Source organism: Streptomyces sp. P17 (assembly GCF_032436805.1).
Lineage (GTDB): Bacteria > Actinomycetota > Actinomycetes > Streptomycetales > Streptomycetaceae > Streptomyces.
On record NZ_JAVRBF010000034.1, the window covers coordinates 1 to 57358 of the forward strand.

The window sequence follows — 57358 nt, forward strand, 5'->3', positions numbered from 1 at the left end:
GGGACGCCTTCGCCGGTCTCGGCGTCGGCTAGCTCCCCCGCGGGAACCGCAGCCGGTGCTCCACCACGTCCCCCGCGACGTCCGCCGCCGTACGGCCGTGGGCGAAGGCGTGGGCGCGGAGGCGGGACAGGGCGTCGTGGGCGCCGACGCCGAGCTGGGCCATGATCATGCCGATGGCCTGGTAGAGGTCGTCATGGTCGGCGGCCAGTCCGTCCAGCCAGCCGGGCAGGTCCCGGCCGCGGTCGTCCGCCTCGCGGGACAGCGCCATCAGGGCCATCGTCATGGCCCCGGCCAGGGCCCGCGCCGTACGCAGTTCGTCGGCGGAGAGCCGGCCGGGGGTGTCACGGTAGAGGTCGAGGGTGCCCACGCACACCGCGTCGTCGCCGAGGGGCAGCGAGTACGCCGCCCGCACACCCGCCTGCGTGGCCTCCTCGGCGAAGACCGGCCAGCGGTCCACGTCGTGCCCCTCCGTCAGATCGCAGGCGAGCACGGGCCGGGCGCTGCGCACCGCGCTCTGGCAGGGCCCCTCGCCCAAGGTGGCCTGGATGTCCGCCACATACGCGGCCTGCGCGTTGCTCGCGCACAGCCGGACCGGCATGTCGTCGCCGTGCAGCGAGACGCTGGCGCCGGTCACCGGCAGCAGGTCGACCGCGACGGCGCACAGCCGCCGGGGGATCTCGCCGGCCCCCGTGCCGCGGGCCCGTGCGGCGGTTCCGTCCTGCTCGTGGTCGGCCGACCGGTTGTCGCCCCCAACGGCACCACGGTGGTCGTCCCTGGGCCGCACGGTCACCGCCTCCTCACACCTCCGGCGCGACGCTCACGGTTACGCGGGTTGCACGGCCCTGCGGCCGCCCGCTCCCGGACTCCGCCCGACTACCCGGGGCCCGGGGGGCGAAACCCGTTGACGGCTTCTCGTAGGGGTTGGCCGGCTGCCCGCGTCCACGACGGGCGGCCAGGCCTCGTCGCTGCCCGGCTTCCCCTCGGGGTGCCAGGTGCCGGTGACCGTGACCCAGGTGTCGTCCGCGGGCGCGTCCGCGCTCCGGCGGCCAGGATCACCGGGTTGATCGCGGGCGCCGAGAGCAGGAAGGCGAGCGCCGCCGCGGGGGCCCACCCTGCTGCGCATCAGGCTGTCGGTGACCGGCACGGCAAGGGCCTGGCTGCGGGGCCGCAGGAAGGGCACGGCCTGGGCGGTGATGGCGGTGAACACGGTCCACCGGGCGGCGACGGCGGGGGTGCAGAGATCGAGCGCGAGGACGGGCCCCCAGGACGGACAGCACCGCGATGGCGAGCAGCTCGGCCCCGCCGAGGACCGCGTGGACGGGCGCGCGCAGGCCGCCGTAGACACCGTCCGTTCATTCGCCACGCGCCTGTCCCGTTGTTCCGCCGGTGTACCCCGCGAAGGCCGACGGGACGGGGCTGTGCGCCGGTCCGGGATCCTCACAGAGGAGGCTGTGCGGGCGCGGGTCCGAGGGTGGTGGTGCCGGGGGCCGTACGGTGCCCGAGACCCGTCCGGTACGCGTCCAGGGCGGCCTCCACCCGTCCGGTACGGCGCAGCAGATCGCCCAGCAGCCGGCACAGGTCGGCCAGGTCCCCGGCCGCGCCGGCCCGCTCCAGCAGGCTGAGGGCGCGGACGTAGTGCTCCTCGGCGGCCTCGGTGTCGCGGGCGTCCTCGGCGATGATGCCGAGCAGCCGGTGAGCGGCCGCGGAGTGCAGGGCGCCGCGCTCGGGGCTGAGGTCGCTGAGGACCTCGTGGAGGAGGGCGGCGGCCTCGTCGGACTTGCCGCGCCGGTGCAGCACGTCGGCGAGTTCGACGGCGACCTGGCTGGTGTAGAGGGCGGCGCGCTTGGCCGACAGCATGGCCCGCGCCTCCCGCAGTTCGGCCTCGGCGCGGTCCAGCTCGCCGTTCTGCGCGCAGACGTAGCCGCGCATCCAGTGACAGTGGGCGAGCTCGGTGCGGATCTGGAGCCCGCGGTACAGCTCGGCCGCCTTGGCCAGGGAGGCGTCGGCCTCGGCGATCCGGCCCTCGGCGAGCAGGGTGCGGGCGACGGACCGGTGCATCCGGGCGACCAGAGCCGGGTCCCCGGCCTGCGGGGCGAGGGCGAGGGCGAGTTCGGCGGCCTGGGCGGCGCGGGCGTGGGCGCCCAGGTCCATGTACGGACCGATGACACTGGCGTAGAGGAGCAGCAGCGCGTCGGGGTCGTGCAGTCCTCCGCGGTTCAGCTCGTCGAGGGCGGATTCCAGCAGATAGACGGCGTAGCGGAGTTCACCGGCCAGGTAGTGGGCGACGGCCCGTCCGCGCAGCGCCGGGACCCGGGTCGGCAGCGGAGCCGTTCCGAGCGCCTGCTCGGCCTGCTCGAAGCGGCGGCGGGCGGCGTCCAGATCGCCGGTGTCGATACCGCACTCGCCGAGCCCGAGCAGGGCGGCGACCCGTTCCTCGACCAGACCGTGCGTCTGCGCCTCGCCGAGCACCGCCGTGAAGCCCTCGGCGGCGGCCTCGGTGGCGCCGGTGGCCAGGGTGCGCTGGGCGCCGGTGAGCTGGAGCCGCAGCTCGGTGGCGAGCCGGGCGGAACGCCCCGTGATCAACTCGTCGTAGGCCACCCCGAGCCGCTCGGCGATGTGCCGCAGCGCCTCGTCGGAGGCCCGCACCCGGCCGGCCTCCAGGGTGGAGACATAGGCGGGCGTATAGGCAGGCTCGGCCAACTGCTTCTGCGTCAGCCCGCGTTCGGCCCGCAACTGCTGCACCCTGCGCCCGATGGTCACCGGGTCGTCGCGCTCCGACATCGCCAACTCCCCCTGGTGCCTCTTGCCGTTCGAGTCCGACAGCCCTAGGTTAAACCGGGAATTAAGCCTGATTACCCAACCCGCTTAATACATCACGTCCATACACCGCTGTTGCGAGGTCGCCGTGCTCGAACGCACCAGCACAACCGAGCGTTACACCCGAGGCGTCGCCGCCGCCGTGGTAGCGGTGGCCACCCTGATCCTGGCAGCGAACGCGGGCCCGGCGCGGGCGGCGGAGACGGTGCGCGAGCAGACGGTTCAGCACACGGACGACTCCCCCTCGGCGGTAACGGGCGACACCCGCTGGACGCCCCTACCCTGACCCCATGACCTCTGCCGCCGCTCGAGCCGCGCTGGATCTCACCGGTGACCTCCCCGTCGCCGCCCTGGAGGACTTCTACCGGGATCTGCACCGGCACCCCGAGCTCTCCTTCCAGGAACACCGGACGGCGGCCCGTCTCGCGGCGCGGCTGAAAGCGGCGGGGTTCGAGACGGCCGAAGGGATCGCCGGGACCGGGGTCGTGGGACTGCTGCGCAACGGCGACGGGCCCACCGTCCTGCTGCGTGCCGACATGGACGCTCTGCCGGTGACCGAGGAGACCTCGCTGCCGTACGCCTCCACCGTGCCCGGCGTCATGCACGCCTGCGGGCACGACATGCATGTCACCTGGCTGACCGGTGCCGCCGAGGCGCTGGCCGCCGGGCGGGATGCCTGGTCGGGGACGCTGATGGTGGTGGGACAGCCCGCCGAGGAGTCAGGTGGCGGGGCGGCGGCGATGGTCTCGGACGGGCTCTACGACCGGTTCCCGCGGCCCGACGTACTGCTCGGGCAGCATGTGGCGCCGGGTCCGGTGGGCCTGATCGCGCATGTACCGGGGCTGATCATGTCGGCGACGACGGACGTCGACATCGTGGTGCACGGGCGCGGCGGGCACGGCTCCCGGCCCGAGACCACCGTGGATCCCGTGGTGACGGCCGCGTTCCTGGTGACGCGGCTGCAGACCGTCGTCAGCCGGGAACTGGCCCCGCGCGAGCAGGCCGTACTGACCGTCGGGCGGATCGAGGCCGGTACGGCGGCCAATGTCATTCCGTCCACCGCCCGCATCTCGCTCAATCTCCGTACGCAGTCGGAGGGCGTCCGGGACCGGATGGTCGCCGCGATCCGGCGGATGGCGGCCGGGGAGTGCCTGGCCGCAGGATGCCCGCGCGAGCCCGAGGTGACGCTGGGCAGCACCTTCCCGGTGACCGTGAACGACACCGACACCGACCGCAGGGTGGCCGAGGCCCACCGCGAGGTCTTCGGCGCCGACACCGTCTTCGACCCCGGCCCTGCGATGGGCAGCGAGGACTTCTCGTACCTCGCGGAGGGCAAGCTGCCGTTCTCCTACTGGTTCGTGACGAGCACCCCGGCCGAGGTGTGGGACGCGGCGCCCGGGGACGATCTGCTGGGCCGGTCGGAGTCCGTGCCCAGCAACCACAGTCCGCACTTCGCACCCGGCCTGGCGACCGTGCCGACGGGTGTGCGGACGCTGGTGTCGGGGGCCCTCTCCTTCTTGTCGGTGGCATGACTTAGTCTTCGCTCACTCGCCACACGCGGCGCACAGGCCCCACACACGGGAGCCCGCCCGTGGCACCCACATCCTTTTTCGTTCCGGGGGGTTCGAAACAGCGTGCGCAGACGCACCCTCACCACCACCGCCACCACCCTGGCGGTCCTCATCAGCTCGGCGGCGCTCGCCGCCGTACCGGCCGCCGCCGACTCCACCAGGACGCTGCCGGTCAGGTCGACCGCCGACATCGTGGTGGACGGCGTCCACCAGCGCGTCTTCGTCAGTGACCCCAGCAACGGCAAGATCGTCGTCACCGACTACGCCGGAACCGTCGTCCAGCAGGTCGCCGGCCTGCCTGGCGTCACCGGCCTGGAGCTGTCCGCCGACTCCGGCACGCTGTACGCGGCCGTGCGGGGCGCGGACGTGATCGTCGCCCTAGACACCGCGACCGGCACCGAGTCCGTCCGCTATACGGTCGGCGACTCCCCGATGAGCGTCGCCCTGGCGGGCGGCAAGCTCTGGTTCGGGTAAGGCGCCGCCGCCGAGGGCAACATCGGCTCCGTCGACCTCAGCGGCGAGCAGCCCGTCGTCACCCTCGACCAGGACCCGACGCGCCTGTGGTATCAGGCGCCGATGCTGGACGCGGCGGCCGGCTCGGACACCCTGGTCGCGGGCGCGGTCGGGCAGAGCCCGGTCACCCTGGCCTCGTACGACGTCTCCACCGGCACCGCCACACGGCTCGCCGCCAACTCCGACGGCGGCAGCAACCTCGGCGACCTCCAGGTCACGCCGGACGGCCAGGACGTCGTCGTCGCGAGCGGCTACCCGTACAAGCACCAGGTGTTCAAGACGTCCGACCTCACCGCGGACGGCAGCTACGCAAGCGACACCTATCCGAACTCCGTCGCCATCGCCGCCGACGGCACCCTCGCGGCGGGTATCTCCGGCAGCTACGGCCCCGACGTCTACGTCTACAAGCCGGGCGCCACCACGTCGGTGCGCGAGTACGACTTCCCCAACACCGGCACCACCACCGGCTCGGACCTGCTCTCGGACTCCGGTCTGGCCTTCGCGCCGGACACCTCCCGCCTGTTCGCGGTGACGTCCAACAGCGAGGGTGGCTACTCGCTGCGCTCCCTGACCGCCCCCACCAATGCGGTCACCAGCATCACCGTGAACGCCCCGGCCACCGCGCCGCGCGCCCAGAAGCTCACGGTCACCGGCAAGGTCACCTCACGCGTCGCCCTCCCGGCCGGCATCCAGCTCACGGTGTCCCGCACCGACATGGAGTCCCCGGACGGCAAGGCGCTCGCGCCGGTCACGGTCAAGGCGGACGGCAGCTACTCCTTCACCGACACCCCGCCCGCCGGCGGCAAGGTCAAGTACGCGGTGCGCTACGCGGGCGACGCCGAGCACGCGGCGCGCCGCGCCTCCGACACCGTCGAGGTATCCCGTGCCAAGCCGACGCTGACGCTGAACAACAACGGCAAGGTCTACGGCTACGGCGCCGACGTGAAGTTCACGGCGCACCTGGGTACGACGTACAAGAACCGCAAGGTCGAGATCTGGGCCAACCCCTTCGGCTCGGACAAGCCGAACAAGCTGGTGAAGTCCGGCACGGTCAGCTCCTCCGGCAATCTGTCGGTCGTCGTCGACCTCAAGCGCGACACCACCCTCACCGCGAAGTTCGCGGGTGACTCCCGCTACCAGCCGCGCTCGGTGACCAGCACGGTCGGCGCGAGGGTGAGCGTGTCCACGGCGGTCAGCGGCCACTACAAGACGGCGTACAACTGGGGTTACACCTACCACTACTTCCGCCGGTCCAAGGACCCGGTCTTCACGGCGACGCTGCCTCCGTACCCGGGCCGGCAGCAGCGGCTGCAGATGCAGGTGTACGCCAACGGCTCCTGGCAGACCACGGGCAGCGAGTACTTCACACTCGACTCCGCCGGCAGGTCCGCCGTCCAGATCACCGGCACCCCGCCCACCGGTTACCGCTTCCGGGTGCGCAACTCCTACGTCAACGGCCACGGTGACACCGTGAACTCCACGACGCACGGCGCCTGGAAGTACTTCACGTTCACGAGCTGAGCCGCTGCAGCTGCTGCTGGACATGGTCCAGCGCACCCTGCCGCCGCCCCGGCACCCGCGTCCTCAACTCGGCCAGCGCGGGCCCCAGTTCACGGGCCCTCGCCGGGTCGCCGATGCGGCCCCACTGGTGGTGGGCCCGGTCCACGGCGGACTCGACGTCCGGGTCCGCCGCCGACTGCCCGGCGGCCAGCCGGGCGGACGCCACCGACAGCCAGGCACGGCAACTGCGGACGGCATCGCCCGCGAACATCGCGAGGTCCGCCCGGACTTCGGCCCAGTGCAGGGCCTCGGGCGAACCCGCGCCGTGTGTGTGCAGCGCCGCCTGCTCGTGGCGGGCGGCGAGCGCGTCGGCGTCGGTGTGCCGACCGGATTGGACGGCGGCGGTGATGGCGGTGTGGGCATCCGCGTCCCGGCGCCGGTCAGCGCCATTCAGCCTGTCCGGCGTTTGAGGACCAGGCCCTTCAGGCCGATGCGGGGGTCTGGGGGCGGGGCCCCCAGGGACGGGAAGGGCAGGGGCGGCGGGGGCGAGAACCACGTCCGCGAACCCTTCGCTGCCCACCCGCGCCAGCGCCCGCTGATGCAACTCCCCGAGCGCTGGCCGCCGTCCGCTGCGCAGAATCGTCGCGACCGCCTTCATGTACGACGGCACCGCCACGGTCCGCCGTCCCGGCGGCGGCGCGATGCGTCCGTAAACGGCGCTGTTGCGCCCGCAGTCGAGCGGCCCGGTCCGCAGCAGCTCCCACGTCTCCGCGTCCGCGTGCAGATCGAGCACCAGGGCCGTCGTGCCCGGCGGACGCAGCCGCAGCTCCTCCCGCACCCAGTGCCACGGCAAGGCCGTGTAGCGCACCGTCGACGGGGTGGTCCGCGCCAGCGCCAGGTGCACCAGCCTTTGCCTGCGGTCGAGTTGGAGCTGCCCGGTGATGAACACGGTGAGCGGTCCCGGAGCTGCCGCGGCGGCGCGCAGGCGGGTCAGGACGGCCTGCGGTTCGAGGGGGTCGGCGAGTTCGACGACGTTCGCCGTGTCCGTGCCCGCGAGCACCCCGGGCGGTACCGCCGCGAGGACGGGGAGCACGGACGCCGCGTCCACCAGACAGCCCTTGCCCGCCGGTGAGGCGGCGAGCAGCAGCACGGTTCCGGGCATCGGTCCCTCCCCATCCCCCGTCGATCACGTACGGCAGCACCGTAACCGCTGCGGCTGCAAAGCTGGGCCTCAGGAGTGCAAACGTCCCTTTCACGCGCCCCGCCGTACCGCGAACACCGTGGTGTCGTCGGCCAGCAGGCCGCCGCAGTGGCGCAGGGTGCCGTCGCGGACGAAGGCGACCAGGAGGCGGGGGTCGGCGAGACGGGGGGCGGCGGCCACGGCTCGGGCGACCTCGTCGGCGAGGGGGTAGAAGGAGCCGATGGCGTCCCGGGCCTCGGTCACTCCGTCGGTGGTGAGCAGGACCGTCTCGCCGGGGGCCAGGGGGGAGCGGAGCACCGCGGGCGGGTCCGTGGTGCCGGTCAGTTCGCCCAGGCCGAGCGGGAGCGCGTCGCCCGGGGGCAGCTGTCGTACCCCTGAGGGGCCGATGACCAGGGGCGGGTCGTGGCCGAAGACGACCGATTCCAGGGTGCCGGGGTCATGGGCGGGAAAGCCCAGGAGGACGGCGGTGGCGAAGCGGTCGGCGTCGTCGCGGCCCAGGGCCGCGCAGTGGCCGGCGTGCCGGACCATACGGGTCTCCAGGCGTGCGGCGACGGTGGCGAGGTCCGGCTCGTGGTAGGCGGACTCGCGGAAGGTGCCGAGCAGGGCCGCGGCCGCCTCCACCGCGCCGAGGCCCTTGCCCTGGACGTCGCCGACGAGGACGCGGGTGCCGTGCGGGCCGGGCTGGATGTCGTAGAAGTCGCCGCCGACCGCCGCCTCCACGTCGGCCGTGAGATACACGGCGGCGTGGTCGAGACCGCCCCAGCCGGGCGGCAGCGGGCGCAGCACGGTACGGCGGATGGTGTCGGTGACATCCCGCATGTGCAGCATCCGCTGCTCGCCGCGCACCCGGACCGTGCAGGCCAGCGTGGCGAGGACACCGCCGATCGCGGAGAGCAGGAAATCGGGCATCCCGGCCTGGAACTCCTCGGGCCAGAAGCTGTCCGCGACGAGATAGGTGGCGGTCGTGAGCAGCGCGAACGCGGCCGTGCCCCACACCCCGCAGATCGCGGCGGCGATCCCGGGGACGAGGACCAGCCAGGAGATGATCCGGAAATCCCGCGCGGTGTACCAGTCGGTCACCACGATCCCGACGAGCAGCAGCAGCGGCGGCACCCAGGTCACGCTCCGGCGGCCGATCCGCAGCATCTGGTGGCGCTGGAGGCGGTCCCGGGGAACGGCGGCCGGGAGCCGCCGGAGCCGGGCCGGGGGACCGCTCACCGTTCTCAGTCCGCGCCCGCTCATGCCGCCAGCGAAACACGGGGGTGCACGCCCCGCATCTTCGACTTGCCAGGGCCCGGGCCCCGGGTGTGCTCTGGAGGTCGGGGGCGACACAGACCTCACGAGGAGGTGGACCCATGGCTCACGCGGCACCCACACCCGGCCGCCCGATGGGCAGGATGACGGTCACACCCGACATCTTCAGCGAGCGCACCCACCGGATCGCCCGGTTCGGTATCCCGGTCGTCCTGGGGCTCGTCTACGGCTACTGGGCCGCGGCCAACCGGCGCGGCGGCGGAGAGATCACCGGCTGGAACATCCTGTTCGGCTTCGTCACCGCGATCGCGTTCACGGTGCTGTGCATCGCCGTGGCCGTACTGGCGCCCAAGCTGAAGCGGGAGCTGCACTCGATGACGAAGTCCGCCTTCGCCGGCGCGGCCTTCGGCTTCCTCTACAGCCAGACCGGCGCCAGCGTGCTGCGGTCCGTGACCATGAGCCTGCTGATCACGGCGGCCATCTTCGCGGTGTTCTTCTACCGCTACTACACACACGAGGACGCCGAGGGCAATCCGCTGCCCCGCTGACACACACGCGTGGGCCCCGGCACTGCTGCCGGGGCCCACGCGCTCCCTCACCTTCCCCTCACCAGCCGCCCAGCCAGCTCCAGGCGCTGGACGACGATCCGGAGGCGCTCCAGCTCCACGAGCCGGACGCGCTCCACGAGCCGGACGAGGAAGCGCTCCAGGAGTCGTTCGTGAACGGCTCATCCCAGTTGGTCCAGGACCCGTCCTTCCATTCGGGACACGGATTCGCGCAGGGGGGCACGCGTGCCCCGCCGGTGTCGACGAAGGCGGCGCTGGCCCAGCCCTGGGCGCCCTTGAGCCAGTACCAGTCCGGGTTGCCGTTGACGCTCTGACCGCGGACCTTGCACTGCACGCGGTCCTGGCTGCCCGGAGAGAGCCAGGCGACGACGGGCGCGTGGACGGTCGGCGCCTGCCTGACGTTGAGCTTCGTCTGGGAAATGACAGTGCCCCAGATCGGACCGCCGCGGTCACCGCCACCGCTTCCGCCTTGGACGTCGGCGTAGGTCGGCGGGGCTGCCGCGGCGGCCGTCGCGCCCGCTGTGGCGGCGATCAGGGAGCCGCCAGTGAGCAGGGCCACGGCCAGGGTCCGCAGGGCCGGAGTAGTGCGCATGATCGCCTCCTTCTCCCCAGCACCAGGAAACACCCGTTCGGGTGAACCCTCCACCGGAGAGCGGGGATCCCAGTTCCCCCAAGGGGTGCGGGCCCTCGGCCATACGGCCGCGCAGCGCTGGCCCGCCCGGCCCGGGCCGTCTTGCCTGAAGACGTGTCCTCCCGTCTGCTGAACGCCCTCTCGGCCGCGCTGATCGCGCTGGCCTGCCTCCTGGTGCCGTTCGGCGCGCTGGCGGCCTGGGCCTCGTACGGGCTCGCCGACACCGGCCGGTACGTCACCGCGATGGCGCCGCTGGCCACCGATCCGGCCGTGCGGGACGCGGTCGCGGACACGGTCGGGGACGGGATCGTGCGGGAGACGGACGCCGGGGCGCCGATGCGGCCCTTCGTGCACGACGCGGTGCGGTCCTTCACCGGCACCGACGCCTTCCGCACCGCCTGGGACAGCGGCAACCGGGCCGTCCACGACGCCGTCCTGCGTGCCGTACGGGACGGCGGCGGGGGCGAGGTGCGGGTCGATCTCGCTCGCGTCGCCGCCGAGGTGAAGGAGCGGCTGGCCGCCGACAACATGCCGCTGGCGAGCCGGATCCCGGTCGAGCACACCGAGGTCGCGGTGCTCCCCGCCGGTGAACTGGCCCAGCTGCGACGGGGGTTGCAGGTGCTGGAGATCGCCGGGTTCTGGCTTCCCGTCACGGCCGCGGTGCTCGCCGTCGCCGGGATCGCCGTCGCCGCCTGCCGCCGTCGCGCGGTGACCGCGACCGCGCTCGGCACGGCGCTGGGCGGCGTGTTCCTCGCCCTCGCCGTCGCCCTCGGCCGCCGGCTGACCCTGGCCGACCTCCCCGACGACGTGCACCGCCCGGCCGCGGGCGCCGTGTACGACGCGCTCACCGCGGCCCTGCGCACGGTGTCCTGGCTGCTGGTCGCGGTGGGGCTCGCGGTGGCCCTGGGAACATGGCTGCTGGCGCGGCGGCGGCAACCTTCGGTGTCGGCGTCCGGTCCTTGAGGGCGTAAGGGGGCTGTCGGTGGGGGCAGGTGGGCGGCGGTTCCTGGCCTGGTGGGCGGGGCTGTTGTGCGCCGGGGTGAGCGGACCTGGCCGACACCGACCACCGGGCCGTCGTCGTGGACGTCACGCTGCACCGGCCCGACTGACCTGCGCCGCCCGCCCATAATGGGCGCATGCCCCGCGAGTTCCCCATCGGCCTCACCCCTCCCGACTGGCTGGTCCGGAACCTCCAGGCACAGCCGGCGCCCGTCAACCTGGCGGCCGCGGCACGGGCGGCCGTCGCGATGGCGCTGCCGCTCGCCGTCGGACTCGCGGCCGGTGAACCGGCCTACGGGGCGCTCGCCTCCATGGGCGCCCTCTCCGGCGTCATCGGGGACACCGCCGACGCCTACCGCATGCGGCTCCTCAACATCGCCGTACCGCAGCTCTTCGGCGCCGTCGGCATCACCGTCGGCTCGCTGGTGTTCGGGCACGGCTGGGTCGCGGTCGCGGTCGTGACCGCCGTCGCGCTGGTCTCCGGGATGATCTCGACGATCGGGGCGGTGGCCTCGGTTTCGGGGCTGCTTCTGCTGCTGAACACGGTGGTCGGGGCGGGCCTTCCGATGCCCGGCGCGTGGTGGCTGGCGCCGCTGCTGGTGACCGGCGGCGGGCTGCTCGTCCTGCTGCTGGCGCTGCTCGCCTGGCCGTTGCGCGGCGGAGTACCGGAGCGGACAGCGGTGGCGGACACGTACCGCACGGTCGCCGACCTGCTGGCCGCGACGGGCCGCCCGGAGACGTACGACGAGGCACGGCACACCGTCACCCAGTCCCTGAACCAGTCGTACGACCTCGTCCTCGCCCGGCGCACCCGCCAGCACGGCCGCAGCCCCGTACTGACCCGGTTGCTCGCCCAGTTGAACGCGGTCATCCCGGTCGTCGAGGCCGCCCCCGCCGCCCACCTGGACGGCACGCCCCTGCCGCCCGAACTCCCCGGGGCGGTGCGCCATCTCGCGCAAGCCGTGGAGACCGGCTTCACCGGCCCGATAGGGCTGAAGCTGCCCACCCCGACGACCGAGACCACGCGTGCCGTCGACCACGCCCTGCGCCACGCCGCCGACGTCGTCGCCTCCCCCGACGTCGACCCGCGCGGCATCGACGACCGCCTCGGCCGCCCCGCCGCCCTCGGCATCCGGGCCGCGCGCGCCGCCCGCAACGTCGCCCTGTCCGCCGCCTCCTGGCGCTACGGACTGCGCCTGGCCCTGTGCATCGGCGTGGCCCAGGTGCTGGTGTCGACCGTGCCGGTGCCGCGCTCCTACTGGGTCGCGCTGACCATCACCTTCGTGATGAAGCCCGACTTCGGCTCGGTCTTCTCCCGGGCCCTGCTGCGCGCGCTGGGCACGGTCGCCGGTCTGGTCGTCGCGGCGGCGGTGCTCTCGCAGGTGCCGAGGGGCTGGTGGGACCTACCGGTGATGCTGCTGCTCGCCCCGCTGATCCCGGCCCTCACCCCGCGCGGCTACGGCTATCAGACCGCCGCCATCACCCCGGTGATCCTGCTCCTGTCCGACGTACTGAACCAGCAGGGCACCGCCCTGCTGCTGCCCCGCCTGGTGGACTCGCTGATGGGCTGCGGCATCGCGCTGATCGCCGGGTATCTGCTCTGGCCGGAGAGCTGGGGCACCCGGGTCGGGGACCGGCTCGCGGACGCGGTGGCGGACACCGCCCGCTATGTGGAGTGCGCCTTCGGCGCGGCCGCCGTCGACCCGCCCGCCCGCGCCCGGATGCGCCGCCGCCTCTACCGCGACCTGTCCGTCATCCGCACGGAGTTCCAGCGCGCCCTGACCGAACCACCGCCCACCGGACGCCGGGCGGCTGCCTGGTGGCCGCTGGTCGTGGCGGTGGAGCGGATCGTCGATGCCACCACAGCGGCCCGCGTCCGGGTCAAACACGGAGCGGCGCCGCCGTCGCAGGCGGAGATCACCCAAGTATCCCGGCAGCTACGGGAGTTGTCGGACGGTCTACGGGAGGTGGACGTCCTGTACGCCGTCCGCACCGACCTCACAGGCCCGTCGGGCAGCGTCCTGGAGCCCCTGCGCCAGGAGGTGGCGGCGGCTCGGGCCATCGCATCGCCGCGCTGAGAAACAGAACAGATGGGTGCGGCCGCCCTGTGCAGGAGGGCGGCCGCACCGTGTGGGGGGTGGCGTCAACGGCCCGACTTCTCCAGGGCCTTGTCCATCGCGGCCGCGAGGCCGTTGGCCCACAGCTGGTCGACTCGGGCCCGCTCGTTCGCGTCCGGGTTGGCGTTCGTGCAGGACGGACCGGGGCCGCCGCCCGACATCAGCTCGCTGCACGGACCCTCGTAGCGGTCCGGCAGACCGAGGACATGGCCCGTCTCGTGGGCGGTGACGCGGGTGGAGTCGTACTCCTGGTTCTGCGCGTAGTCGAGGAAGATGTAGCCGTTGCCGCGACCATCGGTCGAGGCGTAGGAGCCGCGCGGGTCGTTGCCCTCGCGGTAGGTGAAGTCGGCGTTGGAGCCCTGCTGGAGCCTCACGTTCGCCACCGAGCTGTTCCATATCTCGGTGGAGCGGGCTATCTGCGCGCTGAACGTGGGCGCGCCCGAGGCGTCGTAGACGACGGTGACGGCCGCGGTGCTCTTCGCGTTTGCCGCGCGCTTGTCGGCGACGGACTCCAGGACGGCCTGGAAGAAGGCGCGGTTGGCGGCTTCCTCGACGGTGGTGCCGGTGTAGCCGGCGTGCGGGGCGGGTGCGGGTGCCGCCGAGGCAGGGGCGGCGGTGCCGAGGACCGCGAGGCCTACCGCGACGGCAGCAGCCGTACGCGGGGACAGGGAAAGGGACATGGACATGCGCATCGATGACTCCTTGGTGGGGGGTGAGTCGTCATCGAGGAGTGTCGACGCCCGTACGGCGGCTGTGATGATGGCAACCGGCGATAGGGCCGGGCTATCGGGTGCCCAATTCGCGTGCCTCGGCCGGGATTTGTGCGTCTGGTGAAACCCCTGGTTCCGCTTTAGGCTCCAAGGGCATGGAGCTTGAGGTCAGGCACCTCCGCGCGCTGTGCGCCATAGCCGACACCGGCAGTCTGCACCGGGCCGCGCGGCAACTCGGCGTGGCCCAGCCGTCGTTGAGCACGCAGTTGCGCCGGATCGAGCAGGAGCTGGGCGGCGCGCTGTTCCTCAGGGCCCGCACCGGCTGCCGTCCCACCCCGCTGGGCCGTCTGGTGCTCAGCCGCGCCCGCCCCTTGGTGGCCGAGATGCGCTCCCTGGTCGCCGAGGCCCGCCAGGCGGCGGCGGGCGGACCGCGCCTGCGCGTCGGCTCCACCGCCAGCCGGGCGCTCGCGGGCTGGCTGCGCCGACTGCGCGGAGGCGGCCAGGAGCCGACCCTCCACATGAACGTCTCCGCCAACTCCCTGCTGCGCATGGTCGCCGACGGCCAGCTCGACGTCGCCTTCGTGCACGAGGTGGAGGGCACCCCGCTGCGCATCCCCGGGGAGCTGCGGACACGGGTCCTGCTGGAACGCGAGCCGCAGTTCGTGTCGCTGCCGGCCGACCACCCGGCGACGGCGAAGCAGGAGGTCGATCTGTGCGACCTCGCCGCCGACCGCTGGATGATCGACCCGAGTGTGGACGGCGAGTGGGACGCGGTGCGCCGGATGTTCCGCGAGGCCGGCGTCGACCCCCACGTCCTGCACGGCGACTACCACACGGCAGCGGCCCTGGTGGCGACGGGTGAGGTGGTCACGGTCTGCCAGCCGACGTCCTTGCCTCGCCCGGACATGGCGGTACGGCGCCTGCGCGGCGACCCGCTGGGCGTACGACTCCTTCTCGCCGCCCGCACGGACACGGACCTGGACGGCGTGTATCCCGCGCTGGAGGAGGCGTACTGGGAGGCGGCCAGGCAGGCACCGGCGTACTGGAGTGCCCTGCCCGGCTCGCCGCCCCCGGTCCGGAACCAGACGCCGATGTCGCAGCCGTCCTTGCGCCCCACGGCCACGACGGCCGGGCGGACGTAGGTGCCGGGTCCGTCGGGCCAGGTGCTCAGCGGGTTCTCGACGGTCGCGCCGTCGATCTCGCCCGGGTGCCGCACGGCGACCAGGACACGGCGGTCCTGGACCGTGGTGGCCGGCGCGGCGGTGACGGGCGCGGCGGCTGCAACGGTGCCGGCGGCGGCCGCGGCGGTCACGACGACGACGGCGCGCATCACGCTACGACGGCTCAGGGCGCCGGCGATGACGTCGCCGGCGTACGGGTTGGCGGCGGTGTTGGGCACCTCGTGGAAACAGGCCTCACCACACCGGAAGCGGCAGGTCATGGCAGAGCGGCTGCCGGGATGCGAACCATTTGTTCCGATGAGCGGCAGCGGAATGCGCACTTTGTTCTCCCCTCGCTTCCCCTTGGATCCAGCGTGACGGACGGTAGGGGGATGTTTGTGCGAACGCGGGGACGACACCTGCACGAGGGGTGAACTGAAGGTACTGGTAGGCGGGTTGGGGGGCCGGGGGTGGGTGCGCCGAAGATCACAGTCCGGGGCGGCTAACCTTACGTGTCCGTCCTGGCCAGGGATTGACGGGATCAACTCATGCGAAGGGTTGCGCACATGGGCATTCTCACTCTCCTGCGGAACGCATTCGGCCGCTCCCGAAAGGGGAGCACGGCCGAGGCAGAGGGTGCGGAACGGACGACGCCGATCGTGCCGACGCAGCCTACGGAGACCACCGAGCCGACACCGACGGACCCGCCCAAGGCGGAGGCCACCGAGCCGACGCCCACGGACACGGCGGAGGCCTTCGAGCGGACGCCCACGGACACGGCAACGGCCCAGGTCCCGGAGCCCCGCCCGGCGACGGACGACGAGCACGAGCTGGTGGCGGCGGCCTTCGACAAGGTGACAGTCCCGAAGCAGCCCGCTGCCGCGGGGGCGGAGGAGGAGCCTGCGGAGCCGGTGGCGGAGGCCGAACCGGCAGTGGAGCCGGAGCCCGTAGTCGAACCGGAGGCGGCGGTCACCCCCGAGCCGCTGGCGGAGGCGGAGGTCGGGTCGGTCGTGGAGCCCGAGCCGATCGAGGCCAAGGCTGCGCCCGGGCCCGAGGCAGAGGTCACCCCCGAGCCGGAGCCGGAGCCGGAGCCGGTGGCGGAGGCCGAACCGGCAGTGGAGCCGGAGCCCGTAGTCGAGCCGGAGGCGGAGGTCACCCCCGAGCCGGAGCCGGAGCCGGTGGCGGAGGCCGAACCGGCAGTGGAGCCGGAGCCCGTAGTCGAGCCGGAGGCGGCGGTCACCCCCGAGCCGGAGGCGGATGCGGAGGCCGAGCCTGTCGTGGAACCGGAGGCTATGCCGGAGCCCGTGACGGCTGTGGAAGCTGAGCCGGTCGTCGAGGAGCCCGCGGCCGCCGACGGCGAGGACGCCCCACAGGGGCCACCCGCAGCCGACGACGAAGCCGGCACGGGTGGTGCGGGTGGGAACAACCCGGCCGAAGGCGAAGCCGAGGCCGAGCAGCCGGAACCCACCGTCACCCTCCCCCACGGCCTCCGCACCGCGCACACCGCGGCAGCCGCCGCCCTCAGGGCCCGGGCCATCACCACCCCCGCCAAGGTCTACCTCGTCCTCGACCGCTCCGCGAGCATGCGCCCGTACTACAAGGACGGCTCCGCCCAGTCCCTCGCCGAGCAGACCCTCGCCCTCGCCGCCCACCTGGACCCCGCAACTCCCACGGTCCACGTCACCTTCTTCTCCACCGAACTCGACGGCACCGGCGAGCTCACCCTCACCGACCACGAGAACAAGATCGACGAAATGCACGCGGCCCTGGGCCGCATGGGCCGCACCAGCTACCACGTAGCCATCGAGGAAGTCGTCACCACGCACCAGAAGACGGCCCCCGAAGGCACCCCCGCCCTGGTCGTCTTCCAGACCGACGGCGCCCCGGACGCGAAGACCCCCGCCACCCAGGCCCTCACCGACGCAGCGAAGAACCACCCCCACATCCACTTCGCCTTCGTCGCCTTCGGCGAGCACGACAACAAGGCCTTCGACTACCTCCGCAAACTGAAGACCGGCAACACGTCGTTCTTCCACGCGGGCCCGACCCCCCGCGAGCTCACGGACACCGAGCTCTACACGGGCGTACTGGAGAACTGGCGCCCGTAAGAACCGGACCAGCCACCGCCAGCCCCCGGCCGCCCCCTTCCCACCCCTTAAAACGGAAGGCGGGCGGCCCACCCATGTCGGCTACGATTTCAAGGTTCGCAAATCGACCGACCTGGGAGCAGCCAAGCCATGGCTCGACACCTCATCACCAGCGCCCTTCCCTACATCAACGGGATCAAGCACCTGGGCAACATGGTGGGGTCCATGCTCCCGGCGGACGTGTACTCCCGGTACCTCCGCCAGCGCGGCCACGACGTCCTGTACATCTGCGCGACCGACGAGCACGGCACCCCCGCCGAGCTGGCCGCGAAGGAGCAGGGCCTGCCGGTCGACGAGTTCTGCGCGCAGGCGCACGACGCGCAGAAGGCGGTCTACGACGGCTTCGCGCTGGCCTTCGACTACTTCGGCCGCAGCTCCAGCCCGGAGAACCGCGAGATCACCCAGCACTTCGCCCGCAAGCTGAACGAGAACGGATTCATCGAAGAGCGGGCGATCCGCCAGGTCTACAGCCCCGCCGACGGCCGCTTCCTCCCGGACCGCTACGTCGAGGGCACCTGTCCCCACTGCGGCTACGACAGGGCCCGCGGCGACCAGTGCGAGAACTGCACCCGCGTCCTGGACCCGACCGACCTCATCAACCCCCGGTCCGCGATCTCCGGCTCCACCGACCTGGAGGTCCGCGAGACCAAGCACCTCTTCCTCCTGCAGTCCAAGCTGCAGCACGAGGTCGAGGAGTGGGTCGCCCGCCACGAGGACGACTGGCCCCACCTCGCCTCCTCGATCGCCCGCAAGTGGCTGACCGAGGGCCTGCACGACCGCGCCATCACCCGCGACCTGGACTGGGGCGTCCCGGTCCCGGCCGACACCTGGCCGGCGCTGGCGGCGGAGGGCAAGGTCTTCTACGTCTGGTTCGACGCCCCGATCGAGTACATCGGCGCGACCAAGGAGTGGGCGGACCAGGACCCGGAGAACCGCGACTGGAAGTCGTGGTGGTACGACGTGGACACCACCGTCCGCTACACCGAGTTCATGGCGAAGGACAACGTCCCGTTCCACACGGTGATGTTCCCGGCGACCGAACTGGGCGTACGCGAGCCGTGGAAGAAGGTCGACTACGTCAAGGCCTTCAACTGGCTGACGTACTACGGCGGAAAGTTCTCCACGAGCCAGAAGCGGGGCGTCTTCACCGACCATGCCCTGGAGATCCTCCCGGCGGACTACTGGCGCTACTTCCTGATCGCCAACGCCCCGGAGTCGGACGACTCGTCCTTCACCTGGGAGCACTTCACGGCGACGGTGAACAAGGACCTGGCCGACACTCTGGGCAACTTCGTCAACCGAGTCCTGTCCTTCTCCAAGAAGCGCTTCGGCGAGGAGGTCCCCGCGGGCGGCGAGCCCGGCGCGGCGGAGACCCGCCTGGGCGAGGAGATCGCGCGCCTGCTCGCCGAGTACGAGGAGCACATGGAGGCCCTCCAGTTCCGTAAGGCCGCCGCGGCGCTGCGCGCCCTGTGGTCCGCGGGCAACTCCTACCTGGAGGAGAAGGCCCCCTGGCTGGAGATCAAGACCGACAAGGACGGCGCGGCCCTGACGCTCCGTACGGCGATGAACCTGATCCACCTGTACGCGGTGGTCTCGGAGCCGTTCATCCCGGCCACGTCGGCCGCCATGCGCCAGGCCTTCTCCCTCGCCGACGACACCGCGTCCTGGGTCACCCAGGACGAGGCGAAGGCCCTGACCGCGGTGCCGGCCGGTACGCCCTTCACCGTCCCGCCGGTGCTGTTCGCCAAGCTCACGGACGAGGACCTGGAAACGTACAAGGAGCGCTTCGGCGGCGTCACCGCCGAGTAACAGGTGCGGCCGGCACCTATCGGTGATCGCCCCCCGCAGGCTATACATTGCGAAGATCATGTGAAGCCAGTGACTTACTGGGACATGACTGACTTCTGAGCCACATGTGGGGGCACATCCATGGCACTTTTCGGCAACGCAAGCACCGTAGACCCGGGCAAGGCCGCGCAGGACTTCGCTCGGCTGCTCGGTCAGGGGGAGCAGGTGCAGGCCGCGTACCAGCTGGTGCGTGACGTCATCATGTTCACCGACCGTCGACTGATCCTGGTCGACAAGCAGGGCATAACGGGCAAGAAGGTCGAGTACCACTCCGTTCCGTACCGCAGCATCACCCACTTCGCGGTGGAGACCGCCGGCACCTTCGACCTGGACGCCGAGCTGAAGCTCTGGATCTCGGGCACCCAGATGCCGATCACCAAGACCTTCACCAAGGGCGTGGACATCTACGAGGTGCAGGCGATCCTGACGCAGTACGTCGCGCGGTAGTCGCCAGGGTCACTTCGGCGGGCGGCGACAACTCCTTCACTATTCAGTTACCTCAGGGACCACGGCGTCGCGGGCAGCAACATCGACATCATGGGCTGCCCGTCGATGTTCCTGTACGGCGACACCTTCCCGGCGATCCGCGCCACGGAGATCACCGCCGACTCGCGCATCGCCATCAACATGTCGCCGAACGCCCGCCCGTCGGCCCCATATCCGGCATCGCCAAGTACGGCCACGCGCGCTACCCGAACTTCACCTACTACGCGCAGAACACGGTGGACGCGGAGCTGCTGTTGTGGGGCCACACACGCCCGAGTCCGGCGCCCAGGCCCCCTTCCCGAAGCTGCTGACCCACGACCTGCTGCGCGAGAACAAGGTGCGCATGCCGCTGGACCCGGCGACCTGGATCGACGAGCTGCGCGGCTACGACTTCGCGTACGGCACCCGGATCCACGGCAATATCGCCGCCCTGCTGGCCGGTACGCCCGCCGTCGTCCTCACCCACGACTCGCGCACCCTGGAGCTGTGCCGGTACTTCGACATCCCGCACCGCCAGCTCTCCGGGCTGCCCGCCGACACCGACCCGCGTGACCTGTACGAGGCCGCGGACTTCTCGGCCATGATCAAGGGCCACGGCGAGCGGTTCGAGCGCATCACCGCGTTCCTCACCCGCAACGGCCTGGACAACGCCTACCAGCACGGCGACGGCGGTGCCGCCTTCGAGGCCCGCGTCGCGTCCCTGGACCTGCCCGCCTCGATGCAGGTCTGGGACGGCACGCAGGACGGGCAGATGCGCTACCGGATCAGCCGGCTGCGCGAGCGGATCACCGTCTCCGAGACCAGGGTCACGGCGGTCACCAAGAAGAACGACGAACTGCGGGTCAAGCTGGCCGCCGCCGAGAAGCGCGCGACCGCGACGGCCGAGCAGCTCGCCGCCGCCGTCAAGCAGATCGAGGCCGCGCGCAAGCAGCTCGCCGCCGTCGAACGCCACGTGGTGGGCATCGAGAAGCGGGTCCTGGTCCGCCTCGGCCCGGCCCTGCGCCGCCGCAGCCGCGAGCTCTCCGGATCGTGACAAGGGCTGAGCCTCACGCGGTGATCAACCACAGGTAGCATCCGGCCACTTGTGCCCGGGGCGAGCGAGAAGGAGGACGCGTTCGGCGGTGGCCCGGCCGTCACGGACCTCAACCGGGTTGGGCCTCGCGGACGTCGTGGTCGGCGCAACTGCTCGGCGGCGACGGGCTGCTCTGGATCATCTGACAGACACGGGCCCCTACAGATGCCCCGGGCACATCGGGCATCCAGGAGTGTCACGTCGCATTCCGCACCTAGACTTCTACAACCGCTGGTAAGGCAGTATCGGTGAGGTCTGGGGGCATGCGGTCGATGGTCAAGCAGGTGGAGATTCCGGACACGACGAGTCACCCGGCACCTGCTCCAGGTCAGCGGGTCACCGTACGCAATCGTCCGTGGGCGGTGACCGACGTCCTGCGTTCGACCGCCACCAGTGACGATCCTGCACGCACCGCGGAAGCGGCTCCCAGCCACCTCGTCACGCTGTCCTCTCTTGAGAGCGACGGCCGGGACGAGGAACTGCGGGTGGTGTGGGAGCTGGAGCAGTCGACCGACGTCCACGATCGGTACGAGCTGCCCTCGCCCCGTGACGGCTTCGACGAGCCGGGCCGTCTGGACGCCTTCCTGGACGCCGTGCGCTGGGGCGCCATCGCCTCCGCCGACAAAACGGCCCTCCAGGCCCCGTTCCGTTCCGGCGTCGAGATCCAGGACTACCAGCTGGACCCCGTGGTCCGCGCCCTGTCCATGCCGCGTACGAACCTGCTGATCGCGGACGACGTCGGCCTGGGCAAGACGGTCGAGGCCGGTCTGGTGATGCAGGAGCTGATGCTGCGCCACCGCGCCCGCTCCATGCTGATCGTCTGCCCCGCCGGACTGACGCTCCAGTGGCGGGACGAGATGCGGGACAAGTTCGGCCTGGACTTCCGGATCGTCAACACCCGGATGCTGCGTGACCTGCGCCGCTCGGCCGGGCTCTACGCCAACCCGTGGACCCACCACCCGCGCCTCATCGTCTCGATCGACTGGCTGAAGCGCGAGCGTCCGCTGCGGATGCTGCGGGAGCTGCTGCCGCCCGTGCCCGACTATCCGCGCGCCTTCGATCTGCTGGTGGTGGACGAGGTCCACACCTGTGCACCGTCCGGCACCGGGAAGTACGCGGTGGACTCGCAGCGCACGCGAGCGGTGAAGCTGCTCGCGCCCCACTGCGAGCACCGCCTCTTCCTCTCCGCGACGCCGCACAACGGCTACCTGGAGTCCTTCACCGCGCTCCTGGAACTCCTCGACGACCACCGGTTCGCCCGGGGCATCAAGCCGTCCGACGAGCAGTTGCGCCGGGTGATGGTGCGCCGTATGAAGTCGGACCTCCCTCCGCTGTGGAACGGCAAGCCGCGCTTCCCCCGGCGGGTGCCGCACGCACTGGAGGTCGAGTACAGCGACGCGATGCGCGAGGCGTACGCCAAGCTGACGGAGTACGCGCGCTCGCGCCGGGACGGGCAGGGCGGCGGGAAGGCGGGCCGGACCGCCTCCGACTTCGTGACGACCCTGCTGAAGAAGCGCTTCCTGTCGTCGCCGAAGGCGTTCGCGGAGACGATCAACACCCACCTCAAGACGATGACGGCCCGGCATGCCGGGCCGGAGGAGGAGCCTGCCCCGAGCGTCCGGGTACTGCGGCCCCTGATCGACGGGATCGAGGAGGCCGAGGAGGACGACGAGCAGGAGCAGGCCGAGGCGGCGACGCGCGCCTTCACCGCCGCCCGCCAGGCCATGCGTCCGCTCTCCGAGCACGAGCACACACTCCTCAGGGAACTGGACGCGTGGGCGGTCGACGCCGGGAAACGGCCGGACGCCAAGTTCGCCCGCTTCCGGGAGTGGCTGGACGGGATCGTCTGCCCGGACGGCCCGCTCGGGGAGTGGGAGCGGGAGCGGGTCATCGTCTTCACCGAGTACCGCGACACCCAGCGCTGGCTGTACGGGCAGCTGATCGCCGCCGGGTACCCGGCCGAGCGCATCGCCCAGCTCTACGGCGGCCAGGACCAGGAGGAGCGCGAGCGCGTCAAGCAGGTCTTCCAGGAAAGCCCCGACCTGTCCCCCGTCCGCATCCTGCTCGGCACCGACGCGGCCAGCGAGGGCATCAACCTCCAGGCGCACTGCCACCGGGTGCTGCACTGGGAGATCCCCTGGAACCCCAACCGCCTCGAACAGCGCAACGGCCGAGTGGACCGGCACGGGCAGAAGGCCGACCAGGTGGACGTGTTCCACTTCGTGCCGCAGGGCTGGCAGGGCTTCGACCCGGCGCACGACCACCAGACGGACTCGGGCTACGAGGACGGCGCCCTGGAGGACGAGCTGCACTTCCTCGCCGTGGCCGCCCGCAAGACCGAGCGCATCCGCGAGGACCTGGGCAGCGCGGGCGAGGTGATCGCCGCGCAGGTCGAGCAGAAGATGCTGGGCCGGCGTTCGAACTGGACCACCGCCGACGCCGAGATCACCAAGCGGTCCGGCAAGGCCGTCCTGCAGGTCGAGCGCGACCTCGCCCGCGACCTGGAGCGCCTGGTGGGTGCCCTGACGGACAGCCGCCACCAGCTCCACCTGCACCCGGAGACCGTCGAGCGGGTCGTCCGTACGGGCCTGCTGCTGGCCCACCGCAAGGACCTCACCGAGGTCCCCGACCCCAAGCCGGGCAAGGCGGCCCGCTGCTTCCGCCTGCCGGAGCTGCCCGGTGCCTGGGCGCGCGCCCGCAACGACGGCCTGCGCCACCCGCTCACCGGCAAGGAACGCCCGGTCGTCTTCGACGAGGCGGAGGCCCGCGACCGCACGGACGTGGTCCACATGCATCTGGGGCACCGGCTGGTGCAGATGTGCCTGCGGCTGTTGCGCGCCGAGCTGTGGTCGAGCGGGGCGGGGGCACACCTGTCCCGGGTGACGGCCCGGGTGGTGCCGGACGGTGCGCTGCGGCAGCCGGCAGTGGTGGCGTACGGCCGGGTGGTCATCACCGGCAGCGGCGGGACGCGGCTGCACGAGGAGGTGATCACGGCGGGCGGGCTGATCGAGGGGGGCAAGTTCGTCGCGGCGAAGATGGAGGACGTCGACGGATGGCTGGCCGAGGCGACGGACGAACTGCCCGCTGAGCCCGTACGGACGGAACTGACCGACCTCTGGCCCCAGCTGGAGGAGCGTCTCGCCCGCGCCCTGAACACCCGCGCCAACCGGCGCTTCCGCTCCCTCCAGACCGTCCTCGCCGAACGCTGTGAGGAGGAGGTCGAGGGCATGCGTGCGATCCTGGAGGACCTCGGCCGCTCGATCCAGGACCGGCTCGACGACACCGGACACTGGCAGCAGGAGTCGCTCTTCGACGTCGACGACGAGCGCCGCCAGCTGCGCGCGGACCGGGAGGCGTTGCTGGAGCGCCTCCGGCGACTCCCGGAGGTGACGGAGACGGAGACGGCCGCGCTGCGCCGCCGCTGGTCCGACCCGTCCGACCGCTGGTTCCCGGTCGCCGTGACGTTCCTCGTCCCCCGTTCCCTCTCCGCCACCGCCCACCAGGAGCACCGCTGATGCCGACCGCCGCCCGCGCTTCGAGGAAGGTTCCGCCGAAGGGCTCGGTCCCCACCCCCGCCGAGCAGCACGAGGACTGGCTGCGGCTGCTGCGCCCCGATGGCCCGTTCGTGTCGCTGCCGGTGCTGGTCGGTGCGTTCCAGCAGGGCCTGGACACGATCCCGCCGGAGACATGGGAGAGGCTGCGGCAGGCATGGGCGGAAGTCCAGGAGGACCCCGCGCTGCTGCGGCCCGCGTGGGAGAAGTTCGTCCTGACCGAGCTGCTCGGCTGGCGGGCACCCGGCCTGCGCGAGGGCGCGGCGATCCCCGAGCTGCTGCACGCCGGCGCGAACACGCCCGACGCGGTCCTTGTCGGCCCCGGCCGCTCCGGCGGCCTGGCCCCGCGCGCCCTGTTCTTCCGTACGGACGACTGGGAGGGCCCCCTCAACCGCCCGCGCGGCGAACAGCCGGGTCTCGCGGACCGAGCGGCAGGGCTGTGCCGGGCCCGAGAGGTCCCCTTGGCTCTTCTCACGAACGGCCGCGAGTGGGCCCTGGTCCACGCCCGCCCGAAGGAGGCGACGACGGTCGCCGTCTTCGACGCGGACCTGTGGACCGAGGAGCCGATCCTCGCCCGTGCCTTCGCCAGCCTGCTCACCGCGAGCCGGGTGATCCGCCCGCCCCTGGACGCGGAGGGCAAGCCGACCGACTCGACGGCGGGCCTGTTCGCCCGCACCGCCGACGCCCAGGCCGATGTCACCGACACGCTGGGCCGCCAGGTCCGGGAGGCGGTGTCGCTGCTGGTCGCGGAACTGTCGCGGCTGGACAGGGAGTCGGGGGGCGAGCTGCTCCGTGACGTCCCCGCCAAGCAGGTCTACGAGGGCGCGCTCACGGTCATGATGCGCCTGGTCTTCCTCCTGTACGCGGAGGAGCAGCGCCTGCTGCCCGCCGGCGAGGAGCTGTACAGCAAGTCGTACGCCGTCGGTCCCCTGCACGACCAGCTGGCGAAGGCGCAGAGCCTGCACGGCGACGAGCTGGGCGACCGGGTGGAGGCGACCTGGCCGCGCCTGCTGGCGGTGTTCGCGGCGATCCACGGCGGCAGCACGCACGACCAGCTGTGGATCCCTCCGTACGGCGGCTCGCTCTTCGACCCGTCCCGCTTCCCCTGGCTCGTCCCGGCCAGGGTGACGGACCGGGTGGTGTACGAGATCCTCGACGCGCTGCTGACCCTGCGCGCCCGCAAGGGCTTCAAGGGAAAGGAGCGCCTGTCGTACAAGGGCCTGGACGTCGAGCAGATCGGCCATGTCTACGAGGGTCTGCTGGAGTACGGCTGCCACTGGGCTCAGGAGCCGCACGTCGGGGTGTCCTTCGGGCGGGACAAGAAGTACGAGGCGGTGCTGCCGCTGGCTCGGCTGGAGGAGTGGGCAGCGGCTGGCACCCTGGCCGAGCAGGTGGCGGAGGCGGCGGGCACGAAGCCGGCCACGGTGACGGCGGCGCAGGCGAAGTCCTCCGGTGCGGCGACGGTCGAGCTGGAGACGGCGTGCGGCAATGACGTGGCTCTGGTGGAGCGGGCGGCTGTTTTCGCCGGGTTGTACGGCACTGACCTGCGCGGCGAGCCGAAGGTGTGGCCGGCGGGGTCGGTCATCGTCGTCCGGTCGGGGAATCGGCGGGACACGGGCACGCACTACACGCCGAAGAAGCTGGCGGAGGAGGTCGTGGAGCACACGCTGGCTCCGCTGTGCTTCGCGCCGGGTCCGGCGGAGGGTGCGGAGCCGGGGGTGTGGCGGCCGAAGAAGGCCGAGGAGCTGCTGAAGCTGCGGGTACTGGACCCGGCCATGGGGTCAGGGGCGTTCTTGGTGTCGGCGTGCCGGTACCTGTCGGATCGGGTGGTGGAGGCGTGGCTCCGGGAGGACGAGCTTCCGCCGGAGATCGCGCGGGATGTGGACCGCGACGACCATGAGCAACTGCACCAGATCGCACGGCGGTTGGTGGCCGACCAGTGCCTGTACGGGGTCGACCGCGACCCCATGGCGGTGGAGCTGGCCAAGCTGTCGCTGTGGTTGGTGACCCTGGCGAAGGGGCGGCCGTTCTCGTTCCTGGACCATGCGTTGCGGAGCGGGGATTCGCTGGTCGGGGTCATCGACGTACGGCAGGTCCGGCAGTTCCATCTGGACTGGCAGGACCGGCAGTTGAGCGAGGAAGTCGCTCGGGCGCTGGAGGGTACGGAGTCGCTGTTGTCGCGGGCGGCCGAATTGCGGCGGCAGATCGAGTCGACTGCGGTCACGGATATCCGGGTCGTCCGGGAGAAGGCGGATCTGCTTGCGAAGGCGGAGGCGCTGAGCGGGAAGCTGCGGCTGGCTGCGGACGCGGTGGTGGGAGCTGCGCTGGCCGCGGAGGGCATCTCTGATGAGGAGGCGTCCGAGATCTCCGGTGAGGAGAACGTGGGCGGGGCTCGGGGGGCTGCGCGGTTCCGGGACGCCAAGGAGGATGCGAAGAGCCGGGCTTATCGGTACCGGCTGGAGGCTGTGGCGGGGCTGGTGGCTACGGCGCTTGGGGAGGGTGACGAGGCTGAGGAGGCGCGGGTTCGGGCTCGGGGGATTGTGGATGGGTGGTTGAAGGGGCCTCGGGCTGAGGCGGTTCGGCCGTTGCATTGGCCGTTGGAGTTTCCTGAGGTTATGGGGGTGGGGGGTTCCAGGGGGTTTGATGTGGTGGTAGGGAATCCGCCGTTCATTGGTGGACAGAAGCTCACGGGGGCATTGGGGCAGGACTATCGGGAGTACCTGGTCAATCGGATTGGTGGAGGAAAGCGGGGTAGCGCGGACCTGTGCTCGTACTTCCTGCTGCGAAACCTTGCGCTGGCGCCGGGGCGGCGCACGGGCATCATCGCCACGAACACAATCGCTCAGGGCGACACGCGTGAGGTGGGGCTCGATCAGGCGACGGCGGGTGACTGGACGGTCTATCGGGCGGTGAAGTCACAGCCGTGGTCGGGGACGGCGGCAGTTGTTGTGTCGCTGTTGTGGCTGACGGGGAAGTTCGGGACGAGCGAGGCGCCAGTGTTGGACGGCAAGGAGGTACGAGGGATTACGCCCGGGTTGGATCCCGCGTCTCGCGTTGCAGGGACGCCGTATCGCTTGGTAGCCAATGAAGCGCAGTCGTTCCAGGGGTCGAACGTTCTGGGCAAGGGGTTCGTGCTGTTGCCTGAGCAGGCGCAGGCGCTCATTGGAAAGGACCCGAAGAACGCGGAAGTGGTGTTCCCGTATCTCAACGGAGAGGACCTGAACCAGCGACCAGGTGCTACAGCGAGCAGGTGGGTAATAAACTTCCACGACTGGTCACAGGAAAAGGCTGCGGAGTACACGGATGTGTTCGCAGTTGTGGAGCGGGAAGTAAAGCCGGTTCGGCTGCAAGTCACGCATAGCAAGCACGCACGTGAACACTGGTGGCAGTACGAGCGGAGCCGTCTGGAGCTGTACTCGGCGATCGCAGGTCTGGAACGCGCGATTGTGATCGTCCGCCACAGCAACTCGCTGGCGCCCAGCCGGTTGCCGACTGACCAGGTCTTCTCAGATGCGGTTGTAGTCGTTGCAGCAGCCTCATCTGCGCAGCTTGCTCTGCTGTCGAGCGGATTCCACGTCGCCTGGGCCTGGCAATGGGGCTCCAGTCTCAAGGGCGACCTTCGCTACAACCCATCCGACGTCTATGAGACTTTCCCCCGCGCCGACGAAAGCCCGCGCCTCCACTCGGCGGGCGGGATCCTGGAAACAGCACAGCGCGCCGCCATGTCTGTACGGGACATCGGGCTCACCCCCGTTTACAAGCTTGTCCACACCAAGTCCGAAGCTGCCCCAGATATCGAATCCATTCGGCAAGCGCATATTGAGGTGGACCATGCCGTCGCTGAGGCATACCGCTGGACCGACCTCGACCTGAAGCACGGCTTCCACATCACACCGCAGGGCGAACGCTTCACCATCGCCCCAGACGTCCAGACCGAGATCCTGGACCGTCTCCTTGAGCTGAACCACGCCCGCTACCAGGAAGAGATGGAGAAGGGCCTGCACACGCCGGAGGCCAAGCGGCGTCGCGCTGCCGCTCGCAAGGCCAAGGCGAAGGCTCGGGCCGCCGCGCGCACCCCCAAGACCGCCCCGGAGAACTTCGACGACGGCACGCTCTTCCCTGAGCCGGACGGCCTGTTCTGAGCGGTACAACAACGCGCCCCGCGCCCGCTCACAACCAGGCTCGGGGCGCGTGAAGTTGAGAGGTCAGCTCCCCGACGCGTACGCCACGAAGTTCGCCCAGGCCTCCGGCGCAAGCGCGAGGCGGGGGCTGGTGTCGCGGTACTTGGAGTCACGGACATGGATGGTGCCGGGAGCGTGGGCGACCTCTACACAGGAGTTGCCGTCGTTGCCGCCGCTGTAACTGCTCGTGAACCACGCCAGCTCGGAGGTGTGCCCAGCAGTGGCCTTGCGGATCATGTTTCTCCCAGCAGTTGCTCGATGAGGGCCAGGGTCTCCCGGGGTGAGAGTGCCTGAGCCCGGATGGTGCCATACCTCAGTTCGAGGATGCGCAGGTGCTTGGGATCATGGACCGGCCGACCGTTGAACGCACCGTCAGAGCGGCCCACCGCCGTACCGTCCGTGAACTTCAGCAGTTCGATACGCCCGTCCAGTCCTGAGTGGGTGTCACAGTTCATCGGCATCACCTGGAGCACGACGTTGTGCAACCGCCCCACCTCCAGGAGCCGTTCGAGCTGGTGACGCCACACAATTGTGCCCCCGATGGGCCGGCGCAGCACGCCCTCTTCCAGGACGAAACTGAGCGCGGGTGCCGGGTCGCGCTCGAATACTGATTGCCGAGCCACACGAGCCGCCACCATGCGCTCCACGTCCTCCGGTGAGTACGGCGGCTGCGCCGCCCCGATGACGGATCGGGCATGGTCCGGCGTCTGCAGGAGCCCAGCAATGATGTTGCACTCGTACATCCCGATCTCGACCGCCTTGGCCTCCATGTCCGCCAAGGCCCGCACCTTCTTCGGATACCGAACCTTCTCCACGTCCTCCTTCATCGCGGAGATCAGCCCACCCGCCCCCAACACCCTGTCGGCGTCGTCCAGATACTCAGGCCGTGGAATCCGCTTCCCGCCCTCGATCTTGTACACCATGTCCTCGCCGTACCCGAGCCGCTTCCCGAACTCGCCGGCCCGCATCCCCACGGCCTCCCGCCGCAGCCTCAACTGCCGCCCCACGGTGGCGACTACAGCCACACCCCACTCGTCGTCGGGATCAACCTCCCACCCCGGCTCATCCGCCTCGGTCCTGAGCCGCCCCGCCTCCGTGTCCACCGACATGTCCCGCGCCGCCCCTCCGTCGTACCGCCTCGTACCCGCCACGCCCATACCCGCCCGCACTGCCCCGACAAGCCCGGACACCACCGGACAACGACCGGACAGTCACCGTACGCAACTGCGACGTCACTCCTCACGGTAAGCAGATACGGCCACGCTGAGTGACGTGATTCAGAAACTCGCCCAGCCAACAGAACAGCCCGCCCAACCCGAGGGCCACATCCGCAACTTCCGCGTCCTGCTGTCCCCCACACCCCGCGGCGCCCGTCTCGCGCGCCTGCTCGCTATGGAGGAACTGCGCACTTGGGGACTCCCGTTGGACCCGGCGGCGAACATCGTCGCCGAGCTGGCGAACAACGCGGCCACCCACGGTCGCGTCCCCGGCCGGAACTTCCAGCTCCTGCTCTACGTGGTCGGCAACACCCTCCGCATCGAGGTCACCGACACACTCGGTGACTGGCTACCCCACCCGCAGCACACCACCGGGGACGCCGACGAAGCCGGCCGCGGCCTGATCCTCGTGACCGCGCTGGCCGACCGTTGGGGAGTGACCCGGGGCCTGCCACCCCGCAAGACGGTCTGGGCCGAAGTCGAACTCGCCGCCCCAGCACCGGAGTCACCGAAGCCTGACGCCCCACGCTCCGGTCCGACCTGCGCCCCCTATGCACCACCCACTGGGGACAAAGAACCCCACCAAGCCCCACCCCTCCCTCCCGCCGGGCAAACTCACTCCCGCGAGTGAATATGCCCAACTCAGCTGGATTTGGGACCGGTTGCCTGCCCTACGCTCGGCGCGAGCAACACCACACAACCCCAGACATGCGACGGCCCCCGCCGGGACGGCAATCCCAGGGCGAGGGCCTGACCACCGAGGAAAGCCGCTCCCCGATGGACTCCGAAAACCCTAGCGCGCCCTCGCGCGTCCAGTCCCGTATCCCGGGCAAAAACCACCCCCACGCGCGCCCGAACTCCGGCGTGGTCCACGACAACGTCCGCCTCACCGAGAACTTCACGGTGATCGGCAACGACCTCACCCAGCACAAGGAGCTGTCGCTGCTCGCGATCGGGCTGGGCTGCTACATCCAGTCGGTGCGACCGGGCACGGCGATCGACATCAAGACCCTCGCAGCCCGCTTCCCGGAGGGCCCCACCCGCATCGCCGCAGCCCTGCGCGAACTCGAAACCCACGGCTACCTGCGCCGGACCCGCTTACGGGCCCCCACGGGCCGGATCGTCACCCGCACGGTCTCCTGCAACAGGCCAGGCCACCGCACGACCACACCCGGCACCACCACCAGGCCCGCCCGACGCCCGGCCCCGGACAAGCCACCGCCCCGCAAACGGCGCCTCCCCGCCGTACCCCAGCCCTCGTACACCTCCCCCGCCCTCCTCCAGACGGCCGTCGACGTCCTCGCCGGCCTCCGCCGCCACGACCCCCGCCTCCTCCTCTCGGCCACCGACGCCGACCACCTGGCCCCGGGCGTCGCCGCCTGGCTGGAACGCGACTTCACCCCCACCGCCGTACGGCACGCCCTGACCGAGAACCTGCCGAATGAACCCCTGATCCGCCCGGCCGCCTTCCTCGCCCACCGCCTGGCCGCCCAGCTCCCGCCCCCGCCCCCGTTCCGGCCCCCAGCGCCACCGGCCCCGGAACCCAGACACCCCTTCCAGATCTGCGACGGCTGCGACCGCGCCTTCCGTGCTCCCGCCCCCGGCCGCTGCCGCGATTGCCGCGAACTCCGGCAACCGGCATCTACGGCGGCTTGACCCACCCCAGGAATCCATATGGTCAACTCGCCCCACGAGGCGATGCACCGCATCTTCCAGCAGTATCCGGACCTCTTCTCCGGGGTGTCCGAGGTACTCGGCATCGACTTCCCCCCGCCCACTTCAATCACCGTGCTGCCCAACGACCTCACCGAGACCAGCCCCGTCGAACGCCGCGTGGACACCCTCCTGCGGCTGGACACGGAGTACGCCGAGCCGCTGCTCCTGGCGGTCGAGGCCCAGGGGAAGAAGGACCCGGACAAGCCCGCCAGCTGGGCCTACTACGCCTCGTACCTGCTCACCAAGTACCGGCTGCAGCCGTTGCTGCTGGTCGTCTGCCAGGACCGCGCCACGGCGCAATGGGCCGCGCGTGAGGTCAGCTTCGGCCCTCGCCAGTGGCCCCTGCTGACCCTGCGGCCGCTGGTCGCGGGACCGCACAACATGCCGGTGCTCACCGACCCGGCCGAGGTCCGCAAGGATCTCGCCCTCGCCACGCTGTCCGCGATCACTCACGCCAAGCATCCGGACGCCGGGGTCATACTCAAGTCAATGACGACCGTTCTGCGGGACACACCGCAGGGTGTCGCCAACCCGATCATCGAACTCATCTCACAGGGCCTGGGCAAGTACCCAGCCGCACGACAGTGGAGGAAACTGGTGGCCGTGGACCTCTCCTTTTACAAGTCACCCCTCTCCGAGGAAATCCGAGACGAGGGCCGGGCCCAGGGCGAGGCGCGCCGCGCCGCCGAGGACGTCCTGGACATCCTCGACGTGCGCGGCATCGACGTCCCCGAAGCGGTCCGGGAACGCATCACCGGCTGTGGCGACCCCGAGATCCTGCGCCACTGGCTGCGGCGGGCCGTCACAGCCCCGTCGGCCGAAGACATCTTCACGGACCAGTAGCCCAGGGTGAACGGCGAGAGCTGGCGGGAGCGCAGGCGCGCTTCTGAGGGACGACCCGGCCGCTGCCGAGAGGGCCGCACGTCTTCTCACCGAGCTGGGCACAGAGGAGCGCGACGAAGCGGAGATCGAAGCCGCACACACGGCGGTCTTCCTCGCCGCTGCACGCGAGTACGCCGGTCAGGGGCATGAGTTGATCCCCCGCCCCGAGCACACTCCCGACGCCCTGCGAGCGGCTCTCGCCGTCGTGGCCCCGGACCGGCTGGAGGAGATGCAGGCCACGAAGGACGAGGCCTTCGCCAAGGCCGTCGAGTGGCAGTCCCTGAGCCCTGTGCGGAGCTGGGTGCTCCGCTGGGCCAGGGACATCGAGATCGCCCGCCGTCCCGACCTGTCGTCCCGCTCGGAGCGTGCGCGGAGCATGTTGGAGAGCGAGGTTCCGGTCACGGCTCAGGAGGCGCTGCGGGAGCTGACCGCCGTACTCGACGAAGCCCTGAAGGCAGTGCGCGGTTGAGCTGCCGCTACTCCGGCCGCACCACGAACTCTGTCACTCCCCGCATCCGCACACCCGTTCCGCGCGGCTCCAGATCGCCTCTCACCGTCACCTCCCAACCGTGACGACCTGCCTCGGTGGCCCTGTCGACGTCCTCTGCCCGCAGCTCCACCCGGACACTGCGATGCCGCTGGGGATCCTCGCGGAGGAGGGAACCGTAGACCGTCGCCTCACGAGGGCTGACATCCCAGTGCAACTTGGTCACCACACCATGGAGCATCGCCGCCTCCTCCCGGCCCAGCCGCTCCCGCAGATCCTTCGCCACAGCCTCCAGCGCGCGCGTATGCGGTCGTTTGATCGCGACCGGAGGTGACGGCTGCTCCATCGGCCTCTCGGACGACCACGCGAAGGACAGCGAGAAGGTGCGGCGCTCCTCGCCCGCGATCTTCACCAGGGCCTCGCAGAGGTTCGCCGACAGGCCGGCGTCCGCCATGTGCTCGACGTGGGGCACCGAGTCCCCGGCCAGTGTGCTGTCCGCCGCCGCACGCGCACATGTGACGCCTGCGTAGAGCATCCGGGAGACCTTGCGGGCGAAGGGCTCGGAGGGCTGCGTCTCGCCGAAGAGGGACCCCTGGCCCCTCCGGTCGTGTCCGCCGTACGGTCCCTCCGGCAGCGGGGTGTGCGCCGCGATCACGTAACTGCCGACGCGGGTCTGGTCCAGCCGTACCGCCGCCACATGGTCCTTCACCTGCTGCGGTTTCTGCGCGGGCTGTACCGGCTGCCCGCCCAGCGCCGAAGACGCCGCCGCCGTGTGCAGGTCCTTCAGGCCGGTCAGTGCCGAGACCAGGTCCAGGAGGGGGGCCGTACCGGAAGGGCCGGGCGGTACCAGGCGGAGGAACTGCCAGTCCACCGGTGGCAGCCGCATCTCCCGCAGAATGTCGCCCGCGGGCCGCGCCTCGACCACGGCCAGGGTCTCCAGGATGTCGGCGACCCGCCCCGCGTAGTCCCGGCGGCGCTGCACCGGCACCAGGAGCTCGTACGGTGGGCCCGGCTCGTCCTGCGGCCGCCACTCCCACAGCTCGGCACCGGACAGGTCGCGCTCCGCACTCCATCCCTTGCCGCTCAGATAACGCCGTACGACTCCGGGGGCGAGGGTCGCGGCCTGCTCGAACTCGGCATCCGTGATCGCGGTCATGACGCTCCCACCAGCTCCCGGTAGTCCTCGGCGAACAGCTCGTGCAAGGAGTCGGCGGTCAGCAGATTGGCACGCGGGATGTAAACCGTGCGAGTGCTGTCCGTCTTCGACTTGTTCTCCGGCGGAGGGAGCGGTTCCTGGTCGTGCAGGCACAGCCAGTACGCGGCGTTTCTCAGGCGCAGACGGTACTCGGTGGCGTGCGACCAGGTGGAGGCGTCGGGCGGGGCCAGGACGAGGAACAGAAAGCGCGGCATCTCGTAATCCGGACCGGCCAGTTGGTTGTAGTTCTTCACCTTGAGCTTGTAGTGGAGGTAGTCGCCGTGGAAGTCCGGCGACGACGTGCACTTGACCTGTGCCTCAATGGCCGGAAACCTGCGGTCCCTCTGCGTCCCGCATAGCCCAACTGCCAGTCCACGCCGACCCGGTCACGCTCTTTGCGCGTCACGTCGAGGTTGGCCGCCGTGGCCAGCATGCGGATGAACTCCTCGCCGTACGCGCCACGGTGGCCGTTGTCCCCGAACCCCATCGAGCCGGTTGCCCATGCCGGCGGTTCAGGGCCGTTCGGCGGGGCGCCGTTCGGGGCGAACAGGCGCTTCAGAAGGCTGTCCGACGACTGGTGGGGGATGCCGCCGGTCCCGTTGTCTGTCATATGCCCCCGCTCACCCTCGAAACCTCCCCCGTGCGCGTGTCGTACCCCTCGGGCAACGCACCGTAACGAAGGTCACACCGGCGGCCAAGAACCTTGATCGGAATCAGGCCGGTTCCGTACGCAAGTCCGTGCCCGTTGTCAGTGCGCCGACCTACGCTGGCCACGTGACCCAGCAGCCTCTCGCCAGTCCAGGTTCCGAGCCGGACCCCGCCTCCGGTGAAGCGGTGCTGTCCGCGCCCACTCCGCAGTACTTGCGCGACAAACTCGCCGAGCTCGTCGTACGCGATCTCCTGGGCCCCACCGGGGACGCACCCGAGGAACTGGCGGGCAACCCCCTTGACCACTACATCATCGGGCGGCTGGCCCCTGGTGGTGTGCGGGACGAGGACGGCGCTCCCCTGCGGACCGTCGGCAAGATGGTCGCACCCGAGACGCTCGACGAGCCGGGCATGGCACCGGAGCAGGAGCCCGAGGCTGGGGACCCCGAGCCTTCCGCGCCCGCCATGCCGAGTCTTCACCCGTCGACACTGGGGCTGACGCTGCGGGTGGAGCGGCAGGTCCAGGAGCTGACCGTCGACTGCGCCTGGGGGCGGTACGAGCGCGGGGACTCGGAGATCGAGGGGAACCCGAAGCGCGTGTGGCATCGGGTTCCCTGCTCTGGCACGGTCACCGTGAAGCTGGTGGAGGGGAAGCTGGCCGCACAGCCCGTGCATGCCCGCGACTTCCTGAACATCGTCGTGCGCGGGCGGGCCCGGCTGCACGAGGGGTCGTGGCTGGTGTCCCTCTTCCTCGTCAACGGGCAGGAGAACAGGCCAGGTTCGACCCACTGGATGTTCCAGGCCTCGATGACCGTGTCGGGAGCTCCGGGCTCGGCGCCCTTCCTGCCGCGCCGCTCCATCGAGCGGCCTGGCAGCGACCAGGACGAGCGGCGCTCGCTCGCCATGACCTACCGCTTCCATCCGGAGTTCGCCGTGGGGCATGGCACCGGGGTGCACGCCGAGAGCGATCCCGCCGAACCCAGGCGCGCCATGCGCATCACCACCACGGCCACCCCCTCGTACGAGATCCCGCACACGGATGTGCCGGACCCGCGCCGTGACCGGCGTGACGAGGACCTGCCCGAGCTCGCCGAACTCGTGCTGGACATGAGTGAGTTGAGCAAGCTGGAGACCGCTCCGCTGCGGGCCGCACTCCTGCCCCTCGTGGACGGTTACCGCTCCTGGATCGAGCGGCAGAAGCAGTCGGTCGACGACCCTGCCGCCGGGCTCGACGCCTACCGCACGGAAGCCCTGGAGAACATGCGTCTCGCCGGCAAGGCCGCCGATCGCATCCGGGCGGGCATCGATCTGCTGAAGGACGACCCCGACGCCCTCGACGCCTTCCGGTTCGCCAACCGCGCCATGTGGCACCAGCGCGTGCAGACCATCGCCGCGGGCAGCCGACGCCGTACTCCCACCCTGTCGCTGGAAGAAGCGGTCCAAGCGGTCGACCAGCCGGAGAACCGCAGCTGGCGGCCCTTCCAGCTGGCCTTCCTGCTGCTCAATCTGCCGTCGCTCGCCGATCCCGCCCACCCTGAGCGCGCCGACGACGCCAGTGCGCTGGCCGACCTGCTGTGGTTCCCCACCGGTGGCGGCAAGACCGAGGCGTACCTCGGCCTGACCGCGTTCACCCTCGCCATCCGGCGGCGCAAACCCCACCTCGGCGGCCTCGACGCCGAGCACGGCGTCGCCGTGATCATGCGGTACACCCTCCGGCTCCTGACCATCCAGCAGTTCCAGCGTGCCGCCGCGCTGATCTGCGCCTGCGAGGTGATCCGCCGGGAGGAGCCCGCCCGCTGGGGCCGCAACCCGTTCCGCATCGGTCTGTGGGTGGGCGGCAGGGTCACCCCCAACACCACCGACCAGGCCGCCGACTGGGTCAAGGAGCGCAAGAAGGACAAGGGGTACAGCGGTTTCGGCCGGATGGGCTCGCCGCATCAGCTCACCAGTTGTCCATGGTGCGGAGCGAAAATGGAGGCGGGGCGAGACATCGCCGTCGAGACCACGCTGCGCCGGACGTTCATCACCTGCCCCGACGCCTACGAATGCCCCTTCGGGGCCACCGCCTTCGGTCTGCCCGCCGACGAGCAGGGACTGCCGATCCTCGTCGTGGACGAGGAGATCTACCGCTACCCGCCCAGCCTCGTCATCGCCACCGTCGACAAGTTCGCCCAGCTGCCCTGGAAGGGCGAGACCCAGGCGCTGTTCGGGCAGGTCTCCCGCCGGTGCACGCGGCACGGATTCGTCACGCCGTCGGCCGTGGACGCGGAATGGGAGTCCTCCAGCCATCCGGCGAGCAACGGGCACGCTGCCGCCTCCACCGTGGACGTGGTGCGGGTGCGCCCGCCGGACCTGATCGTCCAGGACGAACTGCACCTCATCTCCGGCCCGCTGGGCTCCCTCACGGGCCTGTACGAGACCGCGGTGGACCGGCTCTCCACCTGGAATCCCGAGCCCGACCGGACGGTGCGGCCGAAGGTCATCGCCTCCACGGCCACGGTCCGCCGCGCCGACCGGCAGATCCACGACCTCTTCGCGCGAAAGACAGCGGTCTTCCCGCCGTCGGGGCTGGACGCCGACGACACGTTCTTCGCGCGGCGCCGCGCCCCCGAGGAGACTCCGGGCCGTCGGTACGTGGGCATCTGCGCGCAGGGGGTGCGCACCAAGTCCGTGGCGATCAGGGTGTTCGTCGCCCAGCTCGCCGCGGCCCAGCACCTCTACGAGACCTACGGGGCGAGCGAGCTGACCGACCCGTACATGACGCTCGTCGGCTACTTCAACAGCCTGCGCGACCTGGGCGGCATGCGGCGGCTCGTGGAGGACGACGTGTCGGCGAGGCTGATCCGGGCGGACCGCCGAGGGCTCGCCGCCCGGCGCATCGGTGAACCGGCCGAGCTGACCAGCCGGATGGCCTCAGACGCCATCCCCGACATCCTGGCCAAGCTCGACCTCACCTTCGGTCGTCGGCCCAAAGGCTCGCCCCGCCCCATCGACGTCCTGCTCGCCACCAACATGATCGCCGTCGGTGTCGACGTCTCCCGGCTCGGCGTCATGGTCGTCAACAACCAGCCCAAGTCGACCGCCGAGTACATCCAGGCCACCAGCCGAGTCGGCCGCCGTGCTCCCGGCCTGGTCTTCACCGTGCTCAACTGGGCGCGCCCGCGCGACCTTTCGCACTACGAGACTTTCGAGTCCTTCCACGCCACCATCTACCAGCACGTCGAGGCCCTGTCCGTCACACCGTTCGCGGACCGTGCGGTCGACCGCGGCCTGACCGGCGTTCTCGCGTCCCTGATCCGCAATCTCAAGGCCGACTACAACCCCAACCGCGGTGCCCAGTGGGTGGACCGCCGCGGCGAGGTCGTAAGTCACGCCCTGCGTTCGCTGGAACTGCGCGCCCGGGATGTCCTGGCGGACCGGCACGTCGTCGACGAGGTGCGCACCCGGCTCGACGCCCGCCTCGACTACTGGGAGCAGAAACGCAGGGCACCCGGAGCCGTCCTCGGCTACCGAGCGGCCCGGAGCCAGGGAGACGTCGCCCCGCTGCTCCTGGAGCCGGACAGCGGCCCTTGGAGGCTCATGACCTGCCCGACGTCGCTGCGCGAGGTCGAGCCGCCGATCAGACTCATCTTCACCGGCGCCGCAGGGCACGAACCCGATGACGAACCGCCCTACCTCCCGCGACAGCAGGAGGACGGCGGCGCCCCGGTCACCGACGAAGATCCCTGGGAGAGGACATGAGCAGCCCCACCGGCGCAGCGCTCCGCGTGGGAGAACTGCGCCCCAGCCAGCTCCTGCACACGTACGGCATCGGCGCCGTGACCGACCTGCCCAACCTGTCCACCATGGTCCTGGGCCTCGACGAATGGGACCCGGTCCGTGCGCGCGTCCTGACCGAGGACCGCCTCCTGGCCGCCGTACGCCGCCGCCTCGGCGGCACTGTCACCGCCCTGCGCACCCCACCCCACCTGCCGGAGAACCCCGCCGACCCGTACGGCGACTGGACCAGGACAGGAGTGCCGGTCGGGCTGTTCCCGCGCTGGCTGCGCTGCTCACGCGAGCGGTGCAATCAGCTGGCGCCCGCCTCGAGCGGCCTCTTCCAGCTCCGGCCCAACCTTTACCGGCCGGAGAAGACCAAGTACGTCCACACCAACTGTGGCGGCCCGGGCAAGGGCCAGCCGACCGCTCTGCCCGCCCGGTTCCTGGTCGCCTGCAAGGACGGCCACATGGATGACTTCCCCTGGGTCTACTTCGTCCACGGTGGTGGTGCACCCTGCGAGAACCCGACCCTGAGCCTGACCGAGTCGGGCACCACGGGTGAGGCCGCCAATGTCTTCGTGCGCTGTGTGTGCAAGGCGGTCCGCTCCATGGCGGACGCCATCGGTCAGGCCGGCGAACGGAACCTTCCGGCGTGCCGTGGCCATCACCCGCACCTGGGCACCTTCGCCCCGGCCGGCTGCCCTGAACATGCCCGCACCATGGTGCTGGGCGCCACCAACAGCTGGTTCGCCTCCCAGCTGAAGGTGTTCAGCATCCCGCGAGCCGAGGAGCCGCTCACTCAGGCGGTGAGGGAGCACTGGAGCCTGCTGTCACCGCTGGCCGCCGTACCGGCGGACGCGGCGAAGATGCTGCTGCCCACGCAGGCGTGCTGGGCCGAGCTGGAGCAGTACGGGGCGGACGCGGTCTGGGCCGCCGTCACCAGGGAGGCTCAGGCGGTGTCGGGTCAGCAGAGCGATGAGGACGAGGAGTTCGACCTCATCACGCCCGAATGGCGAGCCTTCACCAACCCCCGCGACCATGCCCTGCCCGACTTCACCACCGTACGAGAGCGGCACGTACCCGACGGAACAAGCGACTGGCTCGACAGTGTCGTCCTGGTCCACCGGCTGCGCGAGGTCTCGGCACTCACCGGCTTCACCCGGATCGAGGCTCCTGAATGGCTGCCGGACGAGGAGGTGCAATCCCGTTCCGGGGCGCCCCTCAGCCGAAGTGACCCCACGTGGGTTCCTTGCGCGGAACTGCGCGGCGAGGGCGTGTTCCTCGCCCTCAAGGAGCAACAGCTCGCCGAGTGGGAACAGCGTGAGGCGGTAGTCGCCCGCGAGCAGACCCTCAAGGACGCACACCGGGACTGGTCCATCGCCCGTGGGGTGGAGCCCCGCTGGCCCGGTATCCGGTACGTCCTCCTGCACACGCTGGCCCACGTGCTGATCCGCCAGTTCGCCCTGGAGTGCGGCTACGGCGCCTCGGGCATAGCGGAACGGATCTACGCCCGCTCCGGCCCGGACCCCATGTCCGGAATCCTGCTGTACACGGCAGCTCCTGACAGCGAGGGAACCCTGGGCGGGCTGGTCTCGCTGGGCCGCGGCAACCGGCTCGGCCCGGCCGTGGCACAGGCCCTGGAGGAAGCCCGGCTGTGCAGCTCCGACCCGATGTGCGCCGAGCACGATCCACGCGTCCACGCCCGGTTGCACGGGGCGGCCTGCCATGCCTGTCTATTCGCGGCAGAAACCTCCTGCGAGCGGGGCAACCACTATCTGGACCGAGCGCTGCTGGTGGAGACACTGGCAGACGACAAGTGCGCGTTCAGGCCATGAATCAGCCGGGGGAGATACCGGGTCGAGAGAGGCTAGGCAGAGGATCACCCGACTCGGCGGGCGTGCCCGGAGCCCGAAGCGCCACTCCGCAGCACCGGCTGCCCGGTCTTCTGGCCGCCCTGTGCGATCGTCTGCCCGAAGACCGCGTTGTCGCCCTGGAGCACGTCCTTGAGCCGGCCGCAGGACCCGACGACGTCCCACTGAGCCGGTTCATCGCAACGCAGTCCGCCGCCGGGCTCGCGCACCAGCTGATGGAGATCACCCGTGTCTGGCGCGCCGAGGCGCCCGGTGTATCCGGAGCGGGCCTCGCACTGGCCCTGGCCACGACCCGCGCCAACACCCGGCCCAGGCCCGCTCAGGTCGTGATCAGCGGACCCTTGAGCGCCTCAGTCCCAGCACGGCTGACGAGCGGAGTCGCCGTGGAGGTGATCCGCTCGGCAACCACATCGCTGTTGATCGCCAGCTTCGCCGCCCACGGCGCTCAGGACGTCGTGGCGGAGATACAACGGGCGGTCGAGCGTGGAGTCCAGGTGGATCTCCTGCTCGAGGAATCCACTCAGGCGTCGGCGGCCTTCACCGCGCTTCCCGAGGAAGTGCGGGTCTGGCATCGCGACGGAGCGGCAGGTGTACTGCACGCCAAGCTGATCGCAGCCGATCGGCACACCGCGTTCCTGGGCAGCGCCAACCTGACCGACAGGGCCCTGTCCGAGAACATCGAACTCGGTGTGCTGCTCCGTGACCCACGCCTCGTGAAACCCCTCGTCGAGCATTTTCACTGGCTGCTGGCCCCAGGGAACGACGTCATGCGCCGTGCGTGAACGATCGGGCGACGGGATGCTCCGAGACACCTGAGACAGCTTCCGGCGGCACCCCGCGCCGAGCGGTGCGCCGCCGGCCGGACCGTCAGGTACCGGTGTTCGTCGCGTCCGGGTCGACGCCCATCGTGATCGACCCGACGACGCCCTTGGCGATGTTTTTCTTGCTGTACTTCAGCTTGAGGAGACCGCCGGTCGTGCCGCTCTGGTCGTAGATGGTGTCCTCGGTGAGCGTGGTGCGCTCGGTCGTCGAGGTCGCGTACGGCTCGACCTCGGCGGAGGCGAGCACGGACTCCTCGTCGAAGAAGAACTGGCCGGTGTGGCAGGTGGTGCCGCCCTCGTAGCCGGCGTCCGTCCACTCGCCGTCCACATGCACCTTGGTGTGGATGTGGACGGTACGGCCCCGGTACCAGCCCGGGAAGATCGTCCTGAAGGTGACCCGGCCCTGCTTGTCGGTCTTCCAGGTGCCGCGCAGATAGCGCTCGTCGTCGGTGGGCTCCTCATGGACCCCGCCGCCTGTGCCGCCGGACGGCGCACCGGACGGGGGCTCGCCCGTCGGCTCACCCGAGGGGGCGTCCGTCGGCGGGGCACCGCCGCCCCCGCCCGTCGACAGGCTCTCGTAACCCGAGTAGATGCCGAGCGCGTCACAGTGCCAGATGTCGACCGCCGCGTTACGGATCGGCTTGCAGGTCTCGGAGTCGATCACCTTGAGGTTCAGGACGAGCGGGATGCCCTCCTTGTCCTCGGTGATGTCCTGCCGGATCTTGTCGGCGTCGATGTAGTACGGACCCTCGGTGGTCTCCGAGGTCAGCTTGTAGCAGGTCTCGGCGGTGGTGTCCGTACCGCTGTCGCCGCTCCCGTCGGCGAACGCCCCCGCCGCGAGGGTGCCGCCCACGCCCACCGCGGCGACCGCGCCCGCCCCGGCGACGACGACCTTGCGACGCGTCACGTCGCGTTTGTGCTTCGGCTCTTGGGCCGTGTGGTTTCCCGTCATGCCCAGGACGCTAGGTAAGAGGGCTGTAGGGAGCATGGGTGTGGGCTGTGGCCCGCTGTGAAACCTGAAGCGCCACAGGACAAGGGACAGGACAAGAGAAGGGCCCGGAACCGTGATCGGCCGTGATCGGTTCCGGGCCCTTCCTCAGCGCGCCTACTTCGGCTGCGGCTTGCGCACCGACAGGTGCAGCTCCTTCAGCCGCGCCTCCTCCAGCTCCGTCGGCGCGCCCATCATCAGGTCCTGGGCGTTGCCGTTGAGCGGGAAGGCGATCGTCTCGCGGATGTTCGGCTCGTCCGCCAGCAGCATCACGATGCGGTCGACGCCCGGGGCGATACCGCCGTGCGGCGGGGCTCCGAAGCGGAACGCGCGCAGCATGCCGGCGAACTGCTCCTCGACGGTGTCCCGCTCGTAGCCCGCGATCTCGAAGGCCTTGAGCATGATCTCCGGCTCGTGGTTCCGGATCGCGCCGGAGGACAGCTCGACGCCGTTGCAGACGATGTCGTACTGCCAGCCCAGGATGTCCAGCGGGTCCTGGGTCTCCAGGGCCTCAAGACCGCCCTGCGGCATCGAGAAGGGGTTGTGCGAGAAGTCGATCTTCCCGGTCTCCTCGTCCTTCTCGTACATCGGGAAGTCGACGATCCAGCAGAACCGGAAGACGCCCTCCTCGAAGTGCCCGGCACGCTTGGCTGCCTCGACGCGGACCGCGCCCATGATCTTCGAGACCTCGTCGAACTCGCCCGCGCCGAAGAACACGGCGTGACCGGCGGCCAGCGACAGCCGCTTGGTGAGCTCGGCGACGTTCTCCTCGGTGAGGAACTTCGCGATCGGGCCGGACAGCGAACCGTCCTCGGCGACCCGCACCCAGGCAAGACCCTTGGCGCCCTGCGAGACGGCGTAGTCACCGAGCTGGTCGAAGAACTTCCGCGGCTGCCCGGAGACGTCCGGCACCGCCAGCGCCCGCACGTGCTTACCCGCGAACGCCTTGAACTCCGAGCCCTCGAAGACGTCGGTGATGTCGACGAGCTCCAGCTGGGCCCGCAGGTCCGGCTTGTCGGAGCCGTACTTCAGCATCGCCTCGCGGAACGGGATCCGCGGGAAGGGCGAGGTGACATGACGGCCGTTGCCGAACTCCTCGAACAGCTCGGTCATGAGCTTCTCGATCGGCTGGAAGACGTCCTCCTGCTCGACGAAGCTCATCTCGACGTCGAGCTGGTAGAACTCGCCCGGCGAACGGTCGGCGCGGGCGTCCTCGTCGCGGAAGCAGGGCGCGATCTGGAAGTAGCGGTCGAAGCCCGAGATCATCAGCAGCTGCTTGAACTGCTGCGGGGCCTGGGGGAGGGCGTAGAACTTGCCCGGGTTCAGACGGGAGGGGACCACGAAGTCGCGGGCGCCCTCGGGGGAGGTCGCGGACAGGATCGGGGTCGCCATCTCGTTGAAGCCCAGCGCCGTCATCTTGTGACGGATCGCGGAGATCACCGCCGTACGCAGCATGATGTTCTTGTGCATGCGCTCGCGGCGCAGGTCCAGGAAGCGGTACTCCAGGCGCCGCTCCTCGTTGACCCCGTCCTCGGTGTTGATCGTGAACGGCAGCGGGGCGGCGGCGCCGAGCAGCTCGACCTCGCCGACCTCGACCTCGACCTCGCCGGTGGGCAGGTCGGGGTTCACGTTCTCGGTTCCACGTGAGACAACCTTGCCGTCCACCCGGACCGTGGACTCCTTGGAGAGCTTGTCCAGGGCCTCGTAGGCGGGGGTGCCGGGGCGGGCGACCAGCTGCGTGATGCCGTAGTGATCGCGCAGATCGATGAAGAGGATGCCGCCCAGGTCGCGCCGATTGTGCAGCCAGCCGCTCAGCCGGACGTCGCTGCCGACATCAGAGGCGCGGAGCTCGCCGCAGGTGTGGGACCTGTACCGATGCATCGTCGTTCATCCAGTCTTCGCGGATCGGGGACCTGTTTCACGTGAAACGCCTCCCAGCCTACCGGCCACCCCAAGATCGGCCCCCCACCATTGCCCGGGAGTGCGCTGGGGATCACCTCTTCTTAGAGTGGGTCAATGCGCACTGGTGAGCCCCTGCCCGCCGTGGGGGAGGTACTCGCCGCCCTGGCGACCGGCCAATGGCACTGGTCCACCACAACCGGGCTGGTCACGGTGGACGCCGAGGCGGCTCGGCTGCTCGGGCTGCCCGCCGAGCAGTCCACCCTCAGGGAGTCCCAGGTGCGCGCCCGGCTCCACCCGGTCGACTGGAACGAGATCGCCGGAGTGATCCAGCTCGCCGTCGCCGAGGGCACCCTGGGCGAGGTGCGGGTGCGGATCATGGACGAGCGGGGCGAGGTCGTCCGGGTCACCCGCAGCCGCTTCAAGCCGGGCTTCGATCCCGAGAAGCGGGCGTACGAGGTGATCGGCACCCTTCAGGAGGTCACCGAACCGACGCCGGGCACCCCGGCCGGGCGGCGGGCGGTCACCGGGGACTGGCGGCGCTCACGGGAGGCGTTCCTGCTGGACGCGGGCCGGGCGCTGGCCGAGGCGCGGTCCACGGAGGAGGTGCTGCGGGTCGCGGCCGGTCTCTCGATGCCGGGGTTCTCACCGGACGGGCTCGCGGTGTTCGGCGTGGAGGCGGACCGGCTGACGATCATCGGCCACCACGGGCAGCAGCCGGGCGACGAGGGCCCCTTCACGCAGATGTCCCTGCAGACCGACTATCCGGCCGCCGAGGTGGTGCGCACCGGCCGGGCGGTCTATCTCTCCTCCCCCGAGCAGTACCGCTCCCGCTACCCGGTGACCTGGCCGCTCGCCGCGCACTTCGGCCGCCGCTCCTGGGCGTTCCTGCCGCTGACGGTGGCCGGGCGCACGATGGGCGCCTGGATGGCGGCGTTCACCTATCCGGTCGCCTTCACCCCCGACGAGCGGTCGGTGCTGACGACGGTGGCCCGGATGCTGGCGCAGGCGCTGTCCCGGGCCGGGGCGGCGGAGACGCAGCGGGAGCTCACCGACGGCCTCCAGCGCTCGATGATGCCCACGCTCAGCCCTCAGGAGATACCGGGCATGAGCGTCGCCGCCCGCTATGTGCCCACCGGCGGCGGCCTCCAGGTGGGCGGTGACTGGTACGACATGATCCCGCTGCCGAGCGGCCGGTTCGCCCTGGTCATCGGGGATGTGCAGGGTCATGACGTCCGGGCGGCCGGGCTGATGGGCCAGCTGCGGATCGCCCTGCGCGCCTACGCCTCCGAGGGTCACCGCCCCGACGCCGTGCTCTCCCGTGCCTCCCGCTTTCTGCACGGCATGACGGACGACGATCCCGAGGTCCTCGACCTGCGCTTCGCGACCTGCCTGTATGTCGAGGTCGACCCCGCGACGGCGACCCTGGACATCGCCCGCGCCGGGCACCCGGACCCGGCGATCCGGATGGCGGACGGCACGGTGCTGACCCGGCCGACGGCGGGCGGGCTGCCGCTCGGGATCGATCCGGACGCGGACTATCCGACGACCAGGATCATCCTGGAGCCCGGCGAGACGATGCTGCTGTGCACCGACGGCCTGATCGAGACCGGCGGCCACGATCTGGAGACCGGCTGGAAGCGGCTCCGCTCGCTCCTGGAGGAGCACAGGGGCGATCTGGAGGAGCTGGCCGACGCCCTGGTCCAGGCCGTGCACGGGCCCTCCTCGCACCACACCACCGGCCCGCTGGCCGACCGGCGCGAGGACGACATAGCCGTACTGCTGCTGTGCCGCGAGGGGGAGGGCTGCGGCTGCGGGGACACGGTCGTCGTACGGCCGGCCGTGCGCCGCACGATGCTGACGGTGGCCCAGGACGAGCCCGAGCGGGTCGCGGTGGCCCGGCAGCAACTGCGTGAGCTGCTGCACGACTGGTCCTCCGCCGACCAGATCGACTCCGCGGTGCTGCTGCTGTCCGAGACCCTGACGAACGTCCTCGTCCACACCGACGCCGACGCCCTGCTGCTGGCCGAGGTGCGCGGCGAGGCGGGCGGGCGCCGGGTGCGCGTGGAGGTCACCGACACCAGCGACGACCTGCCCCACAAGCGCAGGCCCGGCGAACTGGCCTCCTCCGGCCGGGGCTTGATGCTGATCGAGCTGCTCGCGGACGCCTGGGGGGTCGATCCGCGGGGCGAGGGCAAGAGCATCTGGTTCGAACTGCGCGAGTCGAACGGGTCCGTCGGACAGGCCTAGGGGGTGTTTTGAAAGTCCTGTGCGGTGCCCGCGGTGTTCGGTGCGTGCCCTCGGCGTGCCGGACGAAGGCCCTCGTACTGGACGTACTTGGGTCTTTGGCCGGTGCGGCGAGGGTGCGTGCCGGGCGCCGTGGGTGCTGTGCGGGACTTTCCAAACACCCCCTAGGACTCGGGCGGGGCGTGGCGGGCGCGCAGTTCTTGGAGGACGCCGAAGGCCGCCGCCGTGAGCGGCACCGACAGCAGCATGCCGAGGATGCCGGCCACCGAGGCGCCGGCGGTGATCGCCAGCATCACCACCGCCGGATGCATCTGCACGGTCCGGCTCTGGATCATCGGCTGGAGCACATGCCCCTCCAGCAGCTGTACGGCGAGAACGACCCCCAGCGCCCACAGGGCGATCACGAACCCGCGGTCGGCGAGCGCCACCAGCACCGCGACCGCCCCGGACAGGAAGGCCCCGAGATAGGGGATGTAGGCGGTGACGAAGACGAGGGCGCCGAGCCCGACGGCCCCCGGCACGTCCAGGATCAGCAGGCCCACGGTGATGCAGATCGCGTCGATCAGCGCGATGAAGGTGGTCCCCCGCATGAACCCCTCGACGGCCCCGTAGGCCCGCCGCGCCATCGCCTCCAGGGTGTCGGCGCTCCCGCGCGGCGCAAGCGACCGCAGGGTGCCGGCGGCGCGGTCGGAGTCCCGCAGGAAGAAGAAGACCAGCAGCAGCGCCAGTACGGCCATGGCGATGGTCTCGCCGACGACGCTGACCCCGCTGATGACCCCGGAGGCGGCGGTGCCGCCGAACTTGCTGAGCAGTTCCCTGGAGTTGGCCGCGATGTCGTCCAGGGAGGTCCCGGCCGCCCCGAAGTGGTCGGCGAGACCCTCGGCCGCGGTCCTGAGCGAGGCGACGATCTGGTCGCCGGTGTCGATGAGCGCGGCCACCACGATGTACGCGGCCCCGCCGACCACGGCGACCACGGCGACACAGGTGACCCCGGCGGCCACCGACCGGTTGACCCGCGCGTTGACGAGCCGCCGGTGGAACGGCCCGAGCAGCGCGGTGCCGAGCAGCGCGAGCAGCACGGGCACGACGGCCGTACGGAACTCCACGCACAGCCGGATCCCGACGTACACCACCCCGGCGGCCAGCAGGATCACGGCGCACCAGGCACCGACCCGCCGCACGGGTTCGGGAAGCAGCAGCTGCCGGGAGTCCTGCACGCTCCCAGCCGATCACGTCCCGTGCGAAAGGACCCCTCGGCGGGCCCGGGCGGGTGACGGACCGTCACCGGCCGTTCAGGGTCCGGCCGGTCCCCGCAGCACCAGCAGCACTCCCGCCAGCAGCGTCCACACCGCCATCAGCAGCACGGTCACCCAGGCGGTGAACGGGCCCGCCAGAGACAGCACCGCGATGACGAACGCGCACCAGCCCAGCCAGGCCGGTACGGCCCGGGTCGTGACGGAGACCCGCCACAGCGTGAACAGCAGCACCGCCGCGGCGGCCATCGCGGCGATGAACCCGGCGTAGGACATGTCCAGCAGCAGAACCGCCACCGCGGCCGTCTCCGGGCCGACCGGGAAGGACTCGGTGTTGTTGGCGGTGATGGCGTAGATGGACCCGGTGAGCGTGGCGATCATCAGCAGGGCCGCGTAGACGGTTCCGCCCGCGAGCACCAGGTGCGAGCGGTTCCCGGCGAGCCGGGCGAGCGCGCCCAGGAACCACAGGAACAGCAGCATCGCCAGCAGCAGCATCACGGCCATGCCCTCGGCGAGGTCGAGGTTGTCGCCGTCGCGGTAGTAGGCGACGGTCTCACGCAGCCAGTCGCTGTCCTCGATGTCCGGGCTGTCGGAGTAGGTCACCAGCAGCGCGACGAGCATCAGCACGCCCGAGGCGATCCCGGCGATGCCGGGCCAGAGGGTTCTGCGAGGAGTCTCACCGCTGTCGTGCGCCGGAGCCGTCGTCGGTGTCGTCATATCGCCCTCCCACACGTGAAGACGCCCACGTGAGGGTCCCGGATCAAGGACTCTTCTCCAGTATGCGCGCCGCGGCGGAACCCCTCACCGCGGCGCGTTCGACCAGGCCTACAGCCCGCCCTCGGTCATGCCGTGGACGGCGGGAATGGTGCCGAGGCGGCCCTTCTGGAAGTCCTCGAAGGCCTGCTGGAGTTCCTCGCGGGTGTTCATGACGAACGGGCCGTAGTGGGCCATGGGCTCACGGATCGGCTGTCCGCCGAGCAGGACGACCTCCAGGTCCGGGGTGTGCGAGTCCTGCTTCTCGTCCGCGCGGACGGTCAGCGAGCCGCCGGCGCCGAAGACGGCGGTCTGGCCGACCTGGATCGGCCGGCGCTCGGCACCGACCGCGCCCTTGCCCGCGAGGACGTACGCCAGGCCGTTGAAGTCCTCGCGCCAGGGCAGGGTGATCTCCGCGCCCGGCGCCAGCGTGGCGTGCACCATCGTGATCGGGGTGTGGGTGATGCCGGGGCCCTGGTGGCCGTCCAGCTCACCGGCGATGACCCGCAGCAGCGCGCCGCCGTCGGGGGTGGTGAGCAGCTGGACGTTGCCGCCGCGGATGTCCTGGTAGCGCGGGGGCATCATCTTGTCCCTGGCCGGGAGGTTCACCCACAGCTGGAGGCCGTGGAAGAGGCCGCCCGAGACGACCAGGTGCTCCGGCGGGGCCTCGATGTGCAGCAGGCCCGCGCCCGCGGTCATCCACTGGGTGTCTCCGTTGGTGATGGTGCCGCCACCGCCGTTGGAGTCCTGGTGGTCGAAGATCCCGTCGATGATGTAGGTGACGGTCTCGAAGCCGCGGTGGGGATGCCACGGGGTCCCTTTCGGCTCCCCAGGCTGATACTCCACCTCGCCCATCTGGTCCATCATGATGAACGGGTCCAGATGGCGGTAATTGATCCCGGCGAACGCACGGCGCACCGGGAAGCCCTCGCCCTCGAAACCGCTCGGCGCGGTCGTGACGGCGAGCACGGGACGTGCCACGGCCTCCGCGGGTGCGGCGACACGGGGGAGCGTCAGCGGGTTCTCGACGGTCACTGCAGGCATGTCGGTACCTCCTTGTGCGGCCAGTTTAGTTGAGCATTGAACTTCCTGCCACCCCTAACCAGGAGGGCCCGCAACGCATTCCCGCACCGTCAGAACAAGGCCGCCGCAGTACGACGCCCTCGCGCACCCTGCTCAGGCCGCCCGCCAGGGCCGTACCGCCGCAACCCAGCACCACCGGGCCCACCAGCCGGCAGAGGACCGCCTGCTCCCCCGCGCCGCGGAACACCAGCACCACGGCGACCAGCACATAGGCGACCAGCACATAGACGAGGACGAGCAGCCCGAGGACCACGTAGGCCGGGCCGCTCGACCGGCTCCGTCGGCACCGGGGGGCGCGGCTCGTCGGCGAACGCCCGGACGGTCGGTGCGCTGCGGGAGGTGAGGGAGTACGTCGCCGAGGACAGGACGACGGTCAGGACCCGGCCCTTGGGGCCCGTCACCGCCGCCCGCTCGATCGCGGCGACGGGTGTCCGGTGGCGCACCCCGCCGGTCTCCCGCAGCAGGACACCCTCCCTGAGCCGGGCGGCAGAACGCCGCCGGCCGTGCAGGACCAGCGGCGATGTGTCGATCTCGGTCACGCGGGGACAGTAGGCGAGCCGGGCGAGCGGAAGGAGCGGTTCAGCCGTACATCCTGCGCATCGCGAACTCCACCATCTGCTCCACCGCCTTCGCGTCGAAGACCATCCGGTGCTCGCCCTCCATGTCGAGGACGAAGCCGTAGCCGGTCGGGAGCAGGTCGATCACCTCGGAGCCGGTGATCACGAAGTACTTGGACTCCTTGCCCGCGTACCGGCGCAGTTCCTTGAGCGAGGTGAACATCGGGATCACCGGCTGCTGGGTGTTGTGCAGGGCGAGGAAGCCGGGGTTGTCACCGCGCGGGCAGTAGACCTTCGAGGTCGCGAAGACCTGCTGGAAGTCCTCCGCCGACATCTGCCCGGTGGTGAAGGCCCGCACCGCGTCCGCGAGCGAGGGCGGGGACGGCTCGGGGTAGAGCGGTGGCTGCTGGCCGTAGCCGCCGGACATGGGCTGCTGCGGCGGGGCGTAGCCCTGCTGTGCGGCGCCGCCGTCCATGTGCTGGCCGTATCCATACATGAGCGCAAGCGTACCGAGAGGGCCGGGCCCGGCGGGCCGGTACCCGGGCCCGGCGAAACCGACAGCTGGTTGACAACTCGCCGCCCTGGTTTCGGGCGGCCGGCGCTCGTAGCGTCTTTGCGTGTCGAGCCACCACGACGACGAGATCCACGAGCACGACCGAGGACTCTCCTACGACCTTCCCGTTCTCGCCCGCCGCCGGATGATCCGGCTCATGGCGGGGGCGGGGCTGATACCGCTGGTCGGCTGCGCCTCCGACGAGAAGACCTGGCCCTCCTCCTCGCCCTCCTCCCCCTCCCCCTCGTCGTCCGCGGAGTGCGCCCCCATCCCGGACGAGACCGCGGGCCCCTTCCCCGGTGACGGTTCCAATGGCGTGAACGTGCTGAAGGAGAGCGGCGTCGTCCGCTCCGACATCACCTCCAGCTTCGGCGACTCGGCCGGCGGCACCGCCGAGGGCGTGCCCCTGACCGTCACGCTGACGGTCGTCGACGCCGCCTCGGGCTGCGGGACCCCCAGGGCGGGCGCCGCGGTCTACCTCTGGCAGTGCGACCGGGACGGCAACTACTCCCTGTACTCGGAGGGCGTCACGGAGGAGAACTATCTGCGGGGCGTCCAGGAGACCGACGACAAGGGACAGGCCACCTTCAAGAGCGTCTTCCCGGGCTGCTACCCCGGCCGCTGGCCGCACCTCCACTTCGAGGTCTACGGCAGCCTGGCCGACGCGACGGCGGCCACCGCCGTCACGAACACCTCGCAGCTCGCCTTCCCCAGGGATGTGTGCGAAACGGTGTACAGGACGGAGGGCTACAGCGAGAGTGTGTCGAACCTCGGCTCGCTCTCGATCGAGACGGACAACATTTTCCGCGACGGCTACGACCAGCAGTTGGCGTCGACGCGGGGCAGCGCCGAGGAGGGATTCACCGCCACGCTGGTGGTTCCGGTGTGACCCGTCACAGATGGCCGGATCGAGGTTGCGTCTTATTACCGACGGGTAGCATCATCGTAGCTACTTGTTGGTACGTGAACTAGCGCGAGGATCCAGTGCCTCGCCGATCTCTCTACGGAGCCGTCGCCATGGGGCACTACAAGTCGAATCTCCGCGACATCGAGTTCAACCTCTTCGAGGTGCTCGGGCGCGACAAGCTGTACGGCACCGGGCCCTTCGCCGAGATGGACACGGACACCGCGAAGAGCATCCTTGAGGAGATGACCCGCCTCGCGGAGAACGACCTCGCGGAGTCCTTCGCCGACGCCGACCGCAACCCGCCGGTCTTCGACCCGGAGACGAACACCGCGCCGGTCCCCGCGTCCTTCAAGAAGAGCTACAAGGCGTTCATGGAGTCCGAGTACTGGCGCCTCGGCCTCCCGGAGGAGATCGGCGGCACCACGGCTCCGCCGTCGCTGATCTGGTCGTACGCGGAGCTGATCCTCGGCGCCAACCCGGCCGTGTGGATGTACTCCTCGGGTCCTGCCTTCGCCGGGATCCTCTTCGACGAGGGCAACGACGTCCAGAAGAAGATCGCCCAGATCGCTGTCGAGCGGACGTGGGGCTCCACCATGGTGCTCACCGAGCCCGACGCCGGGTCGGACGTCGGCGCCGGGCGCACCAAGGCGATCCAGCAGGAGGACGGCTCCTGGCACATCGAGGGCGTGAAGCGCTTCATCACCTCCGGTGAGCACGACATGGAGGAGAACATCCTCCACTACGTCCTCGCCCGCCCCGAGGGTCACGGCCCCGGCACCAAGGGCCTGTCCCTCTTCATGGTCCCGAAGTACCTCTTCGACTTCGAGACCGGCGAGCTGGGCGAGCGCAACGGCGTCTACGCCACCAACGTCGAGCACAAGATGGGCCTGAAGGCCTCCAACACCTGCGAGATGACCTTCGGCGACCAGCACCCCGCCAAGGGCTGGCTGATCGGCGACAAGCACGACGGCATCCGCCAGATGTTCCGCATCATCGAGTTCGCCCGCATGATGGTCGGCACGAAGGCGATCTCCACGCTGTCCACCGGCTACCTCAACGCCCTTGAGTACGCCAAGGAGCGCGTCCAGGGTCCGGACCTGGCGAACTTCATGGACAAGACCGCGCCCAAGGTCACCATCACCCACCACCCCGACGTACGCCGCTCGCTGATGACGCAGAAGGCGTACGCGGAGGGCATGCGCGCGCTCGTCCTCTACACGGCCTCGATCCAGGACGCGATCGCCGTCAAGGAGGCCGCCGGCGAGGACGCCAAGGCCGAGCACGCGCTCAACGACCTGCTCCTGCCGATCGTGAAGGGCTACGGCTCCGAGAAGGGCTACGAGCAGCTCGCCCAGTCGCTCCAGACCTTCGGCGGCTCCGGGTTCCTCCAGGAGTACCCGATCGAGCAGTACATCCGTGACGCCAAGATCGACACCCTCTACGAGGGCACCACGGCGATCCAGGGCCAGGACTTCTTCTTCCGGAAGATCGTCCGCAACCAGGGCGCGGCCCTGAACGGCCTCGCCGAGGACATCAAGAAGTTCCTGGCGCTCGGCACGGGCGGCGAGGAGCTGGCCGGGGCCCGCGAGCACCTGGCCAAGGCCGCCGTCGAGCTGGAGGCGATCGTCGGTCTGATGCTGACCGACCTGGCCGCCACCGAGCAGGACGTCAAGAACATCTACAAGGTCGGCCTGAACACCACCCGCCTGCTGATGGCCTCCGGTGACGTCGTCGTCGGCTACCTGCTGCTCAAGGGCGCCGCCGTGGCGGCCGAGAAGCTGGAGACGGCCTCCGCCAAGGACAAGCCCTTCTACACCGGCAAGATCGCGGCGGCGAAGTTCTTCGCGGCCAACGTCCTGCCCGGCGTCACGGGCGCCCGCAAGCTCGCCCAGGGCGTCGAGCTCGACCTGATGGAGCTGGACGAAGCCGCGTTCTAGCCCCAACCACCCTTTCCCACCTGGGCCCGCCTCCCCATCAACGGGGGGCGGGCCCTGGTACGTCGTTAAGGTGAACCCCATGAGCGAACCCTCCCGCTTCGACCGCGGCCACACCGACGACCTCATGACCTTCCTGGCGGCCAGTCCGTCGCCGTACCACGCCGTGGCGAACACCGCCGAGCGGCTGGAGAAGGCCGGATTCCGCCAGGTCGCCGAGACGGACGCCTGGGACGGGACGAGCGGCGGCAGGTACGTGGTGCGGGGCGGCGCGATCGTGGCCTGGTACGTGCCCGAGGGCGCCGCCCCGCACACCCCGTTCCGGATCGTCGGCGCGCACACCGACTCCCCCAACCTGCGGGTGAAGCCACTGCCCGACTCCGGGGCGCACGGCTGGCGCCAGGTGGCCGTGGAGATCTACGGCGGACCCCTGCTCAACTCCTGGCTCGACCGCGACCTGGGCCTGGCCGGCCGGCTGACCCTGCGCGACGGCTCGACCCGGCTGGTGAACATCGACCGGCCCCTGCTGCGCGTCCCCCAACTCGCCATCCACCTGGACCGCGCGGTCTCCTCGGAGGGCCTCAAGCTCGACAAGCAGCGGCACCTGCAGCCGGTATGGGGACTCGGCCACGATGTGCGCGACGGCGACCTGATCGCCTTCCTTGAGGAGGAGAGCGGGCTCGCCTCCGGCGAGGTCACCGGCTGGGACCTGATGGTGCACTCCGTCGAGCCGCCCGCCTACCTCGGCCGCGACCGCGAGCTGCTGGCCGGGCCGCGCATGGACAACCTGCTCTCCGTGCACGCCGCGGTGGCGGCACTGACGGCCGCGTCCGGCGGTGACCTGCCGTACATCCCCGTCCTCGCCGCCTTCGACCACGAGGAGAACGGCTCACAGTCCGACACCGGCGCGGACGGACCGCTGCTCGGCGGAGTGCTGGAGCGTTCGGTGTTCGCGCGCGGAGGGTCGTACGAGGACAGGGCCCGGGCCTTCGCCGGGACCGTGTGCCTGTCCTCCGACACCGGGCACGCGGTGCACCCCAACTACGCGGAGCGGCACGACCCGACGCACCACCCGCGGATCAACGGCGGGCCGATCCTCAAAGTCAACGTCAACAACCGCTACGCGACCGACGGTTCGGGCCGCGCGGTGTTCGCCGCCGCCTGCGAGCGCGCCGACGTGCCCTTCCAGTCCTTCGTCTCCAACAACTCCATGCCCTGCGGCACCACCATCGGTCCGATCACCGCGGCCCGGCACGGCATCCGCACCGTCGACATCGGCGTGGCGATCCTGTCCATGCACAGCGCCCGCGAACTGTGCGGCGCGGACGACCCGTTCCTGCTGGCGAACACACTGGTGGCGTTCCTGGAGGGGTAGGCCCCGCGTGAGGGGGGTACCCGCCCGCGACCGGAACCACCGGACAGGGAGGCGACAGTCATGGGCCTCGGCGGGTGCATCATCCTCATCGCCGTGGGAGCCATCCTCACGTTCGCGACCGACTGGAACATGGAGGGCGTCAATCTTGATCTCGTCGGGATCATCCTGATGATCGTCGGGCTGATCGGTGTCACGACGTTCAGCAGCATCGCCCGGCGCAGGCGGGTGGTGATGCCGCCCACCGCGCCGACCGTCATCGACGAGGAGGGGCACCACCGGCGGCACGACGGATACAGCGACGGCTACGGCGCCTGAGCGTCCATGCCGGCGAGCACCAGGGGCAGGCGGTCCGCTCCGCCTTCGACGAGGCGGACGGGCACGCCCCAGTCCTGCTGGTGGACATGGGAGGCGGGATATTCGTTCTCCGGGTCGTCGTCGCAGGAGGCGGCCATCACGGAGACGTCCAGGACGCCCTGCTCTGGCACGGCAGTCCGTGAAGTCACCCGGCCGTGTCCGCGACCGTCAGCTTCGCCCACTGGATCTGGACCCGCTGCTCAGGGATGATCCTCTGGCCTCGGACTCCTTTGGTCACCTCCACTCGGTCGATGGCAAGAGACAACCGATCACGCCGGTCCTCGTTCGTTGCCTCTATCCATGCTTCGCGCAAAAATCGAGGATTACGACGCGCGCGCAGCGGGGTGCGGAGTCGCTCATGGATCAAGGTTGCCACCCGGGACCGACAGTCAGGCCAGCGCGTGTCCGGTGGTCGCGTCCACGTGGTCGGGCACCTCTTCGTGGCGGTCGCCGACCGTCGAGGTGCCGGAGGGTTCCAGGAGGACGATGTCGGTGGGAACGGGGGCGTAGGGCTTGTGTTCGATGCCGCGCGGGACCGTGAAGACGGACAGCGGCGGCAGGACGACCGTGCGCTCTCCCGACGGCTCCCGCAGGGCGATGTGCAGCTCGCCGCTCAGCACCAGGAAGAACTCGTCGGTGTTGTCGTGGACGTGCCAGAGGTGCTCGCCCTCCACATGGGTGATCCGGACGTCGTAGTCGTTGACGGTGGTGGCGATGCGGGGGCTCCACTGCTCGGTGAAGGAGGCGAGGGCGGCGGGCAGGGAGACGGGTTCCTGAGTCATGCCGTCATCGTGGGGGTGGCCGGGGGCGCCGTACGAGTGCTAGGAATCGCATATGGCGCAAGGATCCTCTCAGCCGCTGCCCCACCGGGTGGCCGTGATCGTCGACGAGGCCACCAACCCCTTCGAGGTGGGTGTCGCCACCGAGCTGTTCGGGCTGCCCCGGCCGGAGCTGGGGCTGCCGGAACCGCTGTACGAGGTGGTGCTGTGCGCGCCCACGCGCGCGGTGCGCATGAACCACGGCTTCTTCACCATGACCGGTACGGCCGGTCTGGACGCCGTGGACGGCGCCGACACCCTCGTCGTGCCGGGGCGCCCGGACAACGTCGTGCCGCGCGGCGCCGACGTCCTGGACGCCATCCGCCGCGCCCACGCGCGCGGGGCGCGCCTTCTCAGCTTCTGCACCGGCAGCTTCGCGCTCGCCGAGGCCGGGCTGCTGGACGGACGCCGGGCGACCACGCACTGGATGTGGACCGAGGCGTTCCGCGAACTGCATCCGCGGGTGCGCCTTGAGCCCGATGTGCTCTTCGTCGACGAGGGCGACATCCTGACCGCGGCGGGCAGCGCGGCCGCGCTCGACCTGGGCCTGCACGTCCTGCGCCGCGACCACGGCGCCGAGATCGCCAACGCCGTGTCCCGTCGGCTCGTCTTCGCCGCCCACCGGGACGGCGGGCAGCGGCAGTTCGTGGAGCGGCCGGTGCCCGAGGTGCCGGACGAGTCGCTGGGGCCGCTGCTGGCGTGGGCGCAGGAACGGCTGGGCGAGCCGCTGACGGTGGCGGACCTGGCGGCGCGGGCGGCGGTGTCGCCGGCCACGCTCCACCGGCGGTTCCGCACCCAGCTCGGGACGACACCGCTCGCCTGGCTGACCGGGGAGCGGGTGGCGCTGGCCTGCCGGCTGATCGAGCGCGGGGAGGAGCGGCTCGACGTGGTGGCGGCGCGCAGCGGGCTCGGTACGGCGGCCAACCTGCGTGCCCGGCTGCGGCGTGAGACCGGGCTCAGTCCGTCGGCCTACCGGCGGCGTTTCGGACCGCGTGCCGGGGAACCCCTCGTGTCATGAGATTCCTCGTACGCGACCGGCTCCTCGGCTTCGGTGACGACTACTGGATCGAGGACGACCAGGGCGACAAAGCCTTCCTCGTCGACGGCAAGGCGATGCGGCTGCGGGACACCTTCGAGCTGAAGGACCGGCAGGGGCGCGTCCTGATCGACATCAGGCAGAAGATGTTCGCCCTGCGGGACACCATGGTGATCGAGCGGGACGGCGAGCCGCTCGCCACCATCCGCCGCAAGCGGCTGTCCCTGCTCCGCAACCACTACCGGGTGGCCCTGGCCGACGGCAGCACCGAACTGGACGTCAGCGGCAAGATCCTCGACCGGGAGTTCGCCGTCGAGTACGACGGTGAGCTGCTCGCCGTGGTCTCCCGGCGATGGCTGCACGTCCGCGAGACCTACGGCGTGGATGTCGTACGGGAGGACGCGGACCCGGCGCTGCTGATCGCGGTGGCGGTGTGTGTGATCCACCTGGCGGAGAAGGAGCGGGAGGAGGGCTGACCCCCAAGGGCCGCCCCTCAGGAGCCCGGCGGGTCACAGGACCCGGTCCTTGAGCGCCGGGAACTGCTCCCGCGTCGTCGCGACCTTCCCCGGGTCGAAGTCCACCGTGAGGATCTCCTCGTCGGCGCCCGCCTCGGCGAGGACCTCGCCCCAGGGATCCACCACGATCGAGTGACCCGCCTGCGGAACTCCCGCATGCGTCCCG

At 70.7% G+C, this 57358-nt stretch carries 48 protein-coding genes and 2 pseudogenes (1 of these 50 cut by a window edge); 28 read left to right on the plus strand and 22 right to left on the minus strand.

Annotation, left to right across the window (positions count from 1 at the left end):
• Window positions 1-28: 28 nt before the first annotated feature.
• Window positions 29-790 (minus strand): GAF and ANTAR domain-containing protein, encoded by a 762-nt coding sequence (locus RMT89_RS22195; RefSeq protein ID WP_399498467.1) that lies wholly within the window; start codon window positions 788-790, stop codon window positions 29-31.
• A gap of 647 nt (window positions 791-1437) precedes the next feature.
• Window positions 1438-2781, minus strand: a complete 1344-nt coding sequence (locus RMT89_RS22200) for a helix-turn-helix transcriptional regulator (protein ID WP_315885505.1) — start codon at window positions 2779-2781, stop codon at window positions 1438-1440.
• A gap of 124 nt (window positions 2782-2905) precedes the next feature.
• Here RMT89_RS22200 and RMT89_RS22205 point away from each other — a divergent pair, with 124 nt between their 5' ends.
• The 3 genes and pseudogenes from RMT89_RS22205 to RMT89_RS22215 all read left to right on the plus strand — a co-directional run bounded on the left by RMT89_RS22205 (window position 2906) and on the right by RMT89_RS22215 (window position 6422).
• Complete coding sequence (locus tag RMT89_RS22205; RefSeq protein WP_315885506.1) at window positions 2906-3103, plus strand: hypothetical protein; 198 nt, start codon at window positions 2906-2908, stop codon at window positions 3101-3103.
• A gap of 4 nt (window positions 3104-3107) precedes the next feature.
• On the plus strand, window positions 3108-4349 hold the full coding sequence (locus tag RMT89_RS22210; RefSeq protein WP_315885507.1) for an amidohydrolase: 1242 nt from the start codon (window positions 3108-3110) through the stop codon (window positions 4347-4349).
• A gap of 102 nt (window positions 4350-4451) precedes the next feature.
• Window positions 4452-6422 (plus strand): annotated as a pseudogene (locus tag RMT89_RS22215) (Ig-like domain repeat protein).
• Here the strand turns inward: RMT89_RS22215 and RMT89_RS22220 are convergent.
• A complete protein-coding gene (locus RMT89_RS22220; protein ID WP_315885508.1) occupies window positions 6412-7563 on the minus strand; it encodes a hypothetical protein in 1152 nt (383 codons plus the stop codon). The pseudogene RMT89_RS22215 and the gene RMT89_RS22220 overlap by 11 nt on opposite strands.
• 90 nt (window positions 7564-7653) lie before the next feature.
• Window positions 7654-8844 carry a PP2C family protein-serine/threonine phosphatase gene (locus tag RMT89_RS22225; RefSeq protein ID WP_315885509.1) on the minus strand — a complete coding sequence of 397 codons (1191 nt, stop codon included), beginning with the start codon at window positions 8842-8844 and terminating at the stop codon, window positions 7654-7656.
• A 113-nt stretch (window positions 8845-8957) separates the two neighbouring features.
• Here RMT89_RS22225 and RMT89_RS22230 point away from each other — a divergent pair, with 113 nt between their 5' ends.
• Window positions 8958-9404, plus strand: a complete 447-nt coding sequence (locus RMT89_RS22230) for a hypothetical protein (RefSeq protein ID WP_315885510.1) — start codon at window positions 8958-8960, stop codon at window positions 9402-9404.
• Between the two features lie 58 nt (window positions 9405-9462).
• Here the strand turns inward: RMT89_RS22230 and RMT89_RS22235 are convergent, their stop codons facing one another.
• Window positions 9463-10014, minus strand: coding sequence for an SH3 domain-containing protein (locus RMT89_RS22235; protein ID WP_315885511.1), 552 nt, complete (start codon window positions 10012-10014; stop codon window positions 9463-9465).
• Window positions 10015-10167: 153 nt separating this feature from the next.
• On the opposite strand from RMT89_RS22235, the gene RMT89_RS22240 reads away from it, so the two are divergent.
• Together RMT89_RS22240 and RMT89_RS22245 are read left to right on the plus strand one after the other, a co-directional pair.
• Window positions 10168-11016 (plus strand): hypothetical protein, encoded by an 849-nt coding sequence (locus tag RMT89_RS22240; protein WP_315885512.1) that lies wholly within the window; start codon window positions 10168-10170, stop codon window positions 11014-11016.
• A 173-nt stretch (window positions 11017-11189) separates the two neighbouring features.
• The gene (locus RMT89_RS22245) at window positions 11190-13130 is read left to right on the plus strand and encodes an FUSC family protein (protein ID WP_315885513.1); all 1941 of its coding nucleotides are present in this window, start codon (window positions 11190-11192) and stop codon (window positions 13128-13130) included.
• A 65-nt stretch (window positions 13131-13195) separates the two neighbouring features.
• Here the strand turns inward: RMT89_RS22245 and snpA are convergent, their stop codons facing one another.
• On the minus strand, window positions 13196-13861 hold the full coding sequence (snpA, locus tag RMT89_RS22250) for a snapalysin (protein ID WP_315885514.1): 666 nt from the start codon (window positions 13859-13861) through the stop codon (window positions 13196-13198).
• Window positions 13862-14034: 173 nt separating this feature from the next.
• Here snpA and RMT89_RS22255 point away from each other — a divergent pair, with 173 nt between their 5' ends.
• Window positions 14035-15021: a LysR family transcriptional regulator gene (locus RMT89_RS22255; protein ID WP_315885515.1), complete on the plus strand. Its 987-nt coding sequence runs from the start codon at window positions 14035-14037 to the stop codon at window positions 15019-15021.
• Here RMT89_RS22255 and RMT89_RS46025 read toward each other — a convergent pair.
• A pseudogene (locus RMT89_RS46025) lies at window positions 14964-15380 on the minus strand (hypothetical protein); the annotation flags it as partial. The gene RMT89_RS22255 and the pseudogene RMT89_RS46025 sit on opposite strands and share 58 nt — an antisense overlap.
• Before the next feature lie 225 nt (window positions 15381-15605).
• Between RMT89_RS46025 and RMT89_RS22265 the strand changes: the two are divergent.
• The 3 genes from RMT89_RS22265 (at window position 15606) to RMT89_RS22275 (ending at window position 19481) form a co-directional block, all read left to right on the plus strand.
• Complete coding sequence (locus RMT89_RS22265) at window positions 15606-17147, plus strand: VWA domain-containing protein (protein ID WP_315885516.1); 1542 nt, start codon at window positions 15606-15608, stop codon at window positions 17145-17147.
• 129 nt (window positions 17148-17276) lie between these two features.
• The gene (gene metG / locus RMT89_RS22270; protein ID WP_315885517.1) at window positions 17277-18995 is read left to right on the plus strand and encodes a methionine--tRNA ligase; all 1719 of its coding nucleotides are present in this window, start codon (window positions 17277-17279) and stop codon (window positions 18993-18995) included.
• Window positions 18996-19115: 120 nt separating this feature from the next.
• Window positions 19116-19481 (plus strand): PH domain-containing protein, encoded by a 366-nt coding sequence (locus RMT89_RS22275; protein ID WP_315885518.1) that lies wholly within the window; start codon window positions 19116-19118, stop codon window positions 19479-19481.
• A gap of 47 nt (window positions 19482-19528) precedes the next feature.
• Here the strand turns inward: RMT89_RS22275 and RMT89_RS22280 are convergent, their stop codons facing one another.
• The gene (locus RMT89_RS22280; RefSeq protein WP_315885519.1) at window positions 19529-19717 is read right to left on the minus strand and encodes a hypothetical protein; all 189 of its coding nucleotides are present in this window, start codon (window positions 19715-19717) and stop codon (window positions 19529-19531) included.
• A gap of 59 nt (window positions 19718-19776) precedes the next feature.
• On the opposite strand from RMT89_RS22280, the gene RMT89_RS22285 reads away from it, so the two are divergent.
• The 3 genes from RMT89_RS22285 (at window position 19777) to RMT89_RS22295 (ending at window position 28285) form a co-directional block, all read left to right on the plus strand.
• On the plus strand, window positions 19777-20553 hold the full coding sequence (locus tag RMT89_RS22285; protein ID WP_315885520.1) for a polysaccharide pyruvyl transferase family protein: 777 nt from the start codon (window positions 19777-19779) through the stop codon (window positions 20551-20553).
• Between the two features lie 302 nt (window positions 20554-20855).
• Window positions 20856-24107, plus strand: coding sequence for a DISARM system SNF2-like helicase DrmD (drmD, locus tag RMT89_RS22290; RefSeq protein ID WP_315885521.1), 3252 nt, complete (start codon window positions 20856-20858; stop codon window positions 24105-24107).
• Window positions 24107-28285, plus strand: a complete 4179-nt coding sequence (locus RMT89_RS22295; RefSeq protein WP_315885522.1) for an Eco57I restriction-modification methylase domain-containing protein — start codon at window positions 24107-24109, stop codon at window positions 28283-28285. Before drmD ends, RMT89_RS22295 begins: the two co-directional genes overlap by 1 nt.
• A 63-nt stretch (window positions 28286-28348) precedes the next feature.
• Here the strand turns inward: RMT89_RS22295 and RMT89_RS22300 are convergent, their stop codons facing one another.
• Both RMT89_RS22300 and RMT89_RS22305 read right to left on the minus strand, forming a co-directional pair.
• Window positions 28349-28561, minus strand: a complete 213-nt coding sequence (locus RMT89_RS22300) for a DUF397 domain-containing protein (RefSeq protein ID WP_315885523.1) — start codon at window positions 28559-28561, stop codon at window positions 28349-28351.
• Entirely contained in the window at window positions 28558-29433 is an 876-nt protein-coding gene (locus RMT89_RS22305; protein WP_315885524.1) for a helix-turn-helix transcriptional regulator, read from the minus strand. The genes RMT89_RS22300 and RMT89_RS22305 overlap by 4 nt, the downstream gene beginning before the upstream one ends.
• A gap of 163 nt (window positions 29434-29596) precedes the next feature.
• On the opposite strand from RMT89_RS22305, the gene RMT89_RS22310 reads away from it, so the two are divergent.
• From RMT89_RS22310 to RMT89_RS22325, 4 genes are all read left to right on the plus strand, one after another.
• On the plus strand, window positions 29597-30172 hold the full coding sequence (locus RMT89_RS22310; protein ID WP_399498468.1) for an ATP-binding protein: 576 nt from the start codon (window positions 29597-29599) through the stop codon (window positions 30170-30172).
• A gap of 146 nt (window positions 30173-30318) precedes the next feature.
• On the plus strand, window positions 30319-31197 hold the full coding sequence (locus RMT89_RS22315; protein ID WP_315885581.1) for a helix-turn-helix domain-containing protein: 879 nt from the start codon (window positions 30319-30321) through the stop codon (window positions 31195-31197).
• Between the two features lie 18 nt (window positions 31198-31215).
• Window positions 31216-32100 carry a hypothetical protein gene (locus tag RMT89_RS22320; RefSeq protein ID WP_315885525.1) on the plus strand — a complete coding sequence of 295 codons (885 nt, stop codon included), beginning with the start codon at window positions 31216-31218 and terminating at the stop codon, window positions 32098-32100.
• Window positions 32101-32290: 190 nt separating this feature from the next.
• Window positions 32291-32608, plus strand: coding sequence for a hypothetical protein (locus RMT89_RS22325; protein WP_315885526.1), 318 nt, complete (start codon window positions 32291-32293; stop codon window positions 32606-32608).
• 7 nt (window positions 32609-32615) lie between these two features.
• On the opposite strand, the gene RMT89_RS22330 is transcribed toward RMT89_RS22325, so the two are convergent.
• Entirely contained in the window at window positions 32616-33782 is a 1167-nt protein-coding gene (locus RMT89_RS22330) for a hypothetical protein (RefSeq protein WP_315885527.1), read from the minus strand.
• On the minus strand, window positions 33779-34192 hold the full coding sequence (locus RMT89_RS22335) for a DUF4365 domain-containing protein (RefSeq protein WP_315885582.1): 414 nt from the start codon (window positions 34190-34192) through the stop codon (window positions 33779-33781). Before RMT89_RS22335 ends, RMT89_RS22330 begins: the two co-directional genes overlap by 4 nt.
• Before the next feature lie 403 nt (window positions 34193-34595).
• Here RMT89_RS22335 and drmA point away from each other — a divergent pair, with 403 nt between their 5' ends.
• From drmA to drmC, 3 genes are all read left to right on the plus strand, one after another.
• The gene (drmA, locus tag RMT89_RS22340; RefSeq protein WP_315885528.1) at window positions 34596-38210 is read left to right on the plus strand and encodes a DISARM system helicase DrmA; all 3615 of its coding nucleotides are present in this window, start codon (window positions 34596-34598) and stop codon (window positions 38208-38210) included.
• Window positions 38207-40063: a DUF1998 domain-containing protein gene (locus RMT89_RS22345; RefSeq protein ID WP_315885529.1), complete on the plus strand. Its 1857-nt coding sequence runs from the start codon at window positions 38207-38209 to the stop codon at window positions 40061-40063. The genes drmA and RMT89_RS22345 overlap by 4 nt, the downstream gene beginning before the upstream one ends.
• Window positions 40064-40125: 62 nt before the next feature.
• Window positions 40126-40881 carry a DISARM system phospholipase D-like protein DrmC gene (drmC, locus tag RMT89_RS22350; protein ID WP_315885530.1) on the plus strand — a complete coding sequence of 252 codons (756 nt, stop codon included), beginning with the start codon at window positions 40126-40128 and terminating at the stop codon, window positions 40879-40881.
• Window positions 40882-40966: 85 nt separating this feature from the next.
• Here drmC and RMT89_RS22355 read toward each other — a convergent pair whose 3' ends face one another.
• On the minus strand, window positions 40967-41872 hold the full coding sequence (locus RMT89_RS22355; RefSeq protein ID WP_315885531.1) for an intradiol ring-cleavage dioxygenase: 906 nt from the start codon (window positions 41870-41872) through the stop codon (window positions 40967-40969).
• A 153-nt stretch (window positions 41873-42025) separates the two neighbouring features.
• Window positions 42026-43789, minus strand: a complete 1764-nt coding sequence (aspS, locus tag RMT89_RS22360; RefSeq protein ID WP_315885532.1) for an aspartate--tRNA ligase — start codon at window positions 43787-43789, stop codon at window positions 42026-42028.
• Window positions 43790-43924: 135 nt separating this feature from the next.
• Here aspS and RMT89_RS22365 point away from each other — a divergent pair, with 135 nt between their 5' ends.
• Window positions 43925-46057 carry a SpoIIE family protein phosphatase gene (locus RMT89_RS22365; RefSeq protein ID WP_315885533.1) on the plus strand — a complete coding sequence of 711 codons (2133 nt, stop codon included), beginning with the start codon at window positions 43925-43927 and terminating at the stop codon, window positions 46055-46057.
• Window positions 46058-46218: 161 nt separating this feature from the next.
• Here RMT89_RS22365 and RMT89_RS22370 read toward each other — a convergent pair whose 3' ends face one another.
• The 4 genes from RMT89_RS22370 to RMT89_RS22385 all read right to left on the minus strand — a co-directional run bounded on the left by RMT89_RS22370 (window position 46219) and on the right by RMT89_RS22385 (window position 49396).
• A complete protein-coding gene (locus RMT89_RS22370; RefSeq protein ID WP_315885534.1) occupies window positions 46219-47271 on the minus strand; it encodes an AI-2E family transporter in 1053 nt (350 codons plus the stop codon).
• A 75-nt stretch (window positions 47272-47346) separates the two neighbouring features.
• Window positions 47347-48024 carry a hypothetical protein gene (locus RMT89_RS22375; RefSeq protein WP_315885535.1) on the minus strand — a complete coding sequence of 226 codons (678 nt, stop codon included), beginning with the start codon at window positions 48022-48024 and terminating at the stop codon, window positions 47347-47349.
• A 108-nt stretch (window positions 48025-48132) separates the two neighbouring features.
• Window positions 48133-49104: a pirin family protein gene (locus RMT89_RS22380; RefSeq protein WP_315885536.1), complete on the minus strand. Its 972-nt coding sequence runs from the start codon at window positions 49102-49104 to the stop codon at window positions 48133-48135.
• A 25-nt stretch (window positions 49105-49129) separates the two neighbouring features.
• A complete protein-coding gene (locus RMT89_RS22385; protein WP_315885537.1) occupies window positions 49130-49396 on the minus strand; it encodes a hypothetical protein in 267 nt (88 codons plus the stop codon).
• Window positions 49397-49482: 86 nt separating this feature from the next.
• On the opposite strand from RMT89_RS22385, the gene RMT89_RS22390 reads away from it, so the two are divergent.
• Window positions 49483-49695, plus strand: coding sequence for a hypothetical protein (locus RMT89_RS22390; RefSeq protein ID WP_315885538.1), 213 nt, complete (start codon window positions 49483-49485; stop codon window positions 49693-49695).
• A gap of 27 nt (window positions 49696-49722) precedes the next feature.
• On the opposite strand, the gene RMT89_RS22395 is transcribed toward RMT89_RS22390, so the two are convergent.
• Entirely contained in the window at window positions 49723-50196 is a 474-nt protein-coding gene (locus RMT89_RS22395; protein ID WP_315885539.1) for an SseB family protein, read from the minus strand.
• A 121-nt stretch (window positions 50197-50317) separates the two neighbouring features.
• On the opposite strand from RMT89_RS22395, the gene RMT89_RS22400 reads away from it, so the two are divergent.
• The 4 genes from RMT89_RS22400 (at window position 50318) to RMT89_RS22415 (ending at window position 54784) form a co-directional block, all read left to right on the plus strand.
• Window positions 50318-51142: an intradiol ring-cleavage dioxygenase gene (locus RMT89_RS22400; RefSeq protein ID WP_315885540.1), complete on the plus strand. Its 825-nt coding sequence runs from the start codon at window positions 50318-50320 to the stop codon at window positions 51140-51142.
• 128 nt (window positions 51143-51270) lie between these two features.
• A complete protein-coding gene (locus tag RMT89_RS22405; RefSeq protein WP_315885541.1) occupies window positions 51271-53097 on the plus strand; it encodes an acyl-CoA dehydrogenase in 1827 nt (608 codons plus the stop codon).
• A 79-nt stretch (window positions 53098-53176) separates the two neighbouring features.
• Window positions 53177-54469 (plus strand): M18 family aminopeptidase, encoded by a 1293-nt coding sequence (locus RMT89_RS22410; protein ID WP_315885542.1) that lies wholly within the window; start codon window positions 53177-53179, stop codon window positions 54467-54469.
• A 60-nt stretch (window positions 54470-54529) separates the two neighbouring features.
• Window positions 54530-54784 (plus strand): DUF6458 family protein, encoded by a 255-nt coding sequence (locus RMT89_RS22415; protein ID WP_315885543.1) that lies wholly within the window; start codon window positions 54530-54532, stop codon window positions 54782-54784.
• Here RMT89_RS22415 and RMT89_RS22420 read toward each other — a convergent pair.
• Window positions 54772-54954 (minus strand): hypothetical protein, encoded by a 183-nt coding sequence (locus RMT89_RS22420; RefSeq protein ID WP_315885586.1) that lies wholly within the window; start codon window positions 54952-54954, stop codon window positions 54772-54774. The genes RMT89_RS22415 and RMT89_RS22420 overlap by 13 nt on opposite strands.
• Before the next feature lie 258 nt (window positions 54955-55212).
• On the minus strand, window positions 55213-55605 hold the full coding sequence (locus RMT89_RS22425; RefSeq protein WP_315885544.1) for a cupin domain-containing protein: 393 nt from the start codon (window positions 55603-55605) through the stop codon (window positions 55213-55215).
• A gap of 52 nt (window positions 55606-55657) precedes the next feature.
• Between RMT89_RS22425 and RMT89_RS22430 the strand changes: the two genes are divergently transcribed.
• Window positions 55658-56659 (plus strand): helix-turn-helix domain-containing protein, encoded by a 1002-nt coding sequence (locus RMT89_RS22430; protein WP_315885545.1) that lies wholly within the window; start codon window positions 55658-55660, stop codon window positions 56657-56659.
• Window positions 56656-57153 (plus strand): LURP-one-related family protein, encoded by a 498-nt coding sequence (locus tag RMT89_RS22435; RefSeq protein ID WP_315885546.1) that lies wholly within the window; start codon window positions 56656-56658, stop codon window positions 57151-57153. Before RMT89_RS22430 ends, RMT89_RS22435 begins: the two co-directional genes overlap by 4 nt.
• A 33-nt stretch (window positions 57154-57186) precedes the next feature.
• Here the strand turns inward: RMT89_RS22435 and RMT89_RS22440 are convergent, their stop codons facing one another.
• On the minus strand, window positions 57187-57358 hold the 3' end of the coding sequence (locus tag RMT89_RS22440) for a carbon-nitrogen family hydrolase (RefSeq protein ID WP_315885547.1). The gene runs 602 nt beyond the window's last position; only the last 172 of its 774 coding nucleotides appear in the window; its start codon lies beyond the right edge, outside the window; it ends in the stop codon at window positions 57187-57189.

What these genes read in the sequence shown, in the direction of transcription:
- RMT89_RS22200 (WP_315885505.1), bottom strand. Translation starts at nt 2,781, where the DNA reads ATGTCGGAGCGCGACGACCCGGTGACCATCGGGCGCAGGGTGCAGCAG.
- RMT89_RS22210 (WP_315885507.1), top strand. Translation starts at nt 3,108, where the DNA reads ATGACCTCTGCCGCCGCTCGAGCCGCGCTGGATCTCACCGGTGACCTC.
- RMT89_RS22220 (WP_315885508.1), bottom strand. Translation starts at nt 7,563, where the DNA reads ATGCCCGGAACCGTGCTGCTGCTCGCCGCCTCACCGGCGGGCAAGGGC.
- RMT89_RS22225 (WP_315885509.1), bottom strand. Translation starts at nt 8,844, where the DNA reads ATGAGCGGGCGCGGACTGAGAACGGTGAGCGGTCCCCCGGCCCGGCTC.
- RMT89_RS22230 (WP_315885510.1), top strand. Translation starts at nt 8,958, where the DNA reads ATGGCTCACGCGGCACCCACACCCGGCCGCCCGATGGGCAGGATGACG.
- RMT89_RS22235 (WP_315885511.1), bottom strand. Translation starts at nt 10,014, where the DNA reads ATGCGCACTACTCCGGCCCTGCGGACCCTGGCCGTGGCCCTGCTCACT.
- RMT89_RS22245 (WP_315885513.1), top strand. Translation starts at nt 11,190, where the DNA reads ATGCCCCGCGAGTTCCCCATCGGCCTCACCCCTCCCGACTGGCTGGTC.
- snpA (WP_315885514.1), bottom strand. Translation starts at nt 13,861, where the DNA reads ATGCGCATGTCCATGTCCCTTTCCCTGTCCCCGCGTACGGCTGCTGCC.
- RMT89_RS22255 (WP_315885515.1), top strand. Translation starts at nt 14,035, where the DNA reads ATGGAGCTTGAGGTCAGGCACCTCCGCGCGCTGTGCGCCATAGCCGAC.
- RMT89_RS22265 (WP_315885516.1), top strand. Translation starts at nt 15,606, where the DNA reads ATGGGCATTCTCACTCTCCTGCGGAACGCATTCGGCCGCTCCCGAAAG.
- metG (WP_315885517.1), top strand. Translation starts at nt 17,277, where the DNA reads ATGGCTCGACACCTCATCACCAGCGCCCTTCCCTACATCAACGGGATC.
- RMT89_RS22275 (WP_315885518.1), top strand. Translation starts at nt 19,116, where the DNA reads ATGGCACTTTTCGGCAACGCAAGCACCGTAGACCCGGGCAAGGCCGCG.
- drmD (WP_315885521.1), top strand. Translation starts at nt 20,856, where the DNA reads ATGCGGTCGATGGTCAAGCAGGTGGAGATTCCGGACACGACGAGTCAC.
- RMT89_RS22295 (WP_315885522.1), top strand. Translation starts at nt 24,107, where the DNA reads ATGCCGACCGCCGCCCGCGCTTCGAGGAAGGTTCCGCCGAAGGGCTCG.
- RMT89_RS22300 (WP_315885523.1), bottom strand. Translation starts at nt 28,561, where the DNA reads ATGATCCGCAAGGCCACTGCTGGGCACACCTCCGAGCTGGCGTGGTTC.
- RMT89_RS22305 (WP_315885524.1), bottom strand. Translation starts at nt 29,433, where the DNA reads ATGTCGGTGGACACGGAGGCGGGGCGGCTCAGGACCGAGGCGGATGAG.
- RMT89_RS22315 (WP_315885581.1), top strand. Translation starts at nt 30,319, where the DNA reads ATGGACTCCGAAAACCCTAGCGCGCCCTCGCGCGTCCAGTCCCGTATC.
- RMT89_RS22320 (WP_315885525.1), top strand. Translation starts at nt 31,216, where the DNA reads ATGGTCAACTCGCCCCACGAGGCGATGCACCGCATCTTCCAGCAGTAT.
- RMT89_RS22330 (WP_315885527.1), bottom strand. Translation starts at nt 33,782, where the DNA reads ATGACCGCGATCACGGATGCCGAGTTCGAGCAGGCCGCGACCCTCGCC.
- RMT89_RS22345 (WP_315885529.1), top strand. Translation starts at nt 38,207, where the DNA reads ATGAGCAGCCCCACCGGCGCAGCGCTCCGCGTGGGAGAACTGCGCCCC.
- RMT89_RS22355 (WP_315885531.1), bottom strand. Translation starts at nt 41,872, where the DNA reads ATGACGGGAAACCACACGGCCCAAGAGCCGAAGCACAAACGCGACGTG.
- aspS (WP_315885532.1), bottom strand. Translation starts at nt 43,789, where the DNA reads ATGCATCGGTACAGGTCCCACACCTGCGGCGAGCTCCGCGCCTCTGAT.
- RMT89_RS22365 (WP_315885533.1), top strand. Translation starts at nt 43,925, where the DNA reads ATGCGCACTGGTGAGCCCCTGCCCGCCGTGGGGGAGGTACTCGCCGCC.
- RMT89_RS22375 (WP_315885535.1), bottom strand. Translation starts at nt 48,024, where the DNA reads ATGACGACACCGACGACGGCTCCGGCGCACGACAGCGGTGAGACTCCT.
- RMT89_RS22380 (WP_315885536.1), bottom strand. Translation starts at nt 49,104, where the DNA reads ATGCCTGCAGTGACCGTCGAGAACCCGCTGACGCTCCCCCGTGTCGCC.
- RMT89_RS22395 (WP_315885539.1), bottom strand. Translation starts at nt 50,196, where the DNA reads ATGTATGGATACGGCCAGCACATGGACGGCGGCGCCGCACAGCAGGGC.
- RMT89_RS22405 (WP_315885541.1), top strand. Translation starts at nt 51,271, where the DNA reads ATGGGGCACTACAAGTCGAATCTCCGCGACATCGAGTTCAACCTCTTC.
- RMT89_RS22410 (WP_315885542.1), top strand. Translation starts at nt 53,177, where the DNA reads ATGAGCGAACCCTCCCGCTTCGACCGCGGCCACACCGACGACCTCATG.
- RMT89_RS22415 (WP_315885543.1), top strand. Translation starts at nt 54,530, where the DNA reads ATGGGCCTCGGCGGGTGCATCATCCTCATCGCCGTGGGAGCCATCCTC.
- RMT89_RS22425 (WP_315885544.1), bottom strand. Translation starts at nt 55,605, where the DNA reads ATGACTCAGGAACCCGTCTCCCTGCCCGCCGCCCTCGCCTCCTTCACC.
- RMT89_RS22430 (WP_315885545.1), top strand. Translation starts at nt 55,658, where the DNA reads ATGGCGCAAGGATCCTCTCAGCCGCTGCCCCACCGGGTGGCCGTGATC.
- RMT89_RS22435 (WP_315885546.1), top strand. Translation starts at nt 56,656, where the DNA reads ATGAGATTCCTCGTACGCGACCGGCTCCTCGGCTTCGGTGACGACTAC.